54 protein-coding genes, 1 other RNA gene and 1 pseudogene (2 of these 56 cut by a window edge) are annotated in these 55,719 nt (G+C 58.6%); 24 read left to right on the forward strand and 32 right to left on the reverse strand.

Annotated features, from left to right (window positions below; genetic code table 11):
• From nrdE to AS136_RS03215, 4 genes are all read right to left on the reverse strand, one after another.
• Positions 1-1,617, reverse strand: the 5' portion of a protein-coding gene (gene nrdE / locus AS136_RS03200) for a class 1b ribonucleoside-diphosphate reductase subunit alpha (RefSeq protein WP_023323163.1). The gene continues 525 nt to the left of window position 1, outside the view; 1,617 of the gene's 2,142 nt are visible here — the first part of the coding sequence; its start codon is at positions 1,615-1,617; its stop codon lies off the left edge, out of view.
• Positions 1,590-2,000 carry a class Ib ribonucleoside-diphosphate reductase assembly flavoprotein NrdI gene (nrdI, locus tag AS136_RS03205; protein ID WP_008806136.1) on the reverse strand — a complete coding sequence of 137 codons (411 nt, stop codon included), beginning with the start codon at positions 1,998-2,000 and terminating at the stop codon, positions 1,590-1,592. Before nrdI ends, nrdE begins: the two co-directional genes overlap by 28 nt.
• A complete protein-coding gene (nrdH, locus tag AS136_RS03210; protein WP_012540796.1) occupies positions 1,997-2,242 on the reverse strand; it encodes a glutaredoxin-like protein NrdH in 246 nt (81 codons plus the stop codon). The genes nrdI and nrdH overlap by 4 nt, the downstream gene beginning before the upstream one ends.
• 183 nt (positions 2,243-2,425) lie before the next feature.
• The gene (locus tag AS136_RS03215; RefSeq protein ID WP_012540797.1) at positions 2,426-2,857 is read right to left on the reverse strand and encodes a carboxymuconolactone decarboxylase family protein; all 432 of its coding nucleotides are present in this window, start codon (positions 2,855-2,857) and stop codon (positions 2,426-2,428) included.
• An 88-nt stretch (positions 2,858-2,945) separates the two neighbouring features.
• Between AS136_RS03215 and pdxR the strand changes: the two genes are divergently transcribed.
• On the forward strand, positions 2,946-4,307 hold the full coding sequence (pdxR, locus tag AS136_RS03220; protein ID WP_023323162.1) for a MocR-like pyridoxine biosynthesis transcription factor PdxR: 1,362 nt from the start codon (positions 2,946-2,948) through the stop codon (positions 4,305-4,307).
• Positions 4,308-4,425: 118 nt separating this feature from the next.
• Here the strand turns inward: pdxR and AS136_RS03225 are convergent, their stop codons facing one another.
• Positions 4,426-4,773: an ElaB/YgaM/YqjD family protein gene (locus AS136_RS03225; protein WP_002914293.1), complete on the reverse strand. Its 348-nt coding sequence runs from the start codon at positions 4,771-4,773 to the stop codon at positions 4,426-4,428.
• A 149-nt stretch (positions 4,774-4,922) separates the two neighbouring features.
• Here AS136_RS03225 and AS136_RS03230 point away from each other — a divergent pair, with 149 nt between their 5' ends.
• The gene (locus AS136_RS03230; protein ID WP_008806132.1) at positions 4,923-5,285 is read left to right on the forward strand and encodes a DUF2002 family protein; all 363 of its coding nucleotides are present in this window, start codon (positions 4,923-4,925) and stop codon (positions 5,283-5,285) included.
• A 75-nt stretch (positions 5,286-5,360) separates the two neighbouring features.
• Here the strand turns inward: AS136_RS03230 and alaE are convergent, their stop codons facing one another.
• Positions 5,361-5,810, reverse strand: coding sequence for an L-alanine exporter AlaE (gene alaE, locus AS136_RS03235; RefSeq protein ID WP_008806131.1), 450 nt, complete (start codon positions 5,808-5,810; stop codon positions 5,361-5,363).
• A 728-nt stretch (positions 5,811-6,538) separates the two neighbouring features.
• On the opposite strand from alaE, the gene stpA reads away from it, so the two are divergent.
• Positions 6,539-6,940 carry a DNA-binding protein StpA gene (gene stpA / locus AS136_RS03240; protein ID WP_012967380.1) on the forward strand — a complete coding sequence of 134 codons (402 nt, stop codon included), beginning with the start codon at positions 6,539-6,541 and terminating at the stop codon, positions 6,938-6,940.
• A gap of 78 nt (positions 6,941-7,018) precedes the next feature.
• Here stpA and AS136_RS03245 read toward each other — a convergent pair whose 3' ends face one another.
• On the reverse strand, positions 7,019-7,198 hold the full coding sequence (locus AS136_RS03245) for a YodC family protein (RefSeq protein ID WP_012540801.1): 180 nt from the start codon (positions 7,196-7,198) through the stop codon (positions 7,019-7,021).
• 205 nt (positions 7,199-7,403) lie between these two features.
• Here AS136_RS03245 and lpxO point away from each other — a divergent pair, with 205 nt between their 5' ends.
• A complete protein-coding gene (gene lpxO, locus AS136_RS03250) occupies positions 7,404-8,306 on the forward strand; it encodes a lipid A hydroxylase LpxO (protein ID WP_012540802.1) in 903 nt (300 codons plus the stop codon).
• Here the strand turns inward: lpxO and AS136_RS03255 are convergent.
• The 3 genes and pseudogenes from AS136_RS03255 to AS136_RS03265 form a co-directional block, all read right to left on the reverse strand.
• Positions 8,287-8,833: pseudogene (locus tag AS136_RS03255) on the reverse strand (rhodanese family protein). The gene lpxO and the pseudogene AS136_RS03255 overlap by 20 nt on opposite strands.
• A gap of 7 nt (positions 8,834-8,840) precedes the next feature.
• On the reverse strand, positions 8,841-9,140 hold the full coding sequence (locus AS136_RS03260; protein ID WP_012540804.1) for an ArsR/SmtB family transcription factor: 300 nt from the start codon (positions 9,138-9,140) through the stop codon (positions 8,841-8,843).
• 75 nt (positions 9,141-9,215) lie between these two features.
• Positions 9,216-9,821, reverse strand: coding sequence for an FMN-dependent NADH-azoreductase (locus AS136_RS03265; RefSeq protein ID WP_012540805.1), 606 nt, complete (start codon positions 9,819-9,821; stop codon positions 9,216-9,218).
• 103 nt (positions 9,822-9,924) lie between these two features.
• On the opposite strand from AS136_RS03265, the gene AS136_RS03270 reads away from it, so the two are divergent.
• Together AS136_RS03270 and AS136_RS03275 are read left to right on the forward strand one after the other, a co-directional pair.
• Positions 9,925-10,842: a LysR family transcriptional regulator gene (locus AS136_RS03270; protein WP_023323161.1), complete on the forward strand. Its 918-nt coding sequence runs from the start codon at positions 9,925-9,927 to the stop codon at positions 10,840-10,842.
• A 59-nt stretch (positions 10,843-10,901) separates the two neighbouring features.
• Positions 10,902-11,498 (forward strand): undecaprenyl-diphosphatase, encoded by a 597-nt coding sequence (locus AS136_RS03275; RefSeq protein WP_008806125.1) that lies wholly within the window; start codon positions 10,902-10,904, stop codon positions 11,496-11,498.
• A 2-nt stretch (positions 11,499-11,500) separates the two neighbouring features.
• Here AS136_RS03275 and AS136_RS03280 read toward each other — a convergent pair whose 3' ends face one another.
• A complete protein-coding gene (locus tag AS136_RS03280) occupies positions 11,501-13,288 on the reverse strand; it encodes a sigma-54-dependent Fis family transcriptional regulator (protein WP_016161670.1) in 1,788 nt (595 codons plus the stop codon).
• Between the two features lie 263 nt (positions 13,289-13,551).
• On the opposite strand from AS136_RS03280, the gene exaC reads away from it, so the two are divergent.
• The 5 genes from exaC (at position 13,552) to AS136_RS03305 (ending at position 20,909) form a co-directional block, all read left to right on the forward strand.
• Positions 13,552-15,072: an acetaldehyde dehydrogenase ExaC gene (exaC, locus tag AS136_RS03285; RefSeq protein ID WP_008806123.1), complete on the forward strand. Its 1,521-nt coding sequence runs from the start codon at positions 13,552-13,554 to the stop codon at positions 15,070-15,072.
• Between the two features lie 701 nt (positions 15,073-15,773).
• A complete protein-coding gene (locus tag AS136_RS03290) occupies positions 15,774-16,358 on the forward strand; it encodes a fimbrial protein (RefSeq protein WP_016161669.1) in 585 nt (194 codons plus the stop codon).
• A 194-nt stretch (positions 16,359-16,552) separates the two neighbouring features.
• Complete coding sequence (locus AS136_RS03295) at positions 16,553-17,215, forward strand: fimbrial biogenesis chaperone (protein WP_008806121.1); 663 nt, start codon at positions 16,553-16,555, stop codon at positions 17,213-17,215.
• 78 nt (positions 17,216-17,293) lie between these two features.
• Positions 17,294-19,807 (forward strand): fimbria/pilus outer membrane usher protein, encoded by a 2,514-nt coding sequence (locus AS136_RS03300; protein WP_077265722.1) that lies wholly within the window; start codon positions 17,294-17,296, stop codon positions 19,805-19,807.
• Between the two features lie 7 nt (positions 19,808-19,814).
• On the forward strand, positions 19,815-20,909 hold the full coding sequence (locus AS136_RS03305; RefSeq protein ID WP_008806119.1) for a fimbrial protein: 1,095 nt from the start codon (positions 19,815-19,817) through the stop codon (positions 20,907-20,909).
• Here AS136_RS03305 and AS136_RS03310 read toward each other — a convergent pair.
• Complete coding sequence (locus AS136_RS03310; protein ID WP_008806118.1) at positions 20,906-21,595, reverse strand: fimbrial biogenesis chaperone; 690 nt, start codon at positions 21,593-21,595, stop codon at positions 20,906-20,908. The genes AS136_RS03305 and AS136_RS03310 overlap by 4 nt on opposite strands.
• 36 nt (positions 21,596-21,631) lie before the next feature.
• Entirely contained in the window at positions 21,632-22,183 is a 552-nt protein-coding gene (locus AS136_RS03315; RefSeq protein WP_012540815.1) for a fimbrial protein, read from the reverse strand.
• Between the two features lie 466 nt (positions 22,184-22,649).
• Here AS136_RS03315 and AS136_RS03325 point away from each other — a divergent pair, with 466 nt between their 5' ends.
• Positions 22,650-23,486: a transporter substrate-binding domain-containing protein gene (locus AS136_RS03325; protein ID WP_012967386.1), complete on the forward strand. Its 837-nt coding sequence runs from the start codon at positions 22,650-22,652 to the stop codon at positions 23,484-23,486.
• 54 nt (positions 23,487-23,540) lie between these two features.
• Here the strand turns inward: AS136_RS03325 and AS136_RS03330 are convergent, their stop codons facing one another.
• From AS136_RS03330 to speB, 9 genes are all read right to left on the reverse strand, one after another.
• A complete protein-coding gene (locus AS136_RS03330) occupies positions 23,541-24,161 on the reverse strand; it encodes a hypothetical protein (protein ID WP_012540816.1) in 621 nt (206 codons plus the stop codon).
• A gap of 157 nt (positions 24,162-24,318) precedes the next feature.
• The gene (locus AS136_RS03335; RefSeq protein WP_032731122.1) at positions 24,319-25,113 is read right to left on the reverse strand and encodes an SDR family NAD(P)-dependent oxidoreductase; all 795 of its coding nucleotides are present in this window, start codon (positions 25,111-25,113) and stop codon (positions 24,319-24,321) included.
• A gap of 60 nt (positions 25,114-25,173) precedes the next feature.
• Positions 25,174-26,106 (reverse strand): 2-hydroxyacid dehydrogenase, encoded by a 933-nt coding sequence (locus AS136_RS03340; protein ID WP_049156154.1) that lies wholly within the window; start codon positions 26,104-26,106, stop codon positions 25,174-25,176.
• Positions 26,107-26,111: 5 nt separating this feature from the next.
• The gene (locus AS136_RS03345; RefSeq protein ID WP_004899997.1) at positions 26,112-26,840 is read right to left on the reverse strand and encodes a class II aldolase/adducin family protein; all 729 of its coding nucleotides are present in this window, start codon (positions 26,838-26,840) and stop codon (positions 26,112-26,114) included.
• Entirely contained in the window at positions 26,841-28,361 is a 1,521-nt protein-coding gene (locus tag AS136_RS03350; RefSeq protein WP_012967389.1) for an amino acid ABC transporter permease/ATP-binding protein, read from the reverse strand. It abuts the gene before it with no gap.
• Between the two features lie 30 nt (positions 28,362-28,391).
• Entirely contained in the window at positions 28,392-29,195 is an 804-nt protein-coding gene (locus AS136_RS03355) for an ABC transporter substrate-binding protein (protein WP_004899993.1), read from the reverse strand.
• A 19-nt stretch (positions 29,196-29,214) separates the two neighbouring features.
• Positions 29,215-30,282 (reverse strand): isopenicillin N synthase family dioxygenase, encoded by a 1,068-nt coding sequence (locus AS136_RS03360; protein ID WP_004212914.1) that lies wholly within the window; start codon positions 30,280-30,282, stop codon positions 29,215-29,217.
• Positions 30,279-31,142 carry a sugar phosphate isomerase/epimerase family protein gene (locus AS136_RS03365; RefSeq protein ID WP_032731119.1) on the reverse strand — a complete coding sequence of 288 codons (864 nt, stop codon included), beginning with the start codon at positions 31,140-31,142 and terminating at the stop codon, positions 30,279-30,281. The genes AS136_RS03360 and AS136_RS03365 overlap by 4 nt, the downstream gene beginning before the upstream one ends.
• A gap of 10 nt (positions 31,143-31,152) precedes the next feature.
• Positions 31,153-32,103, reverse strand: coding sequence for an agmatinase (gene speB / locus AS136_RS03370; RefSeq protein ID WP_004145693.1), 951 nt, complete (start codon positions 32,101-32,103; stop codon positions 31,153-31,155).
• 115 nt (positions 32,104-32,218) lie between these two features.
• On the opposite strand from speB, the gene AS136_RS03375 reads away from it, so the two are divergent.
• The 3 genes from AS136_RS03375 (at position 32,219) to AS136_RS03385 (ending at position 37,335) form a co-directional block, all read left to right on the forward strand.
• The gene (locus AS136_RS03375) at positions 32,219-33,130 is read left to right on the forward strand and encodes a LysR family transcriptional regulator (RefSeq protein ID WP_002914199.1); all 912 of its coding nucleotides are present in this window, start codon (positions 32,219-32,221) and stop codon (positions 33,128-33,130) included.
• A 648-nt stretch (positions 33,131-33,778) separates the two neighbouring features.
• Positions 33,779-36,667 (forward strand): C1 family peptidase, encoded by a 2,889-nt coding sequence (locus AS136_RS03380; RefSeq protein ID WP_032733654.1) that lies wholly within the window; start codon positions 33,779-33,781, stop codon positions 36,665-36,667.
• A gap of 188 nt (positions 36,668-36,855) precedes the next feature.
• A complete protein-coding gene (locus AS136_RS03385) occupies positions 36,856-37,335 on the forward strand; it encodes an RrF2 family transcriptional regulator (protein WP_032736298.1) in 480 nt (159 codons plus the stop codon).
• Positions 37,336-37,401: 66 nt separating this feature from the next.
• On the opposite strand, the gene AS136_RS03390 is transcribed toward AS136_RS03385, so the two are convergent.
• Together AS136_RS03390 and oqxA are read right to left on the reverse strand one after the other, a co-directional pair.
• The gene (locus AS136_RS03390) at positions 37,402-40,554 is read right to left on the reverse strand and encodes a multidrug efflux RND transporter permease subunit OqxB15 (RefSeq protein ID WP_023323140.1); all 3,153 of its coding nucleotides are present in this window, start codon (positions 40,552-40,554) and stop codon (positions 37,402-37,404) included.
• A 23-nt stretch (positions 40,555-40,577) separates the two neighbouring features.
• Positions 40,578-41,753, reverse strand: coding sequence for a multidrug efflux RND transporter periplasmic adaptor subunit OqxA (gene oqxA, locus AS136_RS03395; RefSeq protein ID WP_008806106.1), 1,176 nt, complete (start codon positions 41,751-41,753; stop codon positions 40,578-40,580).
• 333 nt (positions 41,754-42,086) lie between these two features.
• Here oqxA and AS136_RS03400 point away from each other — a divergent pair, with 333 nt between their 5' ends.
• Entirely contained in the window at positions 42,087-42,440 is a 354-nt protein-coding gene (locus AS136_RS03400) for a helix-turn-helix domain-containing protein (RefSeq protein WP_048268071.1), read from the forward strand.
• Between the two features lie 19 nt (positions 42,441-42,459).
• On the opposite strand, the gene AS136_RS03405 is transcribed toward AS136_RS03400, so the two are convergent.
• Positions 42,460-43,032 carry a flavin reductase family protein gene (locus tag AS136_RS03405; RefSeq protein ID WP_022065759.1) on the reverse strand — a complete coding sequence of 191 codons (573 nt, stop codon included), beginning with the start codon at positions 43,030-43,032 and terminating at the stop codon, positions 42,460-42,462.
• Between the two features lie 211 nt (positions 43,033-43,243).
• On the opposite strand from AS136_RS03405, the gene AS136_RS03410 reads away from it, so the two are divergent.
• Both AS136_RS03410 and AS136_RS03415 read left to right on the forward strand, forming a co-directional pair.
• Entirely contained in the window at positions 43,244-44,128 is an 885-nt protein-coding gene (locus AS136_RS03410) for a LysR family transcriptional regulator (protein ID WP_049156160.1), read from the forward strand.
• A 134-nt stretch (positions 44,129-44,262) separates the two neighbouring features.
• On the forward strand, positions 44,263-45,063 hold the full coding sequence (locus AS136_RS03415; RefSeq protein WP_063266665.1) for a hypothetical protein: 801 nt from the start codon (positions 44,263-44,265) through the stop codon (positions 45,061-45,063).
• Between the two features lie 279 nt (positions 45,064-45,342).
• On the opposite strand, the gene ssrA is transcribed toward AS136_RS03415, so the two are convergent.
• Positions 45,343-45,705: a transfer-messenger RNA gene (ssrA, locus tag AS136_RS03420) on the reverse strand.
• 142 nt (positions 45,706-45,847) lie between these two features.
• Entirely contained in the window at positions 45,848-46,330 is a 483-nt protein-coding gene (gene smpB, locus AS136_RS03425) for an SsrA-binding protein SmpB (RefSeq protein WP_002914164.1), read from the reverse strand.
• Positions 46,331-46,479: 149 nt separating this feature from the next.
• On the opposite strand from smpB, the gene AS136_RS03430 reads away from it, so the two are divergent.
• Both AS136_RS03430 and AS136_RS03435 read left to right on the forward strand, forming a co-directional pair.
• Positions 46,480-46,917: a type II toxin-antitoxin system RatA family toxin gene (locus AS136_RS03430; RefSeq protein WP_008806099.1), complete on the forward strand. Its 438-nt coding sequence runs from the start codon at positions 46,480-46,482 to the stop codon at positions 46,915-46,917.
• Positions 46,907-47,197 carry an RnfH family protein gene (locus tag AS136_RS03435; RefSeq protein WP_004145682.1) on the forward strand — a complete coding sequence of 97 codons (291 nt, stop codon included), beginning with the start codon at positions 46,907-46,909 and terminating at the stop codon, positions 47,195-47,197. Before AS136_RS03430 ends, AS136_RS03435 begins: the two co-directional genes overlap by 11 nt.
• A 69-nt stretch (positions 47,198-47,266) precedes the next feature.
• On the opposite strand, the gene bamE is transcribed toward AS136_RS03435, so the two are convergent.
• The 3 genes from bamE to nadK form a co-directional block, all read right to left on the reverse strand.
• Entirely contained in the window at positions 47,267-47,608 is a 342-nt protein-coding gene (gene bamE, locus AS136_RS03440) for an outer membrane protein assembly factor BamE (RefSeq protein ID WP_008806098.1), read from the reverse strand.
• Between the two features lie 147 nt (positions 47,609-47,755).
• On the reverse strand, positions 47,756-49,417 hold the full coding sequence (gene recN / locus AS136_RS03445; RefSeq protein WP_012540837.1) for a DNA repair protein RecN: 1,662 nt from the start codon (positions 49,415-49,417) through the stop codon (positions 47,756-47,758).
• An 86-nt stretch (positions 49,418-49,503) separates the two neighbouring features.
• Positions 49,504-50,382 carry an NAD(+) kinase gene (gene nadK / locus AS136_RS03450; protein ID WP_002914158.1) on the reverse strand — a complete coding sequence of 293 codons (879 nt, stop codon included), beginning with the start codon at positions 50,380-50,382 and terminating at the stop codon, positions 49,504-49,506.
• A 124-nt stretch (positions 50,383-50,506) separates the two neighbouring features.
• Here nadK and grpE point away from each other — a divergent pair, with 124 nt between their 5' ends.
• Positions 50,507-51,097: a nucleotide exchange factor GrpE gene (gene grpE / locus AS136_RS03455; protein ID WP_008806096.1), complete on the forward strand. Its 591-nt coding sequence runs from the start codon at positions 50,507-50,509 to the stop codon at positions 51,095-51,097.
• A gap of 120 nt (positions 51,098-51,217) precedes the next feature.
• On the opposite strand, the gene AS136_RS03460 is transcribed toward grpE, so the two are convergent.
• Both AS136_RS03460 and AS136_RS03465 read right to left on the reverse strand, forming a co-directional pair.
• Positions 51,218-52,504: an HlyC/CorC family transporter gene (locus AS136_RS03460; RefSeq protein ID WP_012540838.1), complete on the reverse strand. Its 1,287-nt coding sequence runs from the start codon at positions 52,502-52,504 to the stop codon at positions 51,218-51,220.
• Between the two features lie 19 nt (positions 52,505-52,523).
• Positions 52,524-53,315: a cytochrome C assembly family protein gene (locus AS136_RS03465; RefSeq protein ID WP_002914153.1), complete on the reverse strand. Its 792-nt coding sequence runs from the start codon at positions 53,313-53,315 to the stop codon at positions 52,524-52,526.
• A 163-nt stretch (positions 53,316-53,478) separates the two neighbouring features.
• On the opposite strand from AS136_RS03465, the gene ffh reads away from it, so the two are divergent.
• The 3 genes from ffh to rimM all read left to right on the forward strand — a co-directional run.
• On the forward strand, positions 53,479-54,843 hold the full coding sequence (gene ffh, locus AS136_RS03470; protein WP_002914152.1) for a signal recognition particle protein: 1,365 nt from the start codon (positions 53,479-53,481) through the stop codon (positions 54,841-54,843).
• A gap of 238 nt (positions 54,844-55,081) precedes the next feature.
• The gene (gene rpsP / locus AS136_RS03475; protein WP_012540839.1) at positions 55,082-55,330 is read left to right on the forward strand and encodes a 30S ribosomal protein S16; all 249 of its coding nucleotides are present in this window, start codon (positions 55,082-55,084) and stop codon (positions 55,328-55,330) included.
• 18 nt (positions 55,331-55,348) lie between these two features.
• Positions 55,349-55,719, forward strand: partial view of a ribosome maturation factor RimM gene (gene rimM / locus AS136_RS03480; RefSeq protein ID WP_008806093.1) — the 5' portion only. It continues 178 nt past the right edge of the window; 371 of the gene's 549 nt are visible here — the first part of the coding sequence; the start codon lies at positions 55,349-55,351; its stop codon lies beyond the right edge, outside the window.

Consider the following 55,719-nt stretch of genomic DNA (forward strand, 5'->3'; position numbering starts at 1 on the left):
CTCCTGCAGATATTTGTCGAAGTACGCCCCGCTGGCGTAGCGTGACTGTTCGAAGCCAGCGAAGCGCTGGCCGCGCTCGCGGGCCAGCAGCATCGAGGTGTGCAGGGCATGCCAGGTCACGGTGTAAAAATAGATATTGGTGAAGTCCAGCCCCTCCGGACTGCCGTAGGCAATCCCTTCTCGCGCCAGGTAGCCGTGCAGATTCATCTGCCCCAGGCCGATGGCGTGGGAGGCCGCATTGCCGGCCGCCACCGAGGGAACCGACTGTATGTCGCTCATATCGGATACCGCGGTCAGGGCGCGCACCGCGGTGGCGATAGTGCGGGCAAAATCCGGCGAGTCCATGGTATGGGCGATGTTCAGCGAGCCGAGGTTGCAGGAGATATCCTCGCCGATATGGGCGTAACTGAGGTTCTCATCATAGGTGGATGGCGTACTGACCTGCAGAATTTCCGAACACAGATTGCTCATGGTGATCCGTCCGGCCACCGGATTGGCGCGATTGACGGTATCTTCAAACATGATGTACGGATAGCCGGACTCAAACTGGATCTCCGCCAGGCGCTGGAAAAGGTCGCGGGCGCGGATCCAGCGCTTGCGGACCCGTTCGTCGGCCACCAGCTGCGGATAGAGATCGCCGATGGCGCAGTCGGCGAAGGGTTTACCGTACAGCCGCTCGACGTCATACGGCGAGAACAGGGCCATCTGCGCGTCTTCTTTTGCCAGCTGGAAGGTGATATCGGGGATCACCACTCCCAGCGACAAGGTTTTGATGCGGATTTTCTCATCGGCATTCTCACGCCGGGTATCGAGGAAGCGCAAAATATCGGGATGGTGCGCATGCAGCCAGACCGCTCCCGCCCCCTGGCGGGCGCCAAGCTGGTTGGCATAGGAGAAGGCGTCCTCCAGCATCTTCATCACCGGCACCACCCCGGAGGACTGGTTTTCGATGCGCTTGATCGGCGCCCCGGCCTCGCGCAGGTTGGAGAGTAAAAAGGCCACGCCGCCGCCGCGCTTCGACAGCTGCAGAGCCGAGTTAACCGCCCGGCCGATGGATTCCATATTATCTTCAATGCGCAGCAGGAAGCAGGAGATCAGCTCCCCGCGCTGCTGTTTGCCGGCGTTGAGGAAGGTGGGGGTCGCGGGCTGGAAGCGGCCGCTGAGCATCTCTTCCATTAGCTGCCGCGCCTGCTGGTCATCCCCCTGGGCCAGCGTCAGCGCCACCATTACGCAGCGATCGGCAAAATCCTCGAGGTAGTGCTTGCCGTCAAAGGTCTTCAGCGCGTAGCTGGTATAGAACTTCCAGGCGCCGAGGAAGGTCTGAAAGCGAAATGCGGCGCGCCGGGCATGGGCGAACAACGCCAGCACAAACCCGCGGTCATAGCCGGCCAGCACCTGCGGATCGTAATAACCTTCGCGGACGAGCCAGGTGAGTTTATCCTCCTGGCTGGCAAAGGTGAGGGTGTTGGGCCGGACCTGGGCGGTCATAAAGGCCTCCACCGCCTGGCGATCTTTCTCAAACGGGATGCGACCCTCGCTGTCGTACAAATTCAGCATCGCGTTGAGGGCGTGAAAATCCGCCGCGGCGGTTATACGTTCTGCGGTTGTCGTTGCCAAAATTCGCTGACTCCTTTACGCACGTTGTCGATATCGTCGGGGGTTCCCATCAGCTCGAAGCGGTAGAGATAGGGCACGGCGCATTTTTGCGCGATGACCTCCCCGGCACGCCCCCAGGCGTCGCCAAAGTTGCGATTGCCAGCGGCAATCACCCCGCGGATCAGCTGGCGGTTATGCACGTCGTTTAAAAAGCGGATCGCCTGACGCGGTACCGCGCCGGCCGTACCGCCGCCGCCATAGCTGGGAACGATGAGAATATAGGGTTCGTCTACCTGGAGATGTTCGCGCTCGTTCAGCGGAATGCGCACCGCCGGCAGCCCCAGGCGCTGCACAAAGCGATGGGTATTCTCCGAACGGCTGGAGAAGTAGACGATGAGGCTCATGCGCTGGCCGCCGTGACGGAGGGGCGCAGGCGATTGATCATATCCGGGCGGAAGCCGCTCCAGCGTAGCTCACCGGCGATCACCACCGGCAGCTGGCGAAATCCCTGCTCGCGCAGGGTGTCAGCTGCATCCGGCTGCTGGTCGACGTTCACCATTTCAAAGGCCAGTCCTCGGCTCTCCATGGCTCGCCGTGTGGCATGGCACTGCACGCAGTCATTTCGAGTGTAAATAATAATGCGCATGATTCGTATTTCCATTTAAGATAACAGCACGGCGCTAAACGCAGCGTCGAACGTTGTGGGTCATTCGATAAGGAAATACTAGATGTAGTTGTTTGAAAGTTCAACCACTCAATATATAGCGTTTTTAGCAAGGAAATCCCCCGCCGGGACAATTCGGCGGAGGAGGGGGAAGGCTGTGCGGCACTACAGACGCATGGCGACGGCGAGACGGTTAAAGGCGTTCATCAGGCTGATGGCTAAGGTCAGATCGCTTATCTGACGCGGGGTAAAATGTTCGCGCAGCGGCAGGTAAACGTCATCTTCCGCATGGCTGGCGGCAATGTCGGTGACCGACTCGGCCCACGCCAGCGCTGCGCGTTCGCCAGGTGTGAAGTGGGCGCTTACCCGCCAGCCCGCCAGAGCATCCAGTTTGCTTTGCGCCATACCGCCCTTGCGCAGCGCCTGGCTGTGCTTCTCAAGGCAGAAGGCGCAACCGTTGATCTGCGAGACGCGTAAATAAACCAGCTCAACCAGGGCGCTGCCCAGCTCGCTTTTCTCCAGCGCGATGCTGGCCTGTACCAGCCCTTTATAGACTTCCGGGCTCAGTTCACTGAATGGCTGACGTAATTGGCTCATGGTGTTCTCCTCTCTAAGACGGCAGCCAAAATAGCACTATAATGGACTGCAAAAGATAGCCATATTGTGATGAAAAAAGCAGACCATAATGGAAGCGATCCACCTCCCTCTTTATCAGCGTATTGCCCGCCAGCTGAAATCGGCAATTGAACGGGGCGAACTGACCCCGGGCAGCCGTCTGCCCGCCAGCCGGGTGTTTGCCCAGGAGCAGGGCGTCTCCCGGGCGACTATCGAAAACGCCTGGGGTGAACTGGTCGCCCAGGGGTGGCTTGAGCGGCGTGGGCAGGCGGGGACCTTTGTCAGCGAGCGGCTCAGTCCGCGCCAGCTGGCGCCGGTAACGCCAGCGCAATCAGCCGCCTCGACGGACCCGTTGCCCTTTCAGATGGGGCTGCCGGCGCTGGATCTCTTTCCGCGCGGGCTGTGGGCGCGAGTGATGGGTCGTCGGCTGCGGACGCAGTCGCGGTTCGACCTTGCTCCCGGCGATCCCGGCGGCGACCCGCTTCTGCGCCAGGCGATCGTGGACTATCTGCGCCTGTCGCGCAGTATTGACTGCCAGCCGGAGCAGGTGCTGATCACCGGCAACTATGCTACCTCCATGGATCTTATCCTGCGTACGCTGGCGCAGCCGGGGCAGCATATGTGGATTGAGGATCCGGGGTATCCCTTTATCCGCCCGGTCGTTGAGGCCAGGCAGCTGGTGGTGGATGCGATCCCGGTGGACGACGAAGGAATGGATGTTGGCTGGGGCTTGCGGCATCACCCTCAAGCGCGGTTTGCCCTGCTCACCCCGGCACACCAGAGCCCGCTGGGGGTCGCGCTGTCGCTGCCCCGGCGTCGCCAGCTGCTGGCGTGGGCGACAGCGCGCGACGCGTGGATTATTGAGGACGATTACGATAGTGAGTTTCGCTATCACGGCAAACCGCTGCCGCCAGTGAAAAGCCTCGATGCGCCGCAGCGGGTTATCTACGCCGGCACTTTCAGTAAGTCGATGTTTCCGGCGCTGCGCACCGCCTGGCTTGTGGTGCCGACCCCGCTGGCGGCGCGTTTTCATCAGACGGCGGAGCGCCAGCCCTGCACCGTTCCTACTCTGTGGCAGCAGACGCTGGCGGATTTTATCCAGCAGGGACATTTCTGGCGTCATCTGAAAAAAATGCGCGCCAGCTATAGCCAGCGCCGACAGTGGCTGGAGTCGGCCCTGCAGGCGCAGGGCTTTCAGGTCACGCCGCAGCAGGGGGGCATTCAGCTGGTCATGCCGGTCAGCGGCAACGATCGCCTGCTGGCCCGGCAGGCGGTTGAGGCCGGGCTGGCGGTGCAGGCGCTGAGCGACTGGCGTCTTCGCCATGCAGGCGAGGGGGGATTACTGATGAGTTTTACCAATATTCGCTCAGCGGCGATGGCCGATGCGCTGGCCCGGCGGCTCAGAGAGGCGATCGCGAACGATGGCGCATAAAAAACCCCTGCGGCCAGAGGCGCGCAGGGGCTGACGCGTATTTGTTATCTTCATTAGATTCCGTGAAGCTCGCGGGCTTCCGCTCGCCAGGCGCGCGCGGAAGCTGACGCTGTCTCTATTATCGACGTAAATTGAGCAATACGCCAATAAATACCCCGACGGCGGCTGCGGCGCCGACGCTGTGCCAGGGTTTATTGCGCACATAGGTATCGGCGCAGCCCAGCGCATCACAGGCTGCCTGACGGGCATCCAGCGCCGCCTGCTGCACCCGGTTGTGACCATTGAGGCGGGCACGGGTCTCTTTCAGCAGCGACTGAGCTTTAACGCGCGCCGCTTCGGCTTCCTCTTTCGCGTCACTGCCCCACGATTTCAGCACCTCTTCCAGCGTATCCGCTAATTGACTGACATCGTTATGGATATCCTCAGCATTCTCGTCAAAATTGTTGCGGTTCACATGGTTAGCCATCGTTATCTCCCTTAATTCCATCGAGTGAGTAAGTGTAGGACAAGATTTTGAATTATGCTTACTGCTGTGGTTTCTGGAATATTCCGAAAGCACTGCGCTTAACGAATAAGGTAAGGTCAATGTGCGGTAAAAGATAACGAGGAATCAGTATGTATTTAAGACCCGATGAGGTGGCGCGTGTTCTTGAAAAAGCCGGCTTCACCATGGATGTTGTGACGCAAAAAGCGTACGGCTATCGCCGAGGCGATAATTATGTTTATGTGAACCGCGAAGCGCGCATGGGGCGGACAGCGTTAATTATTCATCCAGCGCTAAAAGAGCGTAGCAATATGTTGGCCGAACCGGCCTCAGATATCAAAACCTGCGACCATTATGAACAATTTCCGCTGTATTTAGCCGGAGATGCGCAGCAGCATTATGGTATTCCGCACGGATTTAGCTCACGGATGGCGCTTGAGCGTTTTCTGAATGGACTATTTGGCGAAGCCCAGCCGGCGATGTCGACAAATTAATACGACGGTTAAGACCGGGGCGGAGCAGGCTGGCGAGAGAGCGACTGGCAGGGCCAGTCGCTGGAATAGCGTCGGTCAGGCTTTCGCCTGCTGGTAGGGGGCCACGCGGAACAGGCGGCGGCAATAGTCGAGGAAGTAGCCGTAAGCAGCGCCCATCATCATCGATACCGCCAGGTTTGAGCTCACTGCAGCGACAATCTGGTGCCAGTCTGCACCTACGCTCCACAATATTGCGACATACACTGGCGACTGGAAAGTGACGTAGGCCAGCACGTCGGCCATATTTTTCATCCAGCCTGCCGGGCTAATGCGCCGGGCCTGACGCATCGCAAAGTCGCGATAAAAACCATAGGGCACGGCAATAATAATGTTGACCGGGATCGCCACCAGGCGCGACGATAACGACTGCTCAAACGTCATACCAGAGAGAAAAATTTCGATCATCATGTTGACGACGGTGCAGTAAACCACCATCGCAAAGGTGTCTGCAACCGCATGCCGCAAGCGGGAGTGCGCAGAGAACATCGGAGTGCTCCTCGAAAATGAAGTCAATAACGCCGAAAAATGCGCGTTGGTATAGCGTTTTTGGGCTGCCTGTTTTGATGTGCGTAGAGTATATCTCTGCATTAAAAGTGGCAACTAGCTATAAATTTTTATTTATTGTCTTTTTGTCGATAAAATACTCTGCGACAGTTGGTTTTCTGCCCGTTACGCTACTTTTATTGCTGGTTTTGTTAAATGTGTTTAATTTCAGTTGGTTACATGACGTTTTTGCATGATATCTGACCAGGGAGGCGGCGTCTGACCGCCCGCTGTGGCGCAAAATCGCGTGAGCCTGTGATGAAGGTCTCGTTAAGATGTTTTTATGCCATTATGCCGGTTTTTGTGGTGAAAAATTCTAAAATGACGTGTGGCGTTTTATTCTGATTGGCTGGGTAACTATTCATTAGGCCGTGTGGAGAGGGCCTGCGCATCCGCCGACGATAAGAGGATAAACCGCTGACCATAAAGGTAATATCGCCTGCTGAATATATTTTCATATCTTACCATCCGCCGCTTTTATTTATTCATGGTCTTGTTGGCCTGCGCTGGCGAAAAAGAACCGGGGATTTGCCGATATAGGGCAGGCGGAAAAGGTTTACTCTTTGCATAATATATTTATCTGGACAACCGAAGGCTGGAAATAAATAAGTGTTTCCATTACACTTGCCGCGTTGTATCTTTTAATTGGTTATCTGGGATTTCTTAATTTTATGTCTTTAATGTTACACAAACTGAATAATATCCGTTCACTGCGTACCCTGTCCCGTGAATTCTCCATTGACGTGCTTGAAGAGATGCTGGAAAAGCTCAGGATCGTCACTGAAGAAAAACGTACGCAACAGCAGCTGGCGGCGCAGCAGCAGGCGGAATATCAGGAAAAAGTGAATACCTGGCTTGAGCTGATGCGCGCCGACGGTATTTCTCCTGACGACCTCGTGGCCGATATTCAGCCGTCGATGGCGGCAGGGAAAAAGCGGCAACCGCGCCCGGCAAAATATCGTTATACCGATCATACTGGCGCAGAAAAAACCTGGACCGGTCAGGGAAGAATGCCGAAGCCGATTGCTCAGGCGGTTGCTCAGGGCAAATCGCTGGACAGTTTCCTCATTTAAAGCCGATCCGGCCGGTATCAGGACAGTGGGGGAGACCCGCCGTTCCGTCCGGCCTTATCACTCTCCGGGAGAGGGGCTTTAGCAGACGCCAAAGTCGCCCTCTTCCTGGTATGGCGTCACCTCTTCTGAGTTCAGCGTATAGCGCTCGCCCTGCTCTTGCGCGGCCTGAACCACCACCAGCTGTTCTCCCTGTACTTCAACCACTTTCAGTTTTGGTCCACCCGCACGCGGTTGTACCAGATCGCCGACAGAAAACATCATTCACTCCTCACGGTTAACATCCTGGATGAACCTCAACCATAGCTCAACGACTGGCCAGTGAACACTGGCTGTGCTGTTTTTTGTTAAAACAATTTGGGGGTATATGTATTAATGTTGTTAATGTTTTGCTGGCGCCATACCGCTGCTGAGAAGGGGGGACGGCGAGGGTAGGGTTACCATCAATCAGGTCAGGAAAGACACCATGAAGTATATCGTTCTATTGATCATTGTTATTGCTGTTCTGTATGTCCATTATCGCGGGCGGGTGCGCTATCGTTTCTGGCGACAGCTCTCCGATCATTCAACATTTACTGCTCCGCTGAATGGATTTATGTATTTATTTTCCCGCGTGCCGAATACGCCATATCTGCGCCCGGAGATGTTTCCCGAGCTGGCGATATTGCAGCAGAACTGGCAGGTAATTCGCGATGAAGGTCTCCACCTTCAGCAGCTGGAGCAGATTAAAGCGGCCGATAAATATAACGATGCCGGATTTAACTCATTTTTTAAAACCGGCTGGAAACGTTTTTATCTGAAATGGTATGAGGAGGCCCATCCCTCCGCCAGCCAGCTCTGCCCACACACCACCGCGCTACTGCGCGATATCCCGTCGGTGAAAGCGGCCATGTTCGCCACCCTGCCAGACGGCAGCCGTCTGCCGCGCCACCGCGATCCCTACGCCGGTTCGCTGCGCTTTCATCTCGGCCTGGCGACGCCGAACGATGACCGCTGCTTTATCGAGGTGGATGGCCAGCGCTACAGCTGGCGCGATGGGGAAGGGGTGCTGTTTGATGAGACCTATATTCACTATGCGGAAAATACCAGCGGTGAGAATCGGCTGATTCTGTTCTGTGATATTGAACGGCCCATGCGCTACCGCTGGGCGCAGCAGGTGAACCACTGGCTGGGACGTCATCTGATGAGCGCCGCCTCGGCGCCCAATGATACCGGCGATCGCATTGGCGGGATTAACCGGGCATTTCGCTATATCTACCAGATCCGCATTGTCGGCAAGCGGCTGAAAAAATGGAATAAGACGGTCTATTACATCGTTAAATGGCTGCTGTTCGGCGGCATTGCCTGGCTTATCTGGAGTGCGTTTTAACCCTCATGACGCCGGTTCCAGGGCATGATCGCCAGCAGACGCGCCATGCCGCAAAAGCCGGTCACCCCGGCGAAGGTGAGCCCGGCGCCGACCGCGCCGCTGAGCAGGAAGAAGCCGCTGCTCACGGTATAGCCCAGCAGTACACCGAGTAAAATCAGGACGCCAGCGGCAATTTGTACCTGGCGCATCAGCGGCAGCGGCTGGGATTTATCCTCCTCAACCGGGAACCCCGCGGCCCTCCAGCCCTGAATCCCCCCGGCCAGCAGGCTTGCCTGCGCCGGTGCGGCGGCGGCGGCCAGGCGAATCGCGTTATTCTGCGTCCGGGAACCCGCCTGGCAGTGAAAGATGACTGTCTCTCCGGCCCGGGCATTGAGGGTCGCACCGTTGGTCAGGCTGGCCAGCGGCACCAGTTCGGCATCGGGAATATGTTCGCGCGCGTATTCATCCGCATCACGGATATCAATCAGTCTGGCGCCCTGGGCAATCAGCGCCCGGGCTTCGGCCGGGGTTAAAGTAGCGATGGTCATAGGATCCTCACGGGCAATAGAGCGTTTTCAGCGTGTTGATCACCTGCTGTACCGCAGGGTGGGTGATGAAATAGTGGATACGCTGGGCATCGCGCTCGCTGTCGATCAGCCCCTCGTCACGCATCCGCGCAAGGTGCTGCGAGGTGGCGGAAGGGCTCAGGCCGGTAGCGCGCGATAGTTCACCGGCGCTGGCCCGCGGCGCATCGCACAGTATGCACAGGATCAGCAATCGGTGAGGATTGCTCATGGCTTTCATCAGCGCGGCGGCTTCTCCGGCGCGGGCCTGCAGGTCTTCAGGTGTGGTCATATATTTTAGCTTTTTCTAAATTTAGATAACTCTAAAATAAAAACATCCCCTGCGCCAGCACTTTTTATCTGTGACTCAGGCCGGAACGGCGAGCTGGGCAATCTGCGCTCGCGCGCTGGCGATCCCTGCGTCGCGACCATGCGGACGATTGTCCAGCCCTTCGGCATAGATAAATTCCACCTCATGGATCCCCATCAGCCCCAGTACCGCGCGCAGATAGGGGGTGATGGCGTCGGTGGTCTCTCCCTGGTGAATACCGCCGCGGCTGCTGACGACCACCGCCCGAACGCCCTCGACCAGCCCCTGCGGCCAGCTGTCGGTGTAGCGAAAGGTTTCCCGCGCCCGCGCCACGAGGTCGAACCATTTCTTCAGGTCGGTCGGGACGTTGAGGTTATACATCGGCGCCCCGATCACCAGCAGATCGCTGGCTTTTAATTCGGCGATAAGCTGGTCGGAGAGCGCAACCGCCGCGCGGATGGCCGGCTGCGGATCCACTGCCCCGCGCAGGGCGGCGAACAGGGGGCGATCCAGTGTTGGCAGCGCCATGGCGCTGAGATCGTGTTCCGTGAGCCGATCGCGGTGGCCCGCCGCCCGGCGCGCCGCGAGAAATTCGTTAATCAGCTGATTGGTCAGGGATGTTTCGCCATTAATGCTGGATTTTAATACCAGAACGTTAGCCATGATGAGTGCCTCAAGTGAAGGGGAGAGGCAGAGACTAACACTGTCTTTTTTCTCTCTGGAGTGACATTATTTTCCTCTATTGTATCCCGTAAGGAACCAATTTGTGCGTGACGATCTGAACGCGATCCCGGTGTTTGTTACCGTGGTCGAGAGCGGTAACTTTGCCAGCGCGGCGGCGATCCTCCACGTGACGCGTTCGGCGGTGGGTAAAACCATTGCCCGGCTGGAAGCGCGCCTCGGCGTGGCGTTATTCCAGCGCACTACCCGTCGGCAACTGCTGACGGAAGAGGGGGAGCAATTTTACCACCAGTGCCGGGAAGCGCTGGCGCGCATCCGCGAGGCCGAAGAGGCGCTCCAGCGCGGGAAGGGCGAGGTGCAGGGGCGGCTGCGGATCTCGCTACCAGTGCTCTTTGGTCAGCGCTGCGTGGCGCCGCTACTGTTCCGCCTGAGCCAGCGCTATCCGTTACTGAAGCTCGAGCTCCACTACAGCGACCGGCAGGTCAATCTGCTGGAGGAGGGGTTTGATCTTGCGGTGCGTATCGGAAACCTGGCCGATACCGGGTCGCTACGGGCGCGGGCGCTGGGGGAGCACGGCATGGTGCTGTGCGCGGCGGTAGAGTACCTGCGCCGCCAGCCGGCGCCGCAGACCATCGCCGGGCTGAGCGAGCACCGCACCCTCGGCTATCTGCACAACGGCCAACTGCAAAAATGGCAACTGTACGACCCGCAGCAGGGCGAAGTGCGCTTCAGTCCGCAGACGGGGCTGGTACAGGATGATTTTGCCGCCATCGCGGCGGCGGTGCAGCAGGGGATGGGCATCGCCTGGTTGCCGGACTGGCTGGTGGCGCAGGCGCTCGCCGACGGGACGCTGCAGCAGGTGCTGGCGCCCAGCGCTCAGGTGCGTTTCGCTATCCACGCGGTGTGGCCGGAGGGGCCGTGGCTGCCGCAAAAAACGCGGGTGGCGATCGATGCCCTGCGGGAAGGACTGCGCCTTGCTAAAAGCACACCGCCCAGCGGTTAAGGGTATCTTAAGGCGACCGGGCGATAATGACAGAAAGATGACAACTGAGAGCTATCGCCATGAACGCCCTGGAAACCCTGAATCAATCTGTTTTTTTCGCGCTTAACGCGCAGCCTGGCGCCGCGGAGGGCCTGCTGTCGCTGGCCCGTTTTTGCGCCAGCGGCATCGTGTTTATGATGCCGGCGATCGCGCTCGGCCTGTGGTTTCTCGGTGGTCGTGAGGGACACCGCCAGGCGCTGTTTATGACCCTGGCCGTGATGATTTCCCTCGGGCTGGGGATGGTGTGCGGGACGCTCTGGTTTCATCCGCGGCCGTTTATGATCCCCCTCGGCCATACCTGGATAAGTCATCCGGCGGATAACAGCTTCCCCAGCGATCACGCTACGGTGATGTTCAGCGCCGCGTTTGCGCTGCTGTCGCTGCGCCTGCGGGCGCCTGGTCTGCTGATGCTGCTGGCTGCGCTGCCGGTGGCCTGGTCGCGGATCTATCTTGGGGTGCATTTTCCGCTGGATATGGTGGGCGCAGCCCTGGTCTCCATTGGCGGGGTCATCGTGGCGAAGCGGGTCTGGCAGGCGGTCGGCCCACGGCTGGTGCTGCTGTGCGAGGCCGTCAGCCGGCGGATGTTCTCCTGGCTGCCGGCGCGCTTTACGCCATAGCCTCAGCGACGAGGCCGTCCGGTACGGGCGGCGCGGCGGTATAGCGTGCTGCGGGCGATACCCAGTATCTGTGCCGCCCGGCTGACGTTGCCGTTAACGCTGGCCAGGGTATCGACAATCAACTGCTCGTCATGGGCCTGCAATCCTCCGCGCGGCAGCGGCGCAGGCGCGGTGCGATACGCCTCCGGCAGCGCGTCGGGCGTCAGCGTGTCGCCCTCATCGGCCAGAGCCAGCATCACCTTCAGGACGCTCTGCAGCTGGCGCACGTTTCCCGGCCACGGCAGCTGGCTGAGGTGGACCAGCAGTGCATTTGAAAGCGTCACCCGGCGTGAAACACCGCCCAGGTCGCGCCACAGCGTGGCGATAAAGGTTTCCAGCGCCGGCCACTCGCGCAGCGGGGGCAGCGCCAGGGCATACTCCCGCAGGCGCCACAGCAGATCTTCACGGAATTCGCCGGCGCTGACCCGTTGCGTCAGATTGCGGTGGGTGGCGCAGATCAAGGCGAAATTCACCGGCACGCTGCGGCTGGCGCCCAGCGGGGCCACCTCTTTTTCCTGCAACACCCGCAGGAGCCGCGTCTGCAGCGCCAGCGGCATATCGCCGATCTCATCGAGAAACAGTACCCCGCCCTCAGCCTCGCGGATTTTACCGATATAGCCGTTTTTGCTGGCGCCGGTAAATGCCCCCGGCTGGTAGCCGAAGAGCTCGGATTCGATCAGCGATTCCGGGATGGCCGCGCAGTTGATGGCGACAAATTTGCCACTGCGCCAGCGGCTGTGCTGATGCAGCGTACGGCTGACATACTCCTTGCCGCTGCCGGTTTCTCCCTCAATGCATAGCGCAATGCCGGCGTTGAGCAGCCGCAGCAGCTTTTCGCCTTCGCGCGGGCTGGTGAAAGGGAGATGCATGACCGGCGGGGCGCTTACCGCCACCCGGCGGCGGGTGGGCTCCCGCAGGCGATAGTGATAGCGGCCCTGCGGGGTGGTCAGCGGCAGCGGGACGCTGACCGCCCTTTGCGCCAGCGTCGGAAAAAGCGACGCAAAGGTGAGCTGGCCAAACTGCGCCGCGCTCAGGCCGAACTCGCGCATCGCCAGTCGGTTGCCGGCGGTGAGGACGTTGTCAGAAAAGACCAGCAGCAGCTCCTCGACGCTGTCGAGCTTGTCCACCTGCCGGTGCAGGCTCATCAGCCACTGCTCCGGATGCAGGCTCTGTTTCACCCACAGATACTCAATCTGCTTTGCCGCCGCCTTCACCCAGCCGAAGGTATGCTGGTGGGGAAAATCCGCCGGGCCGGAGATATCCAGCACCCCGGCAATACTTCCGTCCGGCCGCTGGAGCGGCATCGCCGCACAGTACAGATTCTGATTGCGGGTAAGAAAATGCTGGCGGCCATCGATTTCGCAGCCGTCATCAATGACCAGCGCGGTGCCAATGGCGTTGGTCCCGCGCCCGCTTTCGCTCCACAGATTGCCGGGGGCCAGCGCCACGCGCTGAGCCTTCTGCATCGCCTGGGTATCGCCGACGGTGTGCAGCACCAGGCCACTGGGGTCGGAGAGGACCACCACCGACTGCAGGTCCGCCACCTGGCGCGACAGGGCATCCACCACCGGCTGCGCCAGCTGCTGCAGGCTGCGGTGGCTGGCGAGCCGGTCTGCCAGCTCCCCGGCGCGCAGACGGGGAAAATCCTCGGTAGCGGGATCCAGACCATAGCGCTGGCAGCGAGACCACGAGTCGCTGAGCAGGGGGTTAGCGTTAACCTCTGGTGCGAGAAGATAGGGATTACCTGGCACAGGGCACCTCAGGGTCGATGTTGCTGTGTTGCAATATTGTAGCCATTTGGTTTATTTGGTGTTGCGATTTGCAACACAGAAGTGGACATCTGTGCGACAGCGCCTGCCAGCCTGGTAAATAAATAATCCTAACTCATTAATAAATAATATAAATTGTTGGCAATAAAAAACTGGCATAACCCCTGCAAAGTGAGAAGCGTTCGGCGGCAAGTTTAAAAAATCAATATGCCGCTGCGTCTCAACCCTACAGAAGGAGATTTGCGATGCGTTATGCACATCCTGGCCAGCCCGGCGCCCTGGTTTCATTTAAATCCGCTTACGGCAACTTCATTGACGGTAAATTTGTCGAGCCGCTGAGCGGTGAATTCTTTATGAATACCTCCCCGGTCGACGGCAGCAACATTGCGCAGTTTCCCCGCTCGGACGCCAAAGACATTGAGTTCGCCCTCGATGCCGCTCACCGTGCGGCGCCGGCGTGGGGTAAAACGTCAGTGCAGCAGCGCTCCAGGCTGCTGCTACAGGTCGCCGATCGTATTGAACAGCACCTGGAGTATCTGGCCGTCGCGGAGAGCTGGGACAACGGGAAACCGATCCGCGAAACCCTGAATGCCGACCTGCCGCTGGCGGTGGACCATTTCCGCTACTTCGCCGGCTGCCTGCGCGCCCAGGAGGGAAGCACCGCCGAGATTGACGAAACGACGGTGGCCTATCATTTCCATGAACCGCTGGGGGTGGTCGGGCAGATTATCCCGTGGAACTTTCCGCTGCTGATGGCCGCGTGGAAGCTGGCCCCGGCCCTGGCGGCGGGTAACTGCGTGGTGCTCAAGCCGGCTGAACAGACGCCGCTGAGCATTACCCTGCTACTGGAGCTGATCGGCGATCTGTTCCCGGCCGGGGTGCTTAACGTGGTACAGGGATTCGGCAAAGAGGCGGGCGAGGCGCTGGCCACCAGCAAGCGTATCGCCAAGCTGGCGTTCACTGGCTCCACGCCGGTCGGGCGGCATATTCTCGCCTGCGCGGCGGAAAATATTATCCCCTGCACTGTCGAGCTGGGGGGCAAATCGCCCAACATCTACTTCGCCGACGTAATGGAGGGAGAAGAGGAGTTTATTGAGAAGGCGGTGGAGGGACTGGTGCTTGGCTTCTTCAACCAGGGGGAGGTATGTACCTGCCCGTCGCGGGCGCTGATCCATGAATCCATCTATGAGCCCTTTATGGCGCGGGTCATGGAGAAGGTGGCGCAGATCCGCCGTGGTGACCCGTTAGATACCGACACCATGATCGGCGCGCAGGCTTCCCGCCAGCAGTTCGATAAGATCCTCTCCTACATTCAGATTGCGCGGGAAGAGGGCGGGCAAATTCTGACCGGCGGCGAGCGGGCGGCTATCGCGCCGGCGCTGGATAACGGTTTTTATATTCAGCCCACGCTGATTAAAGGCCGCAACGATATGCGCAGCTTCCAGGAGGAGATCTTTGGGCCCGTGATCGGGGTGACCACCTTTAAGGACGAAGCGGAAGCGCTGACCATCGCCAATGAGACCCAGTTTGGCCTTGGCGCCGGGGTCTGGACGCGGGATACCAACCTCGCCTATCGCATGGGCCGCGGGATTAAAGCCGGCCGCGTATGGACCAACTGCTATCATGTTTACCCGGCTCATGCCGCGTTCGGTGGCTATAAACAGTCTGGCGTTGGCCGGGAAACGCACAAGATGGCGCTGGATGCCTATCAGCAAACCAAAAATCTGCTGGTGAGCTACGGCACCGCGCCGCTGGGTCTGTTCTAAATACAACCCCGCGCTTCTGTTACAACCTCTGTCCGCAATCCGTCCGGGTTGCGGATTTTTTTTAACTGCAAAATAACCCTGCTATTTAGCCGGCTTTATTGAGCGGCATGACCAACACATTCACACGGCTGATGTAATATCTTTCACTTGAAAATAAAAAGGGTTCCACAACAAGAAATTATGCGCAGTGAGGCGGACACTTGTGCTTCATTTATGTAGAAATGATGAATATTAATACCAGGAAAATTCCTAATTTTCCTGTGCTGTCGATCGGAAGCACAATAAAATAAGACAACTTTTTGAGTAATTATCTTTAAATTTGTTAATGGTTTTGATCTGTTGTTGTTTGAAAGTGTTTTATTGCCGTTTGTATAGATATGTAAATTAACATTGAAAAGGCATTTCAAAAATAAATTTTATGCCTCTGATAATCATTAACTTATTCGTAACATTGTGCCGGGTTGCCTTTTGGTAGGTGCGGTAATATATTTATTTCGCACACCAAAATAACTTTTTTAGCTTCTGTTTTTTATTAATTTTCACCTTTTGACAGAATAAAGCAGAGCGAGAGGGCGTGTGCCTACTATCCTGCGGAAGGAACGCAATGAACATTTACAAGGAGGAACTGATGAGCAGCTTCGCGATAGCCAAGCGCTATTGCCGATGACTGTGCGATATATTCGTTAACGATGAGATAAATAATGAAAACCCAACTTCGTATTATGGCAATTCTCATGGGCGCGCTGGTTTCGGGCGTAACCTTCCAGGCGACTGCGGCAAACACGATTAATCCAAACTCAGGAACCAGTGCGCAAGGCGCCGGCGGGCAGGTCAACTTCAATGGGTCAATCACCGACAGCTCCTGCAACGTCGACAGCGGTTCAACCGGCCAGACGGTGGATTTGGGCAAATGGGCCAGCAACTATTTTACCAGTACCGGCTCCGAAACCACCAAAACATCCTTCCATATCAAAGTCAAAGATTGCCCGGCCAGCGTGACGACGGTCGCTGTGCTGTTTGATGGCGCGCGCGAACAGACGGATACCTCCCTGTTGGCCATCAACAGCGGCGGCGCCAGCGGCGTAGCGATTAAGCTGTATGAGCATGATCAGACGACGGCGGTTAGCCTCGGTAAAACGACCGCCAAACAAGCGGTCACTCCGGGTTCCAGCGGCAGCACCGGTTCTGCCGACCTCGAGTTTTACGCCGATTATGTCTCTACCGGGGCGACCGTGACGGCAGGTGACGCCAACGGTACGGCTAATTTCAATATGATTTATAACTAAGCATATTGCGCGTTATTCAGAGCCAGTCCATTGCGTCAGGATCCATAGCAGTTTGTTGAAACATTAATGGCGAAGCAGTCGCGATATATATTCGTGACGGTATTGTTGTTCCTGCTAATTATCTCAATGGTTACTGGCTCTGTTATTCACAGCTTTATTTTATTGTCTGTTCAACCTTTACCTGATGGTTATTAATGATGAAGAAAATAATTGCCGTTGCGGCTTTTCTGCTGTGCTCCACGGCAGCGCAGGCCGGTATTGTCATGGGTGGAACCCGTGTGATTTATCAGGAAGGGAAGCGTGAAGCCGCTATTTCAGTCACCAATGCCGATACCCATACGCCCTATCTGGTGCAGTCGTGGGTGGAAAATTACGCGGAAAATGACAAGAGCAAGGTGCCCTTTATTGTGACCCCACCGCTGTTCCGTCTCGATCCGGAGCAGAATAACGTTCTGCGTATTAACTTTATTGGCGCCTCGCTGCCCGGCGATCGTGAGTCGGTGTTTTGGCTGAACGTCAAAAGTATTTCTCCGACGCCGCAGGGCGAGGTGAATAAGCTGCAGGTCAATATTAAGTCGAAATTCAAAATTTTCTATCGCCCCAACGGTCTGGCAGGCGACCCGGCAAAAGCCTGGCAGCAACTGAAGTTTACCCAGTCCGGCGGTCATCTGACGGTGGCAAACCCCACTCCCTATTTTGTCTCTTTTTACTCCGTCGCGGTGGGCGGGCAGAGCATCGACGAACCTGGCATGGTGGCTCCGTTCGGCCAGAAAACGTGGCCGGTGAGCGGGCACGGCGCCGTCAAATGGCGGGCGATTAACGACTACGGCGGCGTCAGCGACTTCGCCCAGCAGTAATTCCCTTTTGCGATGACATGACCGGACGGCGCCAGCATGAAAAGAACAACAACAGCGAAGGTGCGGGAGTATGCCGCAATGCCATTGACCGCAGGACGGGCGCTGGCGCTGGCGACGGTGCCGACGATGGTGTTTTGTCTCAGTCCGCTGAACCGGGCGCTGGCCGACGACTATTTTGATCCGGCGGCGCTGGAGTTTGCCGACCCGCAGCAGCAAACCTCCGACCTGCACTACTTCGCCAAACCCGGCGGGCAGCAGCCGGGCACTTACTCTGTCACCGTGGTGGTTAACGATCAGGAGCTGGGTCAGGCTGATATTACGTTTGTTGACGATGGCGGGAAGCTGCAGCCGGTGCTGACGCCCGGTCAGCTGGCGGATTATGGGGTCAACGTCAGCGCCTTTCCCGCCTTTCAAACGCTGCATGAAGGAGAAACCTTCACCCGGATCGAGAAGTTTATTCCCGACGCCAGCAGTCGGTTCACCTTTGCTAACCAGCGCCTGACGCTGAGTATTCCCCAGGCGGCGATGAACGTGCAAAGCCGCGGCTATGTCGATCCCTCGCGCTGGGACGATGGCGTGCCGGCCGCGTTTGTCGATTACTATTTTTCCGGCGCGCAAATAAAGAACGCCGATGACGGGGAGAGCAGCCGCTCAAACTACCTCAATTTACGCAGCGGCGTGAACCTGGGCGCCTGGCGGCTGCGCAACGTCTCCTCAATGCAGTACGACCAGCAGCGCCGGCACTGGGATACCCAGAGCACCTGGCTGCAGCGCGACGTCCGCTCGCTGAAGAGCTTGCTGCGGATCGGCGATACCTACACCACCGGCGATGTGTTTGACAGCATCCCCTTTCGCGGCGTCCAGCTGATGTCTGACGATGAGATGCTTCCGGACAGCCAGCGCGGCTTTGCCCCCACCATCCGCGGCGTGGCGCACAGCAATGCCAAAGTGACCGTCTCTCAGCACGGGTATGTGATCTACGAAACCTTCGTGTCGCCGGGGGCATTTGCCATCAGCGATCTTTACCCCACCTCGCAGAGCGGCGATCTGGAGGTGAAGGTGACCGAGAGCAATGGTTCGGTGCGCACTTTTACTCAGCCCTATTCCGCAGTTCCTTTTATGCTGCGCGAAGGGCGCGGCAAATTCAGCCTTAGCGCCGGGCGCTACCATTCGGGGGCGGATACCGTCCGCTCGCCGGAATTCCTGCAGGGAACCCTGTTCTACGGTCTGTCGGCGGGATTTACTCTCTACGGCGGTACGCAACTGGCCCAGGACTATCAGTCCTGGGCGCTGGGCCTGGGGCGCGGTTTCGGCGAGTTCGGATCGCTGGGAGGCGACGTGACCCAGGCCATCACCCGCACGCCGTCGGGCAAGCGCTACGCGGGCCATTCGCTGCGCGCCCAGTATCAGAAAGATTTTGTCAGCTCGGGGACCTCATTCAGCCTCGCCAGCTACCGCTACTCCTCCAGCGGCTATTACGATTTTGCCGAAGCCAGCGCGCTGGAAAGCGCGCAGGGGCAGGTGGACAACCGGCGTCGCCGGGAAGAGCTGTCGGTGACACAAAGCCTTGGCGGCCTCGGCAGTCTGGCGATCTCCGCCTGGTCGCAGGATTACTGGCACCGGCAGAGCCGGGATGAGACGGTACACCTCGGGTTCTACAGCGCCTGGAAGGGGATCTCCTGGGGCGTGGGCTATTACTACACCCGCGCCAGCAATCAGGAAAAAAATGACCGTTCCTGGTCATTTAATATCAACATCCCGCTGGGCGGCCCGCTGTCCGACAGCGCGGTAAGCTATAACACCACCTCGGACAGCAATGGCTATACCTCGCAGCAGGTCTCGCTGTATGGCGCGGTGCCGACGCGGCCAAATCTGTTCTATTCGGTCCAGCAGGGCTATGGCAACCAGGGGCGAGGCAGCAACAGCAGCGTCGCGCTGGATTACCACGGCGGCTTCGGCAACGCCCAGCTCGGCTATCGTCATGACGCCGCCAGCAACCAGCTGACCTGGGGAGGCGCCGGCTCGGTGGTCGCGCATCCGCACGGCGTCACCTTCGGCCAGACGGTGGGCGAGAGCTTCGCCATCGTCCGCGCGCCGGGGGCCGCTGGGGTGGCGGTACAAAACGGCAACAATGTGCACACCGACTGGCGCGGCTATGCCGTGGTGCCATCCCTGACCGCCTATCGAAAAAATGTCATTACCCTCGACACAGAGTCGATGGCCGACGATACCGACGTCGATCAGGAGGGGCAGACCGTGATCCCCGGCGGCGGCGCGGTGGTGATGGCCAACTACCGGACCCACATTGGCAACCGGGTGCTGTTTACCCTGCGCAATGCCCAGGGGCCGTTGCCGTTTGGCGCCAGCGCGCGGCTGGTCACGGCGGAGGAGAGCGGCAATGCGCCGGGCGGCATGGTGGCTGACGGTGGGCAGGTGTACCTCAGCGGCGTGCCGCAGGAGGGGACCCTGGCGGTGAGCTGGGTCGTTAACAACCAGTCGCAGAGCTGCACGCTGCATTTTCAACTTCCGGATAACCCACAGCAGAGTCTGAATACGGTGAAAACCGTCTCCGGGCTGTGCCAGACACGCTGAGGCGGCTATGAAATCTGTTTTTCGTCTACTTCCTGTTCTCTTTCTGCTGGCGCTGAGTGGTTACCTCCCCGGCGTGCGGGCTGAAACCTGCCGCGCGAATATCGGCCAGACCACGGTCAATATTCCCAATATCAAATATTTACCCACGCTGCCGGTCAATACCCAGATGACCAGCGCGATGGCGGATAACGGCAGCGGGATCCCCTTTTCCTGCGACCTGCAGCTGCCGACGGCGAGCGCCAAACGCATCGTCTATAAGCAACTGAAAACCGGCGGCTCGCCGGTGGTGATTAACGGACAGCACGTCTACCCCAGCGCCATCGACGGCATCGGTTACTCGCTCAGCTTTCAGTGCGCGGGCGGCCCGATGCGCGCTATCGACGGCAGCCACTCCGCGGGCGGCGAGTCGGTGGTGGTGTGCGACAGCGCAATGCTTCCGGCGCTGATGACGCAGCAGCAAACCACGGTCAGGATCGCGGTGACCTTCTATAAAACCGGGACGGTGCAGCTGGCGGACGGGACGCACACCAACTCGCCGTCGCTGCCGCAGGTGGGGGAGATGACCATTGAGCAGCAGGCCAGCGGGAGCGCCAGCTATGTCGCCAGCGCGCCGGTCAGTATCGATATGGCGGCCCTGAACGTGGACATCGGCAGCAGCGGCAGCTGTCAGGTAGCGACGTCGACGATCCAGGTCACTCTGGGCACGGTAAACCGGGCGGAGTTTCACGGTAAAGGGAGCACCGGCGGCCAGGCGAAGCGCTTTTCGATCCCGGTGTTCTGCCCGTCGCCGACCGATGTGCGCATCGGCTTTTTCGGCGTCAGCGTGGAGAGCGATACCCTGGCCCTGAGCAAGGCCAGCAACAGCGCCAGCGGCGTCGGCGTGAAGCTGACCTACGGCAATAACCCCGGCGCGGCGGTCTCTGATGGCACCAGCGTTAAGATCAATGAGGCCAGCAACTTGCCGATCCTGAAAAGGGTGACCGGCACAAACGCCGGGACCGCCGAGGCGATCAATTTTAACGCCCAGTATGTGCAAACTGACGCCACGGTGGGGGCGGGCACGGCCAACAGCATGGTGACCTTCGCCCTGGAGTATAACTAGCCTGACGCTGGCGCATGGGCATTCTGCAGAGGGATGGGCACCACCGCGCCGTAGTCGTCGATATAGTTCAGCTGGTACAGGCGAGTGCTGTCGGTGGTCATCACGGTATGGCTGCTGTATGGCCGGAGCATCACGTTTCTCATCGGCGAGAGGTGGCCTTTATTATCGATCAGCGTCCCGTTGACCAGGGTGATATGCAGTGGGCCTGAGTTGGTAAAGCGCAGGTGATTCCCGCTCTGCTGCCACTGCAGCTTTTGCACCTCTCTGGCGAGGGTGGTGGTGATGGCGGGCGGACGATAAAAGAGCTTCAGGCGGGTACGGACGACAAATTGCAGCGTATGCGTGCCGACGGCTGCGGGAGGCGTCTCCTGGATATTGACCCAGTACACGCTTTCCCGATCGCCGGGCAGCCCGCCGCCGAAATAGATAAAGCGCAGCTGGGCGGATTGTTGCGGCGATAAATAGACCTGCGGCGGCGTCGCCACTATCGGCAGGCCGACGCGCGAGGTATTGAGTCCGGCGTCCAGCCAGATCTGCACTTTATAAGGCGTGCTGCTGCGATTGTGAATGTTCAGGCTGGCGACCTTTTCTTTCCCGGAATAGACCACCCGCGTGGCATTAATGGTGATCCCGGCGCAGGCCTGAAAGGTCACTGCGCAGAGCAGAACCGCCAGCTGTGTTTTCATGAGGACTCCCTTGACGTCTCATCCCTGACCGGGAAGTTATTCCTGCATAATGGTAAATCGGGCCGTCGCATTGCCGTCGCCGGGATCGGCGTGGGTTTTGTCCCAGGTGTAATAGAAGGCGTTCAGCCTGAAGGTTCCGGAGCCGCCGTCCACCGGGATCTCTATGCGGGGATCGTGTTGCGGATCAAGGCGTTCATCGAGGCTGAGCGGGGTGCCCGTGCGGTCAGTGAGCAGAATACCTACCTTGCTGGCCGGCTTACCGCTGCCGTCGAGCGCCAGCACGCGGTTTTCAGGTGTGTCGGCAGGCGAGGGGCCGTCAACCACAATGTAGTAAGTGCCTTTCTCACAATCTTTAACGCGAATGTCGATGCCGACCGCCGGCCCGGTCCCAGACTGACTGTTTTTCAGTCTCGACAGCGGAATAGCGCCCATACTGACGTCGATGACCCCGCTGTCGCTCACCCCTTCGAGCTTGCAGGAGGCGTTCACGACCTTGCCGATGAAATTCAGCTTGCCCTCTGCCGCGAGTGCAGGGACAGCGGCCAGCCCGGCAAAGACCGTCGCCAGACACAGCGTGATTATTTTCATTTTCTTTCCTTCTCTATTGCCCGTAAAGCTGGCGCCAGGGCCGTTATTTTGATGAGTCTTATTTACGCCAGGTATGTTTTTTATTAATTCATCTGACTGACAAATTTATTAATACCAGGAAATAAACTGGCTTGTTATTTAGGGGCTGCTTTTGTCGGGATAGTAGCGTGGGGGAATTGCGACGTAAATAAGACGGTTATTAACGCGAGTTGAATGCCAAATATCGCTCGATAAAATAAATTGCTATTTTAATTCAATGCATTAGAAATAGCTTATTGCTCTTTTTTGCCAGGTGTTCGAACCCACTTCATGGTGGAAAATACGATCGTTCACGTAAGGCTACGCCCGGCAGATGAGGGATCATTCACCGGAGGGGGGCTGTTTTTTATCGCCAGATTTGCGATCGGCAACCGTGCTGCCGGGTTGTATGTCACGATGATTAAAAATAGGATGAATGCCCTGGCGTATGCTGCGGATGGTGTTGACTGATAAGCGACCGATCACCCCGGCGCGAAAAATCGATAACGATAAGGATGGCGAGATGAAACTGACGGTGGGGCTGGCGCTGACGCTGGCGATAATGACCTGCGGCGCCCAGGCGCGCGATATGCAAACCATCGAGCACAGCGGTGAGCTGAAAGTGGGCGTGCCGGGCGATTACGCCCCGCTGGCGTTTCGCAATGCCGCCGGCGAGCTGCAGGGCTATGACGTGGACATGGCCCGCGATCTCGGGCGCACGCTGGGGCTGAAGGTGAGCTTCGTCTACACCAGCTGGCCAGCGCTCGCCGCCGATCTGCGGGCGGACAAGTTTGATATTGCGATGGGCGGCGTGACGCAGACTCCGGCGCGGGCGAAGGACTTCGCCCTCAGCCATCCGGTAGTGGCGAACGGTAAAATCGCCTTAGCCAACTGCCAGGCCGCCCCGCGGCTCGGCTCGCTGGCGAAGATTGACCGCCCGGAGGTGAAGGTGGTCGTCAACCCTGGCGGCACAAACCAGAGCTTTGTCGATGAGCATATCAAGCAGGCGCAGATCATTCGCGTACAGAACAACGTCGACAATCTGGAGGCGCTGCGGCAGAAAACAGCCGATATGATGGTGACAGACCTGATCGAAGGCGACTATTACCAAAGCAAAGAGCCCGGCGTGTTCTGCGTTGCTAACGAAACACCGTTCGCCGGCACCGCCAGCGACAAGGTGTATATGATGAATAAGGATAACCCGGCGCTGCTGGAGAAAGTGAACCAGTGGCTGGATAGCCAGGACAAAGAGGTTCTCAAACGGAAGTGGAAAATTCGCGGTTAACGCGGCGGCGCGCCACCGCCGGCAGACGCGTCCGGCGGTGGTTATCGTCCACGGTTAGCGCTGCGGCGACAGGGGCTGTCGCGCGAGGCCGCGGAAGTAGCAGGCGTAGCCGAGGGTGGCGGTCAGGCACAGCATATAGCCAAACGACTCGCTGCCTTCCTCGACCGTGTTTTTCACCACCCGGGCGTAGTTCTCATCCAGCACGGCGTACCACAGGCCGTGCATGCCGAACAGCCGCGAGAAGACCAGAATCGCCAGCAGGCCGCTGATCATCATCCCGTAATAGGGCGTGCGGGTATACTCCGCCAGCTGCGACAGGGTCTGACGCAGATGGCGCAGCGGCGCCAGCAGCGACCCTACGGTGGCCAGCAGGGCAAACCACACCCAGCTGCCGTGGGAGAGCAAATCAAACAGGCCATCCAGTTCACGGATCAGCATGGCGAGGAAGAAGCCGCCGATGAGGATATTGCTATAGCGCAGGTGGGTATATTTTCGCGCCAGCAGGAAGTGAACCAGTACGATGACAGCCAGCACGCTCTCCTGCACCACTTCGGTGAGCGACACCTCCGGGATGTCGTTGCCAAACACCCGAATATCCACCCACAGACAGAGTACCGCGAGGGCGGCTGCGACCGCCGCGCCGAGAAAGAATAGCAAGCTTCGTAACAGAGACATTAACACCACAACTTATACTTAAAAGAAATATCATAAGTTTTGGGAATGCATGTTCCTGTTCACTTTGTGCGACTTTGCCGCGTTTTTTTAACATTTTGCGCGGTTTAGCGCCGGCGAAGGCGACAGGGGAGGGTGACTCCCCTGAATGAGGTGGGCGTCAGAGAATATCATCCACCACGCCGCCGTCGACGCGCAGTGCGGCACCGGAGGTGGCCGATGCCTGCGGCGAGCAGACGTAGACCACCATATTGGCGACCTCTTCCACCGAGGCCGCCCGCTGGATCACCGAGCTCGGACGATGGGTCATGACAAACGCTTTCGCCAGTTCCTCCAGGGACTTGCCGGTTTTCGCCACGTCGTCTTTCAGCATCTCGGCAAAGCCGTCGGAAATCGTCGGCCCCGGCAGTACGCTGTTAACGGTCACTCCGCTGCCGGCGACATATTTCGCCAGGCCGCGGGCCAGCGACAGCTGCGCGGTCTTGGTCACGCCATAATGGATCATGTCCGCCGGGATATTGCGCGCCGATTCTGAGGAGATAAACACCACCCGCCCCCAGCCTTTACTGACCATCGCCGGGAGCAGCCCCCGTGACAGGCGTACGCCGGACATGACGTTGGTCTGCCAGTAGTTGTCCCATGTCGCGTCGTCGGTGGCGTAGAAATCCTGCGGGCCATAGATCCCGGCGTTATTGACCAGAATATCGACGCCGGTCACCGCCCGCAGCAGCTGGGCTGCGCCGTCGGCGTCGCTGAGGTCGGCGATGGCGGGTCGCGCCTTCGCGCCCGACACCTCATTTTGCAGACGAGCGATGGCGGCGTTCACGCTCTGCTCGCTGCGCCCGTTAATGATGATCTCTGCGCCGCTCTCCGCCAGGCCTTTGGCGATGGCGAAGCCAATACCCGCCGTGGAGGCGGTGACCAGCGCGACTTTCCCCGCTAAATCAATCTTCATGTTCCTGCCTTCTGGTTGTGGATCTCCCATTAAGCGTAGCAGCGGCAGTATGGCTGGGGATCAGTAACCGGCGTGCTTATTGACCAGGTTCTTCAGCGGCAGCCCGCGGCGCTGGCGCTGAATGTTCTCCAGCAACTGGCGGGCGATCACCTCGGCAGGGGCCGCAGAGGCCATATGCGGGGTGATGACCACCTGCGGATGGCGCCACAGCGGATCGTCCGCCGGCAATGGCTCCTGCGGGAAGACGTCGAGCACCGCCCCGGCGAGCTGGCCGCTCTCCAGCGCCGCCAGCACATCATCATTGACCATATGCTCCCCGCGGCCGCAGTTGATCAACACCGCCCCGGCGGGTAGCCGGTTGAACAGCGGCGCGGCGAGGATACCTCGGGTCTGCGCGGTGAGCGGCAGGAGGTTAATCAGCCCGTCAAGCGACCCAAGAAAGTGGTCGAGCGCCTCCTCGCCGCGATAGCAGGTGACACCAGCCAGCTGCTTTTCACTGCGCGACCAGCCGGAGACCCGATAGCCGAGGCGGGCCAGCTGGTCAGCGATATAGCCGCCAATTTCGCCCAGACCCATAATGCCGATATGGAAGTCGGCGGCGGCGCGCTGGGGATAGAGCTTCCAGGTTTGGGTTCGCTGGTGGGCCAGCGCCCGGTCGAAATGGCGCTGAAACCACAGGACGCTCCACAGAGCATATTCGAACATGCCGTGGCGAAAATCTTCATCGATCACCCGGCACAGCGGGATCTCGCTGGCGAACAGCGCGGGCGGCAGATGATCGACCCCGGCGGACGCGGCCTGGATCAGCTTCAGCCCCGGCGAGCGGCTCAGCAGCTGCGGGTCCGGGAACCAGCAGCTGGCGTACTGGGCGTCGCGCGCCGTCTGGTGATGGGGCAGAAGCGCCGTGACGTCGGGAAACTGCTGCAGGGCGGCGCAAATATCGCGGGCGAAATCCGCGTCGTTACAATCCACAACGATAGTGATATCAGACATAGGCGTTAGTCTTTGTAAGAGGTATCGAGACGGTCAAGACGGCGCAGCCACGCCTGCCAGACCTGTTGACGTTCATGCTCCACGCCCATCAGCTGCTCGCAGGCGTGCTGGCTGAGGTGCGGAGCGATGGTGTGGATCGGGCTGAGGGCCGCCAGCTGGGCGGTGGCCATCTGGATCTCGCAGGCGCGGTTCAGGTAGTACATGATATAAAAGGCGTCAGCCACGGTGCGGCCCACCGACAGCAGGCCGTGGCTCTGCAGGATCATGGCGATATTATTCCCCAGCGAGCGCTGGATGCGCGCCCGTTCGTCGAGGTCAAAGGCCACCCCTTCATAGGGATGGTAGCCGACGCGCTGGTAAAACTCGGTGCTGATCTGGTTAAGCTGCAGCAGGCCGTCCTCGCAGGCGGCCACCGCCATTCCCGGCAGCGTATGGGTGTGGATCACGCAGTGGGCATCTTCCCGGGCCATATGCACCGCGCTGTGGATGGTAAAGCCCGCCGAGTTAGCCGGTGCGTCGCCCTCTACGACCTTACCCTGCATATCCACCACGATCAGGTTGCTGGCGGTGACTTCGTCAAACATCATGCCGAAGGGATTAATTAAAAAACGTGGCTCGCCGTCGCCGGGCAGGCGCACGGAGAAGTGGGTGTAGAGGGTATCCTCCCAGCCGAACAGCGCCGCCAGCCGGTAGGCGGCGGCCAACTGCTGGCGCAGGTGTTGCTCAGTTGCCATTTAGCGTACTCCCATAAATTCACGGATTCGTTGCAGAGAAGGGGCCTCCAGCGGGCTGCGGATCACCTGCGGGGCGATATCGGCCTGCACCACGCCGTTCTCCATCAGCACCACGCGGTCGGAAATCGACAGGGCGAACTCCATCTCGTGAGTGACAATCAGCATGGTCATGCCTTCGCGGGCCAGCGACTGAATGACCTTCAACACTTCGCCTACCAGCTCCGGATCCAGCGCCGAGGTTGGCTCGTCAAACAGCATAATGTCCGGCTTCAGAGCCAGCGCCCGGGCGATCGCCACGCGCTGCTGCTGGCCGCCTGAGAGCTGCCAGGGGTATTTGTGGGCATGGGCCAGCAGGCCGACGCGGTCGAGCAGCGCCAGGGCCTGCTCGCGGGCGACCGGCTGGTCAAGCAGCTGGTGATAGCGCGGGGCCAGCATCACGTTGTCGAGCACCGTGCGGTGGGGGAACAGGTTGAAGCTCTGGAAGACCATGCCGATGCGCCGCACCCCGGCGCGCATCTGGCGTTTGTCGACGATGGCTCCGCCCTTCAGATAGTCCTCGCCGTAGAGAATGATCTCCCCGCCATCAAGGCTTTCGAGGGCGTTGATGGTGCGGATCAGGGTGGTTTTGCCGGAGCCGGACGGGCCGATGATGCTGATCACCTCCCCGTTCTCCACCTGCAGATCGATGCCTTTCAGCACCTCATGCTGACCCCAGGATTTGCGGATGCCCCGCAGATCGAGCGCTGGCGGCGCGCCGTTGACGGCCGGCGTTTTGATCTCCTCCGTCAGCGCCGGCAGGCTCTGGCGCAGCGCCTGGCATTCCGCCTCGCTGAGGGTTTGCGGACGCTTGCGCTGAATATCGAGACGATTTTCCAGCGCCCGGAACAGCCAGGTGAAGACGGTAACCACCATCACGTAGTACACCGCCACCGCCAGCAGGGTCTCCATCACGAGGAAATTTTGCGCATACAAGCGCTGGCCGGTGAGCAGCAGCTCGGGTAAGGAGACCACCGACAGAATCGAGCTCAGCTTAATGATGGTGATGTATTCATTGATCAGCGTCGGCAGCGAGATGCGAAACGCCTGAGGAATAACAATCAGCCGCTGGATGCCGATAAAGCTGAAGCTCAGCGCATGGCCCGCCTCGCTCTGCCCCTTGGCCACCGACAGCAGGCCGCCGCGGTGGATCTCCGCCATATAGGCCGCTTCGGTGACGGTCATCGACACCAGCCCGGCGATAAACGGCACCCCGAGTAGCGGCTGGGTCACCGGAAACAGCTGCGGCAGGTTGTAGACAAACACCAGCAGCACCATCAGCGGCACGCTGCGAAAAAACCAGATATAGAGTTCGACGGGGATCTTGACCCAGCGCGGCGCGGAGAGCTTCGCGCAGGCTAACAGAAAACCGACCACCAGGCCGATCCCCCAGGACAAGGTGCTGACCACGATCACGGTCACGCACGCCTGCCAGAATGCTCCAATGCTAAACAGTGAAAAAAAGTATCCCCAATCGAACGCCATACCGACTCCTGTTGCGCAGTGCTTATTGTCTTAATCGATGCTTTCTAAGTTGTATTTTTTGATCAGCGCGGCATATTGGCCGTTGGCTTTCAGCGCGGCCAGGGTAGCCTTAATCGCCTCCGCCAGCTCGGTGTTGCCTTTGGCGACGTAGATCCCCAACGGCAGCGGGTAGACCAGGCGCGTAGAGCTTATCCCCAGGCGGCCGCGGCTCTTGTCGACGATGATCTGCGCCGCCGGGGCAATCTCAAGCTGGGCGCCGATGTTCTTCGACAGCAGCGCCTGCGAGGCTTCCGGCGCCGTCGGGAACTCCTGAATGGTGATGGCCGGTTTGCCGTTTTTCAGGCACCACTCATCGGAGTGTTTTTTCAGGCTGGTCACCCAGGTGGTGCCTGCCTGCAGGCCGACCTTCACGCCGCACAGCTCATCTTCGGTTTTCGGCTGCACCGCGCCGCCCTTCAGGGCGATGATCGACGCGCCGGAGAGGGCGTAAGGGATGGCGTCGGCCTGTTTCTGGCGTTCCGGCGTCACGTACATCCCGGAGATCACCGCATCATATTTCTTGCCGATGCCGAGGATCAGGCTGGTGAACTTGGTGTCGATCAGCTGCGGTTTGGCCTGCAGATGTTGGGCGATCAGCGCGGCGAAATCCGGGTCGAGACCGACGATGTTGTTATTGCTGTCATAGGACTCAAACGGCGGGTAGGTGACCTCCATCCCCACCTTAAAGACGCCCTCGGTCAGCAGTTCCGCCGCCTGGGTGACAGGGGAAAAACAGGCGCTGACGGCGAGGGTAAGCGCGACACGGCGCGAGATTTTTTTCAGGGTGCTAGTCATCATGGTTCCTCACGGGTGGTTAGGGTTTTTTTTGCTGTGCCTGTTTTTTCAAATGGCCAAAGGTATTGGTGCCGCGCGCGCGCTCCGGTAGCTGAAGTTCACCGCGATTGACCTTCTCGCGCAGGTAGCGATAGGTTTGCAGCGCCTGGCTCCACATATGCTCCCCGATGCTGAGCTCCTGATATTCACCGGCTTCGCCGGCGGCGAGGAAGGTCGGCAGCGGGCGGATCAGCGTGTGGTAATCGCAGGCGAAAAACAGCGGGAAGGAGTACCGCTCCTGCGGCACTTTGCGCACCCGGTGGGCTGTAGCAACAAATGTGCCAGCGCTGAGCACTTCCAGCATGTCGCCGATATTGATCACGAACGCCTCTTCTCCGGCGGCGTTCTTGACGGGAGGTGCATCGATCCACACGCTTTCTTCATTGAGGACTTCAAGGCCGGGCTGGTCGGCGAGCAGCAGGGTGAAGCACTCATAGTCGGTGTGTGCACCAATTCCGGGAACATCTTCGACGCTGGCGTCGAACGGGTAATGGATCAGCCGCAGCTTGGCCGGCGGGCAGGTCACCATCGGTTTGAAATACCCTTCCGGCAGGCCGAGCGCGAGGGCGAAAGCGTCGAACAGACGGTGGCCGAGGGCGAAGACTGCGTCGTAGTAGGCCAGCACCCGCGCGCGGAAATCCGGCAGATCGGGCCACTCATTGGCGCCGATCAGCGGCGTGCCGGCGAGCACCAGCGGATGGTCATCCGCTGCCTGGAAGCCGATATCGAAAGCCTCTTTATGGTCCGGCTTGCCGGAGCCGTAGATCTCTTCTCCTTCCGGAACGTAGCCCTTATGGCTTTTGGAGTGGCCGATGTAATAGTTCATCTTCTCCTCCATCGGCAGGGCGAAGATCTGCTTCGCCGCCTCGCGGACGCCGGCGATCAGCGCCGGGTCGATGCCGTGGCCAGTGATGTAGAAAAAGCCCACCTCGCGCGCCGCGCGGCCGATGGCGTCGGCCACCGCCTGGCGCCTGGCGAGATCGTCGCCGGCCAGATCGCGGATATCGATGGTCGGGAGTTCAGTAAAAGCGTGCTTCACGGCGGTCATGGCTGCGGTTCCTGTTCAGTGAGCGTTAAAAACTGCTGAAAGTGGGCCTGCTGGCGCGCGGCCATCCAGGCGTTGAGCGACCAGAGGTCGGCCACCGGAACGTTGGTGAACGGCAGATGGTGCAGATAGCCGTCGGCGCCAAACTCCGGGGTCAGCGTGGTCTGCGGGTAGCCGCGCTGGCGCTGTGAATGCCAGACCTGCTGCCAGAAGCGCTCGGCAAAAGCCAGTGCCGACTGATACTCTGGCGCCGCCGGGTGCGGCACCTGCGGCCCCTGGTCGTAGCCCACCCGAGCCTGCACGTGATGCACGCGGTCGATAAAGGCGCTGAAGTCATCGCTGGGGTCATCCAGCAGGCGCTCGCTGACCACCACCCAGTGGCTGATGTCGGCGGTAAAGCGCAACTGGGGGAGCTGCTGAATAATCTCCAGCGTGAGCCACGGGCTGTACAGCGAGGTGGCGCGATGGGTTTCAAAGCTGCAGGTCAAACCAAACCCGGCGGCCAGCTCGTGCGCCTTGCCGAGAAAATCGACCTGCTGCGCCAGCGGCCAGCGATCGTTGCCCGCCAGCAGATTGACAAAGCGCGGGTTGAGGCTGCTGGCCTCGGCGAAGCGGGTCTGCAGGCGCGCCAGATGCTGCTCCGGCGTTTCATGCTGGGCGGGGAGCACTCCGCCGCCGCTGAAAAGAATGGCGATATACTCCAGCCCCGACGCCTGCAGGCGGTCGGCGAGCTCCCGCCGTTCGGCCACCGTTAACGGCACGCGGGCTTCGATACCGCAGCAGCCGACGCGCTGCAGTTCATCCAGCGTTTGCGACCAGGGGGTGGTGACTCCCCAGAGGGTGCGAAAGCATTTCAGCTCCATGGCGGCTTCCTCAGGCGTACTTCACGCCGGGCAGGACGCAGAGCATCTCGTACAGCAGGTTGGCCGCCAGCTGGGAGGTATTACCGCTCACGTCGTAGGGGGGCGAGACCTCGACCAGATCGGCGCCAATCAGGTTCAGGCCGCGGCAGCCGCGGACGATCTCCAGCGCCTGAATGGAGGTCAGGCCGCCGACTTCCGGCGTCCCGGTTCCCGGGGCCCAGATGGGATCGAGGCTGTCGATATCAAAGCTGAGATACACCGGCCCGTCGCCCATCTGCTGGCGGACTTCGGCCATCAGTGGCGCCAGCGAGGTATGCCAGCACTGCTCCGCTTGCACCAGGCGAAAGCCCTGGTCAACGCCCCACTGGAAGTCGCCGGCGGCATAGCCCTGGGCGCGCTGGCCAATCTGCACCACCCGTTTGAGGTCGAGCAGTCCCTCCTCAACGGCGCGGCGGAAGGTGGTGCCGTGGGCGATTTTCTCTCCGAACATCTCATCATTGGTATCGGTATGGGCGTCGACGTGGATGAGCCCCACCGGACCATGTTTTTTGGTCAGCGCCCGCAGGATCGGCAGGGTAATGGTGTGGTCCCCGCCGAGGGTTAGCGGGATCAGCGGATAACTATTCAAACCGGTGTAGTAATCTTCGATAATTTGCACCGATTTGAGCAGGCTGTAGGTATTGATCGGCACATCGCCGATGTCGGCCACCGACAGCGAGTCGAACGGCGCGGCGCCGGTTGCCATATTGTACGGACGGATCATCACCGATTCGGCGCGAATATAGCGCGGTCCGTAGCGCGTACCTGAGCGCTGCGAGGTGCCGATATCCAGCGGAATGCCGACAAATGCCGCATCAAGTCCCTGTAAATCTTCGATAAACGGCAGGCGCATCATTGTGGCGCGGCCGGCGAAGCGTGGCATCTCATTGCCACCCTGCGGTTGGTGAAAGAGGTTATCCATGTCTGCTCCTGAATCTGACGGATGAAACGTAACAGGAGAGATAGTGCGCAACCCGCGCTGGACTTTACATCGTCTGACGTAAATACTCAGTTCATTTATTGGTGAACTAAATACGATGCATCACGACGCCAGCCTTAATATTCGACAGCTGCAGGTTTTCGAGGCGGTGGCCCGCCTGGAGAGCTATAGCCGGGCCCAGCAGGAGCTGGGCATTTCGGTCTCCGCCATCAGCAATGCCATGTCGCAGCTGGAGGGACAGCTTGGCTTTACCCTCTGCCAGCGCGGGCGCGGCGGTTTTTCCCTGACTGAGAAAGGTCAGCAGTTTTTACAGCAGGCGATCCGCGTGCTGAGTGAACTCAATGAGCTGGAGCGGCAGTCGGCGCTGCTCAAAGGGGAGCACAGCGGCACCTTGTGCATCTCGACGCTCGACTCCATCGAGACCGAAACGGCGCTCTCGCTGCCGGTGGTTCTGCGCAGCTTCAGCGACAAATTTCCCCATGTGCATATCAAACTGATTATTCGCACCCCGGCGGAGCAACTGAACGGCGTGCTGAACAACCATATCGACCTGGCCATCGGCAGCTACAACTCGCAGGTGCATAACATCATCAGCGAGCCGCTGTACCGCGAACAGCACTGGCTCTACTGCAGCGATCTGCACCCGATGTTCTTCAGCCGCCAGCTGGATAAAGAGCAGATCAGCCAGTGCCCGCTGGTGACCCGCAGCTACTGGAACACCAGCGATTTGCGCCGCCGGGGCTTCAGCAAAGGCAGCGCCACCGTCGAGACCGTCGACGCCCAGCTGTTGCTGATCCTCTCGGGGAAATATATTGGCTATCTGCCGGAGCATTACGCCTGGCCGTGGATCAAAGAGAACCGCCTGCGGGTGCTGCTGCCCAACGAGTTTGGCTTTCAGTCGCCGTTCTCGGCCATCTGTAAGCGCGGGCGCAGCAATGAGCCCTACCTGAAAGCGTTCCGCGACCTGTTGAAGAAAAACACGGTGGCGCGGCCGAAGTGGAATTACTGAGTGGGGTAGGGGCTTCCCTCCGCCGCGGTGGTGGCTCTGGCGCTCAGCGCGCAGCCCGGCGGTGGCATTTCTCCTGTTTAAAAAACGAACAGCAGCCGGTAGCCCACCCGGGCTGCGGCTGCCAGGCAACTGCCTCCAGGTTATCCACAGGGTTAGGCGCCGCTGGTGTGGACAGGTCGCCGGGCAGCGCAGTCGTTAGCGATTCGCTTTAATGGTTTTTTCCGCCATCGCGATGGTGGAGAGTTTGTGCAGGCAGATCAGCGCCAGACAAATCCCGCAGGATCCGCTGCCGTTATGGCAGCGGATAGTTGGCGAACGGGGAGAGAATGATGTCTCCTGAACCGCCCGTCAACGGCTGACCCGTGACAGATTTCAGCCAGTAATAAATCCTCGGGTGCCGTTACGCTTCTCCTATACTCATACGAGCATGCCGGAACGCCTGCCCAGACGAAGTTTGCCCGCCTCAAACGAGAGGGCGACACGCGCCATCTTTGTCGAGGGATATCATCCGCGGCCGCCGGGTCGCTTTGCAGCCTGAAGCAATACCACTTGTCAGCCTCATTTCACAAGGACAGCTCAACGTCATGTTGCGTACTGCGGCCTATATCAATATCGCCGCACGGTCATCGCTTTTCGAGGATTATTGTCATGGTTAAATTGCTGTTGCAGGGCTCATCCGGCCCGGAGGTTGTCCAGTTACGCGAGCGTCTGGCGAAAACGCTGGGGGCGGATGCGAAGATGTTTGCATTGCCGTCGAATAGCGACACGTTCGATGCCACGCTCGCCTCGGCGGTCCGACACTGGCAGTCGAATATCGGCATCATCGCCGATGGCGTCGTCGGTCCCTATTGCCAGAGCCTGTTGGCGCTTATCAAGCTGCCTGCGTTTGCGCTGCGGGCAGATGAGGTGCAGCATTTATTCCCCGCCACCAAACCATCCAATGTGCTGCGCTATCTGCCGTACGTCGCGGCAGCGTTAACCAGCGAAGGACTCACGACGATCCCGTTGATCCTGGCCGCCCTGGGGACCATCCGCGCGGAGACCGAAGGCTTCGTGCCGATTTCCGAATATCCCTCGCAGTTCAACACGCTGCCAGGGCTGCCGGCGTTCAGCGCCTACGACGCAGGGACCGACAAAGGCAAGAATCTTGGTAACATCAACCCTGGCGATGGCGCCAGGTTTCGCGGACGTGGTTTCGTACAGCTTACGGGGCGGTCGAACTACCAGAAATATGCTTCCCGCATAGGTGTGGACATTATCGGCTCTCCCGATTTAGCTAATGCACCCGAGGTGGCGGCGGTACTGTTGGCGATGTTCCTCGGCGATCGTCGAGAGGCGTTAACCGCGGCCCTGACAGCCACGCCCCCCGACTATCGGAAAGCGCGCAGGCTGGTGAATGGCGGGGCGCACGGGCTGGATAGTTTCAAAAAAGTCTTCACGCTTGCAGCGGTCTTGCCAGCGGTTATGCAGCAGACCAGCCAGATTCAGGGCGCGGGAGCTGGCAGAGGGGCCAGACAGCAGGCGGGCGCCGCCGCGATCGCGGCCCCGGCAGAGGGACCGGTTCTCAATGCGTCGAAGGATCCGCTTGATCTGCGCGATCGTACCTATACGCCGCCGCCGGTGAGCCTACCGGACCGCTTTCCGGTTGATAAGGATATCGCCACGCTACTGACCGTCTACACCCAGGCGCAGCTGATCCTCGATCAGGGGCGGGAAGGCGCCTGCACGGGTTTTGGCTTAGCCTGCGTGGTGAACTATTTGCGCTGGCGTAAAGCTGGTTTCCCGAAAAAACTCGATTCAGTGAGCCCCCGCATGCTTTACAACTTTGCCCGGCGATACGACGAATACGCCGGGGAAGATTATGACGGTTCGAGCTGCCGTGGTGCGCTTAAAGGGTGGTTCCATCACGGCGTGTGTCTGGAGTCTGACTGGCCTTACCGGGAGCAGGAAAATATCCCGCCGCAATACGGATACGCAGAGCGCGCGGTGAATACGACGCTGGGGGTCTACTATCGTATTGATATCAAAAATATTACCGATATGCAGGCCGCCATCCATGACGTGGGGGCTATCTACGTTTCCGCCTTTACCCATGAGGGCTGGCAGACGGTACCGACAGCGAAAAAGGCGCCCACCAATCATGACTCGCTGGCGGTCATCGCGTTCAATGGCAAGCCTACTAAAACGGGCGGTCATGCGTTTGCGCTGGTTGGGTTTAACCGCGACGGGTTTATCGTACAAAACTCCTGGGGTACAGAGTGGGGATGCGGTGGCTTCGCGGTACTGAGTTATGCCGACTGGCTGACCAACGCGATGGATGCCTGGGTGGCGGCGCTGGGCGTGCCCGGCGTGGTGCCAGGGCAGCTTGCAACGGGTTCGCCAGCCCTTGCCACACCGGCCGCCGCGGGTAATCACCCGCAGTGGTGGGACGAAACCACTGCCTATCAGCACAGTATTGTTATCGGCAACGATGGTCGGGTGGACCGCTACCTGACTCAGGACGAGATGACGCGTACGCTGATGTATCAGGGATGCGTATTGCCCGATCGTTGGTTTCGCTTACAACACGCAGAGACTAAACGCTTAGTCATTTATGCGCATGGCGGGCTCAACAATGAGGCCGGGTCGATTGCGCGGGCGCGGGCGATGGGACGTTACTTCACTGGCAACGATTGCTATCCACTCTTTCTGGTGTGGAAAACAGGGATCCTGGAGTCCATTGGCGATATCTTCTCCGACCATTTTCGCCGTGAACCCTCGCGCGCGGGTGGCGTGCGTGAGGCATTGACTGAGGCTTCCGATCTGCTGATTGAGGAAACTATTGGCCGGCCGGCCGCGAAGCCTCTGTGGAGCGAAATGAAGGAGAACGCTGAATTTAGTTGCGTTTCAGGACGCGCAGGCGATCTGCTGGTGACAGCCCTGCAAAAGTTAGTGGAAACCTGGGGGAAAGCGCTTGAAATTCATATAATTGGTCACTCGGCGGGCAGTATTATTCTCGGCCATTTCGTCGATCTGTTGTCATCCCGCGGCCTGGGTGACGCTCTCAAGTCTGCGCATCTCTATGCGCCGGCATGTACGGTACAGTTTGCCAACCGACACTATGCCCCGCATGAATTGCTGATGAAACGTATGTATCTCCATATCCTGTCCGATCGCATTGAACGAGCCGACAATGTGGCAGCTATTTATCGCAAGTCGCTCCTCTATTTCGTCTCCAACGCGTTAGAAGGGGATCGGCGAACACCGCTGCTGGGAATGGACAAGATACGCGACAAAAACTACTCGGGCTGGGACGGTTCGTCGAGCACCGGGGAAGCATTGCGTAACTGGCGTCATGCCGCGGCTGAGGCGGGGCTGGAAAAGCGCGGCCGAACCAACATCATTGATATCGATAAGGTCTGTGGTGGCCCAGGCGTGATGATCGATGCTTCCCACGGCAGTTTCGATAACAACATTGATGTGATCAGCCTGACCCTGCAACGCATTGTTGAGAATAACCAGCTGAACGTTCCGGTGGATGATCTTCGCGGTTTTTAGATGGCACGGTATGTGGTTGCCGGGTTTGTCATCCGGCAGCCTTTGCCCGTGAAATCAGAAAATTTACTTCGCAGGCTAACCGCAGATTGCTTCAAAAAAATTCCCGTATTTGTTATATTGTTGTTCATTGATTATTCACCTCTGCGGTGCCAAAAAGAACAAGATTCACCGCAACCCAGGACAATACCATGTTAGATTACCGCTTCCCGACAGCTTTGCAGATGGTTCTCAGCGTAGCAATGGCGGAGCAGATGGGTGAACGTTCGACGAGTGCGATTCTGGCCTACGGCCTGGAAGCGAACCCGAGCTTTATCCGTAAACTAATGGTTCCGCTTACTCGTGACGGCATCATCGTCTCCACGCTTGGCCGCAACGGCTCTATTCATCTTGGCCGCCCGGCGGACAAGATCACCCTGCGTGATATCTATCTTTCGGTTATTGAAGATAAAAAGCTGTGGGCGTCGCGTCCTGAAGTTCCGGCTCGCTGCGTGGTCAGCGCCAACGCCTGTTGGTACTTCAAATCGATTGCCGATGAAGCAGAGCAGGCTTCGCTAAACGTCCTTGCTCGTCACACCGTGGCCAGCGCGCTGGAGGCGGTCAAAAACGCCGATACCAGCGGCTGCGATCCGGTGCCGGAAATGATCGCCCGCTTTAAGAAAGCGCTTTAATTCCTATCTGATGACGAAAAAAAACCGCCTTCATTGTGAAGGCGGTTTTTTGTTATCTGCTGCAGGCTAGGCGGGCAGATCCTCCTGGACCGGCTTCCTGCGGGTCACCAGTTTCCGCAGCGTCACGTAAAACACCGGCGTCAGGAACAGACCGAACAGCGTTACGCCCAGCATCCCGGAGAACACCGTGATCCCGGTGACACCGCGGACTTCCGCCCCCGCGCCATGGCCGAGGATCAGCGGAATGGTCCCGGCGATAAAGGCGATGGAGGTCATCACGATCGGGCGCAGACGCAGGCGGCATGCCTCCAGCGCCGCTTCCATGATGCCTTTCCCCTGGATCTCCAGCTCGCGGGCAAACTCGACGATCAGAATGGCGTTTTTACAGGCCAGGCCCATCAGGACTACCAGACCCACCTGCACGAAGACGTTGTTATCGCCCCCGGTCAGCCAGACGCCAAACAGCGCGGAGAGCATCGTCATCGGTACGATAAGGATCACCGCCAGCGGCAGGGTCCAGCTTTCATACAGTGCGGCCAGCACGAGGAACGCTAGCAGCACCGCCACCGGGAAGACGATCAGCGCCGTGTTGCCCTGGGTGGCCTGCTGGAAGCTCAGATCCGTCCACTCAATATTCATCCCATTCGGCAGGATCTGCTTCGACAGCTCCTCCAGATGCGTCATCGCCTGCGAAGAAGAGAGGATCCGCGGATCGGCATCGCCAATCAGGTCCGCCGCTGGATAACCGTTGTAGCGGATCACCGGATCCGGCCCGTAGGTGGTACTGATATTCACCATACTGCCGATCGGCACCATTTCGCCCTGATTATTGCGGGTGCGCAGATTAGCAATATCTTCCACGCTCTCGCGGAATGGCCCATCGGCCTGGGCCATCACGCGCCAGGTACGCCCGAACTGGTTAAAGTCATTGACATAAGACGAGCCGAGATAGGTCTGCAGCGTGCCGAACAGATCGGTTAGCGACACCCCCTGCGCTTTCGCCTTATCGCGATCGACCTGCACGTCCAGCTGCGGCACGTTAGCCTGGTAAGTCGAGATCGGGAAGTGCATCCCCGGCGTCTGCATAATCGCCCCGGACATCGCATTCACCGCGCTTTGCAGCGCGCCATAGCCCAGCCCACCGCGATCCTGGATGTACAGGGAGTAGCCGGAACCCTGACCCAGTCCTAAAATCGGCGGCGGCAGGATGGAGAAGCCAAAGCCTTGCTGGATTTGCGCGATTTTGGCGTTGATCTCCGCGTTAATTTCCGCCGCCGTGTGTTTGCGCTGGTCGAACGGTTTCAGGCCAAAAAAGACCGTCCCGGTATTCGGCGTGTTGGTGAACTGCAGCGCATTAAGCCCCGGGAAAGCGACCGCATAATCGACCCCTTCGGTATTCATCCCGATCTCGCTCATTTTGCGGATCACCGCATCGGTGCGCGCCAGCGACGAACCTTCCGGCATCTTCACGCCGCCAATGAGATACAGCTTATCCTGGGTGGGAATAAACCCGCCGGGGACGACTTTAAACATCACCCCAGCGGCGCAGAGCAGCAGCAAATACACCACAAACACCGCGCCACGGCGTCCGAGGGTTTTGCTCACCAGTCCCTGATAGCCGTTCGAGCTGCGCAGGAAAAAGCGGTTAAACGGACGGAAAATCCAGCCAAACAGACGATCGATCAGCCGGGTAGGGAGGTCTTTCTTCGCGCCGTGCGGCTTTAACAGCAGGGCCGCCAGCGCCGGGGAGAGCGTCAGCGAGTTGATGGCCGAGATCACCGTCGAGATGGCGATGGTCACCGCAAACTGTTTGTAGAACTGGCCGGTGACCCCGGAGAGAAACGCCATCGGCACGAACACCGCACACAGCACCAGCGCAATGGCGATAATCGGCCCGGAGACCTCACGCATCGCCTGATGCGCCGCGGCAAGCGGCGCAAGCCCCTCTTCGATATTACGCTCAACGTTCTCCACCACCACGATGGCGTCGTCCACCACGATACCGATAGCCAGTACCAGCCCGAACAGGCTCAGGGTATTCAGCGAGAAGCCCAGCAGATAGAGAATGCTGAAGGTACCCACCACCGATACCGGCACGGCGATCAATGGGATAATCGACGCGCGCCAGGTCTGCAGGAACAGGATCACCACCAGCACCACCAGCACCACTGCTTCCAGCAGCGTCTGCACCACCGCGCGGATGGAGTCGCGCACGAAAACCGTCGGGTCGTACGGCGCCGCCCATTGCATATCTTCCGGGAAGCGGGTGGCCAGCTCGGCCATTTTGGCGCGTACCGCGTTCGACAGATCGATGGCGTTAGCCCCCGGCGACTGGAAGATACCGATCCCGACCGCATCCTTATTGTTGAGCTGGGAGCGCAGCGCATAGCTACCGGAACCCATCTCGATACGCGCCACGTCGCGCAGGCGGACCAGCGAGCCGTCCTGCGCCGTTTTCAGAATGATATTGCCAAACTCTTCTTCGGTATGCAGACGGCCCTGGGCGTTAATGGAGATCAGGAAATCGCTCTCCTGCGGCAGCGGCTCGGCGCCAAGCTGTCCGGCAGACACCTGGACGTTTTGCTCCTGCATCGCCGTCACCACATCCGAGGCTGTCAGACCGCGGGCCGCGACCTTATTGGGATCCAGCCAGACGCGCATCGCATATTCACCGGAGCCAAAAATCTGGATCTGGCCGACGCCGGGCAGGCGCGCCAGCTCATCCTTCACTTTCAGCGTGGCGTAGTTACGCATATACAGCGAGTCGTACTTACCGTTTGGCGAAAACAGATGCACCACCAGGGTTAGCGTCGGAGACTGTTTCTGGGTGGTGATGCCCAGACGGCGTACATCCTCCGGCAGACGCGCTTCCGCCTGCGCGACCCGGTTCTGCACCTGAACCTGCGCCTGATCCGGGTCGGTACCCGGGCGGAAGGTGACGGTGGTGACCAGCACGCCGTCGGAGCCAGCGACCGATTTCATGTACATCATGTTTTCAACGCCGTTGATCGCTTCCTCCAGCGGCGTCGCCACGGTCTCGGCAATCACTTTCGGGTTGGCGCCGGGATACTCCGCGCGCACCTGGACGCTCGGCGGGACGACGTCCGGATATTCGCTCACCGGCAGCAGCGGGATAGCGATTAACCCGGTGATAAAAATTAAAATCGACAGCACCGCGGCGAAAATCGGCCTGTCGATAAAAAAGCGGGAAAAGTCCATGTGTTGGATTCTCTGATTAGGGATCAGTTGAGGGCGGCGCTGGTGGTCATGGCAACGGTTTTGGCATTCACCGGCATACCCGGCATAAACACTTTTTGTAACCCGTCGACGATGACGCTATCCCCAGGGTTCAGCCCCTTCTGAACGATGCGTAAACCGTCTGCCAGACGCCCCGGAGTAATATCACGTCGCTGCGCTTTACCATCTTTATCAACGATATAAACGTATTTACGGTCCTGATCGGTCAGTACCGCTTTGTCGTCGATCAGCGTGGCTTTGAACTCCGCGCTGCCCGGCAGACGCACGCGGGCAAACAGCCCCGGTGTGAACAGACGCTGCGAGTTATCCAGCAGCGCGCGCATGCGGATGGTGCCGGTACTCGGCGTTAACTGATTATCGAGAAAATCCACTTTGCCCTGATGGGGGTAGCCCTCCTCGCCAACCAGGCCAATCTCCACCGGGAGCGCCTGATTATCGCTGGACGCCCCTTGCCCACGGCGGGCGAGGTTTTGATAGTGAAGGTAGGTTGACTCGTCGACATCAAAGTAAACGTATACCGTCTTCTGCGAGACCAGGGTGGTGAGCACGCTGGCGGTGTCGCCCGCGGTGACCAGGTTACCGCTGGTGATCAGCGCCCGGCTGGCGCGGCCGTCAATAGGGGCGGTCACTTTGGTGAAGTCGAGGTTAAGCTGCGCGGCATCCACCGCCGCCTGCGCGGCGCGAATATCAGCCTGCGCCTGAACCGCGGCTGACCGGCGCTGCTCCCACTCTTCACGGGAGACAAGATTGGTATGGACTAATTTATCGGTGCGGTTCGCCTCGCTTTGCGCCAGGCTGGCCTGCGTTTTGGCTCTCGCCAGCGTCGCCTGCGCCTGCTCCAGCGCGGCGCGATAGGTTCTGTCATCTATGGTGAACAGCACCTGGCCCTTTTTCACCTCCTGACCGTCGGTGTAATTCACTTTATCAATGTATCCCGAGACGCGGGGGCGAAGCTGAACGCTCTCCACCGCTTCAATGCGACCGTTAAAACTATCCCACTGACTGATCGACTTCACCAGCACCTTAGCGGCGCTGACCGTCGGGGCGGGAGGCGCGGCATTTTGCGCGACGCTGTCGTCGCAGCCGACGAGCAGAAAGGAGAGCATCATCGCGCCGAGCGCGGTCAGGTGAATGTTTCCCCAGGTTTTTTGCAGGCTCATTATTTTTATTCCGGTAATTGTAGCCGCCGGGCAAGACGCAGCGTGAGAGGCCGCGCCACTTCCTTTGTCCGGGCTGGCTTAAGGCCATTTGTGTCGATCATCGCCACAAAACTGTAACAATTTCGAATACACTATCGCGGCGATTGTAGGAAGGCGCTTAACTAAGTGCAAGAATAATTGTTGCACTTTATGTGCGGTCCTGGCTGGAGACAAAAACCGCGATCCCGGCGTGGATTTAAATGTAACAATAAAACTTGCATTTTGTGTAAAAACAGGCCACCTTTAAATGCAACTGACAAAGATGCTTTTAACCGGCTGCGCGGAGGTAACATGATGAACACTGGCGCCATCATTCAGGATCTGATCGACTGGATCGACAACCATCTTGATAGCCGTCTGGATATTGACACCGTTGCCCGACGATCCGGCTATTCGAAGTGGCACCTGCAGCGGATCTTCAAAGAACATACCGGGCAGCCCCTCGGAGAATATATTCGGGCGCAAAAGCTGCAAAAGTCGGTCGAACGCTTAGCCCACAGCAACGAGCCGATCCTCAACGTGGCGATCGCCCTCGGCTTTGACTCCCAGCAGTCCTTCAACCGCAGCTTCAAGCGCCAGTATGGCCAGGCGCCCGGCGTCTGGCGCCGGAGTATCAGCCGCTCTGCAGGGCAGGCATCTCGTCAGTGATCTTCATGACCGGGGAGGATCAGTCCTGACCCGGTCCATGATCAAATTTGCTGCCTTTGCCGATGGCATAGAACTGCCCGCCTGCGACATAGTGAACGGTCCGCAGCTCGTCCGGCGCATCATCAAAGATCCAGTGTCCGTTACGGAATACCCGATCATCGCTCCAGGCGGCGACGATATCGCCCATAAACAGATTGTGCTGTTGCTGAATGTCCGGGTAGGGCATCACTTTGCACACCAGCCAGCCCGCGCAGCCTGCCACGAGGGGGATGTCGAACCCCGGCTGATAAATGAAGGGGATGGAGTCATTTTTATCCGGCGCGTCGGCATAGCTGCGCCCGCCAGCGTAGAGGACGGTTGCCATCTGGCTGACTACGGGGATCTGCACCACGAAATAGCCGCTCTTTTCCACCAGCTGACGAGTGAAGGCCTGGGGGCCGATATAGGCCACCACTTTTCGCTCGCCTGCCAGCCCAACCCAGGCGGCTGACATGACATTTTCGACGCCATCATATTTTGCGGAAATCATGGTGGTGGACCCGACCTGCAATAAACGATAGGCCTTACTTAATTCGACAGGTTGCACGGACATTATTTTTCCTTTATGCGTGTTATTTAACGTTATGATTCTCTGGATATTTATTGAGGGCATGGCCATTTTGGGCCCCTCACGCGATACCCATAGCGCAACGATACGCCAGGCTATTAAGCGCAAAAAGGTGCGTAAATTGTTTTCATTATTCATAATTAACGAATAATCATGCCGTCTGTCGGTAAGTTGCTTGCTTCAGGAGAGAAAGAAGGTGGATCGTATCCAGGCTATGCAGATGTTTATGCGCGTCGCGGAGGCAGGGAGCTTCGTGCGCGCCGCGGAAACCCTTTCCCTGCCTGCCTCCACTGTCACCAGTACCATTAAAAACCTTGAGCAATACCTGAAGGTGCGGCTGCTGAACCGGACCACAAGGCGCGTGAGTCTCACTCCGGAAGGGCTGCAGTATCTGGCGCAGTGCCGGGAAATTCTCGCCCTCATCGAACATAGCGAATCCAGCCTGAGCGAGTCTGTCGCGCGGCCTCAGGGGCGCCTGCGGGTTGATATGCCCGCGGGCATCGCGCATTTCATCGTCATGCCGCATCTGCCGGACTTTTACCGGCGCTATCCCGATATCTACCTGATGATCGGCGTCAGCGATCGGCAGGTCGATCTCATTCAGGAAGGCGTCGACTGCGTGATACGCATGGGAGAGCTGAACAACTCCAGCCTGGTGGCCCGCCCTCTGGGCCGCTTTCGCTGGGTAACCTGCGCGTCGCCGGACTATCTCAGGGAATATGGCGTGCCGTCGTCACCGGAGGCGCTCTCTCAGCACCGGGCGGTGCATTATTTCTCCGGCCAGGCGAGACGGGCCGATGAGTTCCGCTTTGTTCGCCACGGCGAGACCTTTTCTGTACCCGTCAGCGGCAACGCCGCGGTGAATGAAACGGGGCTCTATATAAAAATGTGCCTGGCGGGCTTCGGGCTGGCGCAGCTGGCGGAGAATATCGTTGCTGACCACCTGCAGGAGGGGAGACTGGTGGAAGTGCTGACGGACTGGCAACTGCCCCCGGTACCCGTCACATTGCTCTATCCGCACCAGCGCTTTCTCTCTCCCGCTGTGCGGGCGTTTGCTGAGTGGATGAACGAGGTGGTTTGAGGGAGGTATTGCTTCCGATATAGCGCGTCGGGAGCCCCGCCAGGGAGGGGAGGGTTCCAGCAGAAATATCTGGTCTGCTGATGAATCGCTGGATATTCTGTAATGCTTTGTCTTTTTTGTGAACAGGAAAAAGTATGCTTAATACGCTACCCGATTTACACAGAAGTTTTGCAGAGCAACTGAAGCTTAAATTACAGTCTGATTCGCGGATCCACGCCCTTCTCGCCGGCGGCTCGTTTATCCATGGCGGGTTTGATCAATACTCCGATCTGGATTTCGTGGTGGTGGTCGACCCTCTCTATTATGACGAAATCATGGCTCAGCGTATGGCGTTCGCCGGAACGCTCGGCCATCTGCTGCATGCTTTCACCGGGGAACACGTCGGTGAGCCTCGCCTGCTGATCTGCCTGTTTGGCCCGGAACTTCTGCATGTCGATCTGAAATTTATCACCCTGGACATGCTCACTCAGCGCGTTGAGGAGCCTGCCGTGCTATTTACCCGTGATAGCGATGCTCTCGAGCGACAGCTGGCAAAATTTAGCGCGCACTGGCCGAACATGACGCCGGAGTGGTTTGAGTCCCGAGCCTGGATCTGGCTGCATTATGCCGGGGTTAAACTGGGCAGGGGCGAACTCTTCGAAGCGCTGGGGATGCTGTCTTTCTTCCGGGAACAAGTGCTGGGGCCGATGCTGTTCCGTCGCGCCAATCTACCGCAACGCGGTGTTCGCCGAATAGAAGCCCTCGGCATTGATCCCGATGGCCTGCTGACTTCCACCCTGGCAACACACGATCGTCACTCCGTCGGGATTGCCATTCGAAGGGCTGCTGACGCTTATGTCACTCTGCGGGCTGATGCGCTGCCTGACAATATCGCAGACGATGCAGCGCGTCGGGCGGTCCTTGCCATGCTGGACGTGTATTCTGCCAAGGGGTAAATCTATCTCTCCGGCCGCTAACGCGGCCGGAGGGTGAAAGGGTTGTGCGAGTGTCGTGGGAGGTCTAGTTCTGAGAGGGGGGGTTGGCGGGTAATTGGTAGCGCGAAAACAACAGAGCTTTTCGTTGGGCCTATCAATGGGCCTAAAAGGTTCGGATTTAATGAGTTCTCTTCGGACTTCGCGGGATAAATTCAAGGCACAAAAAAGCCCGCAGGGCTTGCGCCGTGCGGGCTTTCAGGACTTCATCGGATGACTCTGGTAATCACCGATGGAGAATTTTGGTGGAGCTGGCGGGAGTTGAACCCGCGTCCGAAATTCCTACATCCTCGGCACTACATGCTTAGTCAGTCTTTACATTCGCTTGCCAGCTGCGGACAGACACGCCACTAACAAACTAGCCTGATTAGATTTAACGCTTCAACCCCAGGCAGGGCATCCACGCGATCTCTTTTGGGTTTGACCTCTCTTTGATCCCCGTCTTAAGAGCGGAAGCTAGGGAGAGAGGGCTCAGAGCAGGTTATTAAGCTGCTAAAGCGTAGTTTTCGTCGTTTGCGACTATTTTTTGCGGCTTTTTACGAGGCCAACCGCCCCTCGGCATGCACCTTGGGTTTCGCAAATCCCGTCGAATCCAGAATCAGCCCCAATGTGTAGGTCAAGTATAACAGATTTGTGAATGTCGTTACCAGCCCCATTACGCAGGATTGTTTCAACGGGGTAGATGAAAAAGCAGCATCAACAAGGATATAGCGTAAGGGCCAGCGAGAGCTGGCCCTCGGGGAGGGGGTTAGCGTCCGGCGTGCTTCATAATACGCGCCTTGTCCAGCGCCCATTCACGATCCTTCAGGTCGGTACGCTTGTCGTGCTGTTTCTTACCTTTGGCGACGCCGATTTTCACTTTGCACCAGGCGTTCTTCCAGTACAGCGACAGGGCGACGACGGTGTAACCTTCGCGGTTAATGCGGCCGTATAGCGTGTCCAGCTCACGCTGGTTAAGCAGCAGCTTACGAGTGCGCGTCGGGTCGCACACATAGTGGGTGGAAGCCACGGCCATGGGCGTAAAGTTGGCGCCGAACAGGAAGGCTTCGCCATCCTTCAGGATGACATAGCTATCGCCGATGTTGGCTTTGCCTGCACGCAGGGATTTGACTTCCCAGCCCTGCAGGGCGAGACCAGCCTCGTATTCATCTTCGATAAAGTATTCGTGACGGGCGCGTTTATTCAGCGCAATGGTGGCTGATCCAGGTTTGTGGGCTTTTTTCTTAGTCATAATGTCCTGAAGTCATCGTCTTATACACAGTTACCTCGATCGCATCCTGCGAGGTGTACTGCGCATCTTAGCACGAGTTGCGGCACAGCGTTTTTTTTAGCAGCAGATAAATGATATTATTTGCACTGTGTTTAAATGTGGAACCTGCTATGCCTCAGATTAGCCGTACTGCGCTGGTGCCTTTCAGCGCGGAACAGATGTATCAACTGGTAAACGATGTGAAGTCCTATCCTGATTTTCTGCCAGGCTGCACCGGTAGCCGCGTGCTGGAATTCGGGCCGACGCAAATGACGGCGGCGGTTGATGTGTCCAAAGCCGGCATCAGTAAGACCTTCACGACCCGGAATACACTGACCAGCAACCAGAGCATTTTGATGAGCCTGGTGGATGGCCCGTTCAAGAAGCTGATTGGCGGCTGGAAGTTTATTCCGCTGAGCCCCGAGGCGTGCAAAATCGAGTTCCATCTCGATTTTGAGTTTACCAATAAGCTGATTGAGATGGCCTTTGGCCGGGTCTTCAAAGAGCTGGCTGCCAACATGGTGCAGGCGTTCACTTCGCGCGCCAAAGAGGTCTACAGTGCCAGCTAATATTCGTGTTGAAGTCGCCTACGCGCTGCCTGAAAAGCAGTATTTGCAGCGAGTCACCCTGGATGAGGGAGCGACGGTCGAGCAGGCGATTATCGCCAGCGGGCTATTGGCCTTGCGTGATGATATCGATCTGGCGAAGAACAAGCTGGGGATCTACAGTCGTCCGGTTAAGCTGCATGACGAAGTTCACGACGGCGACCGGGTCGAAATCTATCGACCGCTGATCGCAGACCCGAAAGAGCTGCGTCGCCAGCGGGCAGAGAAAAGCGCTGCGAAGTAACCCGCAGCAGCAGACCGGCTATCAGCCATAAAAAAAGCGCTCATTGAGCGCTTTTTGCTTTTTCGGGCCTTACTGACTGGTCAGCGCGGGCTTGTTATCAATGTTAGTTAACACGCCGCCGCTGTTGAAGGTCAGGGTCAGGGTCTGCTGAGTCACTTTCTCGTGGCCTGGCTCCTGACGGAATACATAGAACCAGGTGTTGGTGCCGAACGGATCCGACATCATTGGCGTTCCGAGAGCATAAGCAACCTGCTGTTGCGTCATACCGACACGAATTTTTGCTACATCGTTAGGTGCCAGATAGTTACCCTGGTTGATGTCAGGACGGTAAACCACTCGTTCCAGAGTGGAACAGCCTGCGGTCAACATAAGAAGAACCGCTGCGGCAGCAGTCAGCGTTTTACAGCGCATAGTGATTTGATTCCTTTTTGGGCCCGAGCAGTACGTGGCTCATCTGTAATATGCCGATAATAATAGACCTTTGCGCCGATGGAAACCTCCGGCTGCAGGTCAGCAGGCAATTTGCTGTTCACTATGACCCTGTGAAAATCAAAAAGTTTACGCCGCAAGCAACTCTTTCGCGTTCGCCAGGGTGTTGCGCGTGACCTCGCTGCCGCCCAGCAGACGAGCCAGCTCCTGTAGACGAGCGCGCTTATCCAGCGGCTGCATATGGGTTTCGGTCATCTCGCCATCGGTCTCTTTGCAGACAAAGAAATGATGGTGGCCGCAGCCCGCAACCTGCGGCAGGTGGGTCACGCACATCACCTGCGTGGACTCGCCCAGCTGGCGCAGCAGCTTGCCGACCACGGCGGCGGTCGGGCCGCTGATGCCGACGTCCACTTCGTCGAAGATCAGCGCCGGGGTTTCCATTTTACGCGCGGTGATCACCTGAATCGCCAGCGCAATACGCGACAGTTCGCCGCCGGAGGCCACTTTCGCGATCGGCTGCAGCGGCTGACCGGGGTTAGTGGTGACGCGGAACTCAATATGATCGGCGCCGTCGGCGGTGAGATGGCGTTCATCGAAAGCGACCTCAATCGCGAAGATCCCGTGCGGCATCGAAAGTGAGTGCATACTCTCGGTGATAAGCTGGGTCAGCTCGTCGGCGCTGGCCTGGCGCAGGGCGTGCAACTGACGCGCGGTCTCCAGCGCCAGCTGATGATGTTCGACCACCTGCTGGCTGAGGGATTCCAGCGAGCCGGCGCTATCGTCCAGCAGGCGCTGCTCTTCCAGCATCGCCTGATAAACCGCCGGCAGCTCTTCCGGCATTACCTGGTGTTTACGCGCCAGCGCGATTTGCCGGGAAATCCGCTGCTCAAGTTCGAACAGACGGTTCGGATCGAGATCCAGACGGTCGTGATAGTGGCGCAGCTCGTCGCTGGCCTCGCTGAGCTGAATGGCCGCCTCTTCCAGCATATCCAGCACGCCGGAAAGCTTGCTGTCCATACCCACCAGCTCGCTGACCAGCTGCTTCGCGGTATAAAGCAGGCTCTGCAGATTGGCCTCTTCGCCGTCCGCCAGTACCGTCAGGGCGTGCTGGCAGGTGCTGAGCAGCTGGCCGCTGTTGGCCAGACGCTTGTACTCTTCGTCAATCTGCTCGAATTCTCCCGGCAGCGGGTTAAATTCGTTCAGCTCTTTAAGCTGGTACTGCAGCAGATCGGCGCGGGCGGCGCGCTCCTGGCTCTGCTGCTGGTGCAGGGCCAGCTCGCGGCAACTCTGGTGCCACTGGCGGTAATGCTCGGCCATGCGCTGAGTGAGCGCATACTCACCGGTATAGCCGTCGAGCAGCGTTTTCTGGTGTTCGGGTTTGGTCAACAGCTGGTGCGCATGCTGGCCGTGGATCTGGATCAGCAGCTGGCCCAGCTCGCGCAGCTGCGAGAGCGGGACGGCGGTGCCGTTGATAAAGCCGCGCGAACGGCCGTCGGCGCTGATCACCCGGCGAAGTAAACACTCACGCCCGCTCTCCAGCTGGTTCTCTTCCAGCCAGCGCTGGGCGGCCGGGGTATCTTTCAGCGCGAAGCGCGCGCACAGGTCGGCGCGGGTGGCGCCGCGACGCACCATGTCGGCTTCCGCTCTGCCGCCGAGGCACAGCCCCAGCGCGTCGATGGCAATGGATTTCCCGGCGCCGGTTTCCCCGGTGATGGCGGTCATGCCGCTGTGGAAATCAATTTCCAGTTCACGAACGATAGCAAAATTACTGATGGTGAGTTGCGCCAACATAGCTGCCTTCCTGTATGAAAAACCAATACTGTGTTTTCGTACAGTATAGACTGGTTTTTTATCCAGTAAAGAGGCAGCGATGTAAATCAGAACAATTTTTTCGACCAGCCGAGCTTGGTGCTTAATGTATTGAAATAGCTGTAATCTTTAGGGTGAATCAGATTGAGGTGATAATCACAGCGGCGAATGAGAACGTCTTCGCCATCCTGAATCGGCAGGGCAATCTGGCTGTCGCAGCTGATCTCCAGATCGCTGCAGCGATGAGAGAAGCGCAGGCGGATGGTGCTGTCGCCGTTGATCACCAGCGGTCGCGCTGAAAGGGTGTGCGGGAACATCGGCACCAGGGTGATAGCGTCCAGCGACGGCGTGAGGATCGGGCCGCCGGCCGACAATGAATAAGCGGTGGAGCCGGTCGGGGTGGAGATTATCAGGCCATCAGAGCGCTGAGAGAACGCAAAGACTTCGTCGATATAGACTTCGAACTCAATCATATGCGCCACTTTGCCGGGGTGCAGCACTACTTCGTTGATGGCGGTGCTGATGCGTTTCTGGCAATCCTGCTGGCACACCTGGGCCTCCAGCAGAAAGCGTTTCTCGGCGATGTAGTGGCCTTCCAGCACGTCGGCGAGCTGCTGCAGGGCGTTGTCCGGGTCAAGGTCGGTGAGAAAGCCGAGGTTGCCGCGGTTAATGCCGATGACGTTAATGTCGTAACGGGCCAGGGTCCGCGCCGCGCCGAGCATATTGCCGTCGCCGCCCACCACCACCGCGAGGTCGGCCTGTTGGCCAATCTCCGCCAGCGTGCCGGTTTTCACGTTGCTGAGCTGAAGTTCATGGGCGATCTGCTGTTCAACCAGCACTTCATACCCTTTGCTGCACAGCCAGCGCCAGAGCATTTCATGTGTGGTCAGGGCGGTGGGGTGACGAGGATGTCCCACAATGCCGATACACTTGAAATGGTTCTTCATGATCTGGATGTCCTTGCGTTAAATGAAATAGTGACAATCTGTCCGCTTCCCTTGAAACCCGGAAACTGATCCCCATAATAAGCGAAGTTAGCGAGATGAATGCGAAAAAAACGCGGAGAAATTCATGAGTAGTAAAGAACAGAAAACGCCTGAGGGGCAAGCCCCGGAAGAAATTATCACGGAGCAGCACGACGACGTTGAGGCAGTAGAGCCTGAAGTTTCGGCTGAGCAGGTGGATCCGCGCGATGAAAAAATTGCGAATCTGGAAGCCCAGCTGGCTGAAGCGCAGAAACGTGAACGTGAAGTGATGCTGCGTGCCAAAGCCGACGAAGATAACCTGCGTCGCCGTACCGAGCAGGATATCGAGAAAGCGCACAAATTCGCGCTGGAAAAATTCGTCAATGAACTGCTGCCGGTGATCGACAGCCTGGACCGCGCGCTGGAAGTGGCCGACAAGGCTAATCCGGACCTGGCGCCGATGGTGGAAGGGATCGAACTGACCCTGAAATCCATGCTGGACGTGGTGCGTAAGTTCGGCGTGGAAGTGATCGCCGACACCAACGTTCCGCTGGATCCGAACGTCCACCAGGCCATTGCGATGGTCGAATCTGAAGACGTGGCGGCGGGCAACGTGCTGGCCGTGATGCAGAAAGGTTATACCCTGAACGGCCGTACTATTCGCGCCGCGATGGTGACGGTAGCGAAAGCGAAATAACGTCTGCTGCATTGCTCAACGGCTGCCCGCGGGCGGCCGTTTTTTTATGCCACCGCTCCCGGCGCGAGATAAAAAAACGGCGGGCCGCAGCCCACCGTGATGTTAATTCCTTCGCTCGCGCTACTCCGCGACGCTCTCGCGTAATGATTTCACCGGCATCACTTTCACCTGTTTGATCATGTTGTCCTGCACGTCGAGGATATCTATATCGTACTGCTCAATGCGCACGCGGGTGCCCGGGACCGGGATCTCTTCCAGCGCTTCGAGGATGATACCGTTGACGGTGCGCGCTTCATCTTCCGGCAGGTGCCAGTTAAACGCTTTGTTGATTTCGCGAACGTTGGCGCTGCCGTCGATAATCACCGTGCCGTCGTTAAGCGGGGTCACTTCCTCCGCCAGGGTGGGTGACATGGAGGTGGTGAAGTCGCCGACAATCTCTTCAAGAATATCTTCGACGGTGACCAGCCCCTGAATATCGCCGTATTCATCGACCACCAGACCCACTTTCTTTTTATTGCGCTGAAATTTCACCAGCTGGGTGCTGAGCGGCGTCCCTTCCGGAACAAAGTAGATCTCATCTGCCGCCCGCAGCATGATCTCTTTTGTGAATTCTTTCTTCTCCGTCATCAGACGGTAGGCTTCGCGAACGCGCAGCATGCTGATGGCATCGTCCAGTGAATCGCGGTAGAGCACGATGCGGCCATGTGGCGAGTGGGTCAGCTGGCGGACGATAGATTTCCAGTCATCATTGATGTCGATGCCGACAATCTCATTGCGCGGCACCATGATGTCGTTAACGCTGACTTTTTCCAGATCCAGGACCGACAGCAGCATATCCTGGTTGCGCCGGGAGATTTGTGAACGGGATTCATTCACAATCGTGCGCAGTTCATCTTTGCTCAAAGCGCTGCTGATGACGGTATCGGTGCGGATGCCCATCATGCGCATCAGCATGCGGGTGATGGTATTCAGCAGCCACACCAGCGGCATCATCAGCACCTGCAGGGGCGCCAGCAGGAAGCTGCTGGGGTAGGCGACCTTTTCCGGATAGAGCGCGGCGATGGTCTTCGGCAGCACCTCGGCAAATACCAGTACCACAAAGGTGAGCACGCCAGTGGCGATCGCGACGCCGGCGTCGCCGTACAGGCGCATGCCGACGATGGTGCCCAGCGCCGAGGCGAGAATGTTGACGAGGTTATTGCCGATGAGCACGAGGCTAATCAGGCGGTCCGGCTTGCGCAGCAGCTTCTCCACGCGCTTGGCGGGGCGGTTGCCTTGTTTCGCCATATGACGCAGCCGATAGCGGTTCAGCGTCATCATGCCGGTTTCGGAGCCGGAGAAATAGGCAGAGATAATCACCATGACGATCAGCGTTATGATCAGCGTGGTGGTGGAGATATGTTCCACGTAGGATTCCTTAAAAGACTTAGCTCACGAACTGCTGCAGCACGCGGCTACCAAAATAGGCCAGCGTCAGCAGACCGGCGCCAGCGACGCTGAACCAGACCACGCGACGTCCGCGCCACCCTTCATGATAGTGGCCCCACAGCAGAACGATATAGACGAACCACGCAATAATCGACAGCACCGCTTTATCAATGTTTTCGCTGCTGAACAGATTGTGCATATAGAACAGGCCGCTGCACAGCGTCAGGGTCAGTAGCACCACGCCGACCTGAGTGATGTGGAACATTTTGCGCTCGATGCTCATCAGCGGCGGCATTTCGCTGCTGAAGGCCAGCTTTTTATTCTTTAACTGGTAGTCGATCCACGCCAGCTGCAGCGCATACAGCGCGGCGATGATCAGCGTGGCGTACGAGAAGAGCGACAGGCCGATATGCACCAGCATCCCCGGGGTGGTTTCCAGGTGGGTGATATATTCGTTAGGCACGAAAGTGGCGAAGGCCAGATTGATCAGCGCGAAGGCATAGACGATAGGCAGCAGCAGCCAGCCGCGATTGCGCGAGGCCACGATAGTCATCACCGTACAGATCATCAGGCTGACCAGCGACCCGACATTCAGTAAGCTGAGGTTTTGCCCGCTCTCGCCGCCGGGGAATATCCGTGCTTCCAGCGCAAAAGCATGGCAGATCAACGCGATAGTCGCAGATAAAATCGCCATTCGCCGCCAGCTGCTGTTTTTTTGCAGCAAGCCGGGGATAATCAGCGCGAGGCTGACGGAGTAGGCGACAAGGGCGAGTAGAGCAAAAACAGGCATAGGTGTCGGCTGTTGGCTAAATAAGAAAGAGAAGCAGTATAACGTCAGCAGGCCTCTGCTCCAACCGTTGCAGCACATTCAGATTGATGTCGTGTTATACTCCGCCACATTCGTTTTGTGTGTCGCTGCGGCGACCGACCGTTTCCACCTCAGGCGAGAGACAATGTTTGATAATTTAACCGATCGTTTGTCGCGTACGCTGCGCAACATTAGCGGCCGCGGACGCCTTACAGAAGACAATATTAAAGACACCCTGCGCGAAGTGCGCATGGCGCTGCTGGAAGCGGACGTTGCGCTTCCGGTGGTTCGTGATTTCATCAGCCGCGTGAAAGAGAGCGCGGTCGGCCATGAAGTCAATAAAAGCCTGACCCCGGGTCAGGAGTTCGTCAAAATCGTCCGCAACGAGCTGGTGGCGGCGATGGGCGAAGAGAACCAGACGCTCGACCTGGCCGCGCAGCCGCCGGCCGTGGTGCTGATGGCGGGCCTGCAGGGTGCCGGTAAAACCACCAGCGTCGGTAAGCTGGGGAAATTCCTGCGCGAGAAGCACAAGAAGAAAGTGCTGGTCGTTTCCGCGGACGTTTACCGCCCGGCGGCGATCAAACAGCTGGAAACCCTGGCCGAGCAGGTCGGCGTCGATTTCTTCCCGTCTGACGTCGGCCAGAAGCCGGTTGATATCGTCAACGCGGCGCTGAAAGAAGCGAAACTCAAATTCTACGACGTGCTGCTGGTGGATACAGCCGGTCGTCTGCACGTTGACGAAGCGATGATGGACGAAATCAAGCACGTCCACGCCGCCATTAATCCGGTTGAAACCCTGTTTGTCGTCGATGCGATGACCGGCCAGGATGCGGCGAATACCGCGAAGGCCTTTAACGAAGCGCTGCCGCTGACCGGCGTGGTGCTGACCAAAGTGGACGGCGACGCCCGCGGCGGCGCGGCGCTGTCGATTCGCCATATTACCGGCAAGCCGATTAAATTCCTCGGCGTCGGCGAGAAAACCGAAGCGCTGGAGCCGTTCCATCCGGACCGCGTCGCTTCCCGTATCCTCGGCATGGGCGACGTGCTGTCGCTGATCGAAGATATCGAGAGCAAAGTTGACCGCGCGCAGGCCGAGAAACTGGCCTCCAAACTGAAGAAAGGCGACGGTTTCGATCTGACGGACTTCCTTGAGCAGCTGCGTCAGATGAAAAACATGGGCGGCATGGCCAGCCTGATGGGCAAGCTGCCGGGTATGGGCCAGATCCCGGACAACGTGAAAGCGCAGATGGACGACAAAGTGCTGGTGCGTATGGAAGCCATCATCAACTCGATGACCCTGAAAGAGCGCGCCAAGCCGGAAATCATCAAAGGCTCACGTAAGCGCCGTATCGCCGCCGGCTGCGGGATGCAGGTGCAGGATGTGAACCGTCTGCTCAAGCAGTTCGACGACATGCAGCGCATGATGAAGAAGATGAAGTCGAAAGGCGGCATGATGAAGATGATGCGCGGGATGAAAGGGATGATGCCGCCAGGCTTCCCGGGCCGCTAATACGCGTCATAATTCAAGCCGCAGATGCGTTGGCTGCGTTCGCTCACCCCGGTCACGTACTTGTGTACGCTCCCGGGGATTTACTCACTTGCCGCCTTCCTGCAACTCGAATTATTTAGCGTATATAGTTTTGAATTGATTTTTGCACAGAAATCAGTAAAATTTTCGGGCTTTTAATATGACACCGGGCTCCGTTCCTCGATGGGGCCCGGTTGTTTTATTCACACAAGAGGATGTTATGGTAACTATTCGTTTAGCACGTCACGGCGCTAAAAAGCGTCCGTTCTACCAGGTTGTTGTCACCGACAGCCGTAATGCACGCAACGGTCGCTTCATCGAGCGCGTTGGTTTCTTCAACCCGATCGCTAGCGGCGCGGAAGAAGAAACTCGCCTGGATCTGGATCGTATCGCTCACTGGGTTGGCCTGGGCGCTACTGTTTCCGATCGCGTTGCCGCGCTGATCAAAGCCGCTAACAAAGCAGCTTAATCTGTCACGGTGGTCATGATGAGCAAGCAACACACCGCACAAGCACCTGTTGATCCGATCGTATTGGGGAAAATGGGTTCTTCCTACGGTATCCGTGGTTGGCTCAGAGTGTTTTCCTCCACCGAAGACGCCGAAAGCATTTTTGACTATCAGCCCTGGTTAATCCAGAAGGCGGGTCAGTGGCAGGTTGTTGAGCTGGAAGGCTGGCGCCACCACAATCAGGACATCATCATCAAGCTGAAAGGCGTTGACGATCGTGATGCCGCGAATCTACTGACTAATTGCGAAATTATCGTGGATTCATCGCAGTTGCCGGAGCTGGAAGAGGGTGACTACTACTGGAAAGACCTGATGGGCTGCCAGGTAGTGACAACGGAAGGCTATAGCCT

This window comes from Klebsiella sp. D5A, from assembly GCF_001620885.1.
Taxonomy (GTDB): domain Bacteria; phylum Pseudomonadota; class Gammaproteobacteria; order Enterobacterales; family Enterobacteriaceae; genus Klebsiella; species Klebsiella variicola.

Bases quoted from the DNA above. Each gene is read 5' to 3' on its own strand.
- nrdI (WP_008806136.1), bottom strand. From the start codon at position 2,000: ATGAGCCTCATCGTCTACTTCTCCAGCCGTTCGGAGAATACCCATCGC.
- nrdH (WP_012540796.1), bottom strand. From the start codon at position 2,242: ATGCGCATTATTATTTACACTCGAAATGACTGCGTGCAGTGCCATGCC.
- AS136_RS03215 (WP_012540797.1), bottom strand. From the start codon at position 2,857: ATGAGCCAATTACGTCAGCCATTCAGTGAACTGAGCCCGGAAGTCTAT.
- pdxR (WP_023323162.1), top strand. From the start codon at position 2,946: ATGGAAGCGATCCACCTCCCTCTTTATCAGCGTATTGCCCGCCAGCTG.
- AS136_RS03225 (WP_002914293.1), bottom strand. From the start codon at position 4,773: ATGGCTAACCATGTGAACCGCAACAATTTTGACGAGAATGCTGAGGAT.
- AS136_RS03230 (WP_008806132.1), top strand. From the start codon at position 4,923: ATGTATTTAAGACCCGATGAGGTGGCGCGTGTTCTTGAAAAAGCCGGC.
- alaE (WP_008806131.1), bottom strand. From the start codon at position 5,810: ATGTTCTCTGCGCACTCCCGCTTGCGGCATGCGGTTGCAGACACCTTT.
- stpA (WP_012967380.1), top strand. From the start codon at position 6,539: ATGTCTTTAATGTTACACAAACTGAATAATATCCGTTCACTGCGTACC.
- AS136_RS03245 (WP_012540801.1), bottom strand. From the start codon at position 7,198: ATGTTTTCTGTCGGCGATCTGGTACAACCGCGTGCGGGTGGACCAAAA.
- lpxO (WP_012540802.1), top strand. From the start codon at position 7,404: ATGAAGTATATCGTTCTATTGATCATTGTTATTGCTGTTCTGTATGTC.
- AS136_RS03260 (WP_012540804.1), bottom strand. From the start codon at position 9,140: ATGACCACACCTGAAGACCTGCAGGCCCGCGCCGGAGAAGCCGCCGCG.
- AS136_RS03265 (WP_012540805.1), bottom strand. From the start codon at position 9,821: ATGGCTAACGTTCTGGTATTAAAATCCAGCATTAATGGCGAAACATCC.
- AS136_RS03275 (WP_008806125.1), top strand. From the start codon at position 10,902: ATGAACGCCCTGGAAACCCTGAATCAATCTGTTTTTTTCGCGCTTAAC.
- exaC (WP_008806123.1), top strand. From the start codon at position 13,552: ATGCGTTATGCACATCCTGGCCAGCCCGGCGCCCTGGTTTCATTTAAA.
- AS136_RS03290 (WP_016161669.1), top strand. From the start codon at position 15,774: ATGAAAACCCAACTTCGTATTATGGCAATTCTCATGGGCGCGCTGGTT.
- AS136_RS03295 (WP_008806121.1), top strand. From the start codon at position 16,553: ATGATGAAGAAAATAATTGCCGTTGCGGCTTTTCTGCTGTGCTCCACG.
- AS136_RS03300 (WP_077265722.1), top strand. From the start codon at position 17,294: ATGCCATTGACCGCAGGACGGGCGCTGGCGCTGGCGACGGTGCCGACG.
- AS136_RS03305 (WP_008806119.1), top strand. From the start codon at position 19,815: ATGAAATCTGTTTTTCGTCTACTTCCTGTTCTCTTTCTGCTGGCGCTG.
- AS136_RS03310 (WP_008806118.1), bottom strand. From the start codon at position 21,595: ATGAAAACACAGCTGGCGGTTCTGCTCTGCGCAGTGACCTTTCAGGCC.
- AS136_RS03315 (WP_012540815.1), bottom strand. From the start codon at position 22,183: ATGAAAATAATCACGCTGTGTCTGGCGACGGTCTTTGCCGGGCTGGCC.
- AS136_RS03325 (WP_012967386.1), top strand. From the start codon at position 22,650: ATGCTGCGGATGGTGTTGACTGATAAGCGACCGATCACCCCGGCGCGA.
- AS136_RS03330 (WP_012540816.1), bottom strand. From the start codon at position 24,161: ATGTCTCTGTTACGAAGCTTGCTATTCTTTCTCGGCGCGGCGGTCGCA.
- AS136_RS03335 (WP_032731122.1), bottom strand. From the start codon at position 25,113: ATGAAGATTGATTTAGCGGGGAAAGTCGCGCTGGTCACCGCCTCCACG.
- AS136_RS03340 (WP_049156154.1), bottom strand. From the start codon at position 26,106: ATGTCTGATATCACTATCGTTGTGGATTGTAACGACGCGGATTTCGCC.
- AS136_RS03345 (WP_004899997.1), bottom strand. From the start codon at position 26,840: ATGGCAACTGAGCAACACCTGCGCCAGCAGTTGGCCGCCGCCTACCGG.
- AS136_RS03350 (WP_012967389.1), bottom strand. From the start codon at position 28,361: ATGGCGTTCGATTGGGGATACTTTTTTTCACTGTTTAGCATTGGAGCA.
- AS136_RS03355 (WP_004899993.1), bottom strand. From the start codon at position 29,195: ATGACTAGCACCCTGAAAAAAATCTCGCGCCGTGTCGCGCTTACCCTC.
- AS136_RS03360 (WP_004212914.1), bottom strand. From the start codon at position 30,282: ATGACCGCCGTGAAGCACGCTTTTACTGAACTCCCGACCATCGATATC.
- AS136_RS03365 (WP_032731119.1), bottom strand. From the start codon at position 31,142: ATGGAGCTGAAATGCTTTCGCACCCTCTGGGGAGTCACCACCCCCTGG.
- speB (WP_004145693.1), bottom strand. From the start codon at position 32,103: ATGGATAACCTCTTTCACCAACCGCAGGGTGGCAATGAGATGCCACGC.
- AS136_RS03375 (WP_002914199.1), top strand. From the start codon at position 32,219: ATGCATCACGACGCCAGCCTTAATATTCGACAGCTGCAGGTTTTCGAG.
- AS136_RS03380 (WP_032733654.1), top strand. From the start codon at position 33,779: ATGGTTAAATTGCTGTTGCAGGGCTCATCCGGCCCGGAGGTTGTCCAG.
- AS136_RS03385 (WP_032736298.1), top strand. From the start codon at position 36,856: ATGTTAGATTACCGCTTCCCGACAGCTTTGCAGATGGTTCTCAGCGTA.
- AS136_RS03390 (WP_023323140.1), bottom strand. From the start codon at position 40,554: ATGGACTTTTCCCGCTTTTTTATCGACAGGCCGATTTTCGCCGCGGTG.
- oqxA (WP_008806106.1), bottom strand. From the start codon at position 41,753: ATGAGCCTGCAAAAAACCTGGGGAAACATTCACCTGACCGCGCTCGGC.
- AS136_RS03400 (WP_048268071.1), top strand. From the start codon at position 42,087: ATGAACACTGGCGCCATCATTCAGGATCTGATCGACTGGATCGACAAC.
- AS136_RS03405 (WP_022065759.1), bottom strand. From the start codon at position 43,032: ATGTCCGTGCAACCTGTCGAATTAAGTAAGGCCTATCGTTTATTGCAG.
- AS136_RS03415 (WP_063266665.1), top strand. From the start codon at position 44,263: ATGCTTAATACGCTACCCGATTTACACAGAAGTTTTGCAGAGCAACTG.
- smpB (WP_002914164.1), bottom strand. From the start codon at position 46,330: ATGACTAAGAAAAAAGCCCACAAACCTGGATCAGCCACCATTGCGCTG.
- AS136_RS03430 (WP_008806099.1), top strand. From the start codon at position 46,480: ATGCCTCAGATTAGCCGTACTGCGCTGGTGCCTTTCAGCGCGGAACAG.
- bamE (WP_008806098.1), bottom strand. From the start codon at position 47,608: ATGCGCTGTAAAACGCTGACTGCTGCCGCAGCGGTTCTTCTTATGTTG.
- recN (WP_012540837.1), bottom strand. From the start codon at position 49,417: ATGTTGGCGCAACTCACCATCAGTAATTTTGCTATCGTTCGTGAACTG.
- nadK (WP_002914158.1), bottom strand. From the start codon at position 50,382: ATGAAGAACCATTTCAAGTGTATCGGCATTGTGGGACATCCTCGTCAC.
- grpE (WP_008806096.1), top strand. From the start codon at position 50,507: ATGAGTAGTAAAGAACAGAAAACGCCTGAGGGGCAAGCCCCGGAAGAA.
- AS136_RS03465 (WP_002914153.1), bottom strand. From the start codon at position 53,315: ATGCCTGTTTTTGCTCTACTCGCCCTTGTCGCCTACTCCGTCAGCCTC.
- ffh (WP_002914152.1), top strand. From the start codon at position 53,479: ATGTTTGATAATTTAACCGATCGTTTGTCGCGTACGCTGCGCAACATT.
- rpsP (WP_012540839.1), top strand. From the start codon at position 55,082: ATGGTAACTATTCGTTTAGCACGTCACGGCGCTAAAAAGCGTCCGTTC.